This is a genomic window from Phenylobacterium sp. (genome assembly GCF_046463815.1).
Classification (GTDB): domain Bacteria; phylum Pseudomonadota; class Alphaproteobacteria; order Caulobacterales; family Caulobacteraceae; genus Phenylobacterium.
This window is the reverse complement of the sequence record NZ_JBKBRO010000011.1, coordinates 1-54970: the sequence shown is the minus strand read 5'-3', so window position 1 is coordinate 54970 and position 54970 is coordinate 1. Positions and strand designations below refer to the sequence as shown.

The window sequence follows — 54970 nt, the reverse complement described above, 5'->3', positions numbered from 1 at the left end:
GCCCAGGTCCTGCACGGCCACGCCGACGCGGAAGATGTTGTGGTAGCTGCCGATCACCCAGATGGCGCCGTCGTCCTTCAGCACCCGGCGGCATTCCTTCAGCCAGGCGCGGGTAAAGGCGTCGTAGGCCTCGAAGCTCTCGAACTGGTCCCAGTGGTCGTCGACGGCGTCGACCTTGGAATTGTCCGGCCGCAAGAGGTCGCCGCCGAGCTGGAGGTTGTAGGGCGGATCGGCGAACACGAGGTCCACGGAGCGGTCGGGGAGCTTCGCGAGCTCCTCCAGGCAATCGCCCTGGATGATCGTGTCGACCGGCAGGCCCATCGTTCAAACCCTAAACAAACAGGAGTCTGAATCCTCGCCGCTTATGGTGAAGAGGCCGTTGACGCCGATGGTCAACGGAAGATTAAGCGCCCCCGAACGGCAGCTCGTCCTGGAGGTCGCCTTCGAGCCTCGGGTCCTTGCCGGCCAGGACCAGCCTCACGGGGCGCCAGGCGAGGCGGTGGATCTCGCAGGGGCCGAGGCTCACCAGGGCCTCGATGTGGGCCGGGGCGTTGTAGCCCTTGTGGCTGGCGAAGCCGTAGCCGGGATAGAGCTTGTCCATCTCGGTCATCAGCCGGTCGCGGGCGACCTTGGCCAGGATCGAGGCCGCGGCGATGGACTTGGACTTGCCGTCGCCGCCCACCACCGTCTTCACCTCGCAGGGCAGGTCGAAGCGGTAGTTGCCGTCCACCAGGGCGTAGGCGGGCTTCACGGCCAGGGCCTCGATGGCCCGGCGCATGGCCAGGCCCGTGGCGTGCAGGATGTTGAGGCTGGCGATCTCGGCGACGCTGGCGAAGCCCACGCCCCAGGCCACCGCCGTCTCCTTGATCTCCAGCTCCAGTGCTTCGCGCGTCTTCGCGTTGAGCTTCTTGGAGTCGTCCAGGCCCTTGGGGATCTTCCGCGGATCATCGGGCAGGATCACGGCCGCGGCGCTGACGGGCCCGGCCCAGGGGCCTCGACCCGCCTCGTCCACGCCGCAGACGGGGCCGCCCACGAAGGCCCGTTCGAGCAGGAGGTTCGGGCCTTTCGCCATCAGCGCGCCAGCCCCTTCACGTGCTCGTGCCGGAAGCAGCAGGTGAGGTGGTCGTTGACGAGGCCCGTGGCCTGCATCCAGGCGTAGACGATCACCGGGCCCACGAACTTGAAGCCCTTGGCCTTCAGCGCCTTGGACATCTCGACGGCGAGCGGCGTCCGGGCGGGGACCTGGCCGAAGTCGGTCCAGGCGTTCTGCACCGGCCTGCCGCCCACGAAACCCCAGCAGAACTCCGAGAAATCCTCGCCGCGCGCCCGCATCTGCAGATAGATCTTCGCGCCCTCGATGGCGGCGTCGATCTTCGCGTTCGAGCGCACGATGCCGGGATCGGCCATCAGCCGGGTGCGGTCGGCCTCGCCGTAGCGGGCGACCTTCTCGGGATCGAAGCCGTCGAAGGCGGCGCGGAAGGCGTCTCGCTTCCGCAGGATGGTGATCCAGGCGAGGCCCGCCTGGAAGCCGTCCAGCACCAGCTTTTCCCAGAGCGCGCGGGAATCGTACTCCGGCACGCCCCACTCCGTGTCGTGGTAGGCCTCGTACAGCGGGTCGCCGGCCATGCCGCGCCACTGGCAGCGGGTGATGGGGGGTGCGTTCATCGCCGGCACTCTCAGCCGACGGCGAGCGGAACCTCAAGGGGGCTTTCCGCCGCGATGGCGGATTCAGGCCGCGTTATCCCCAGGTGGATGTCCGGCCCGTTCCAGCCAGCCCGGCGTCTCCACCCGGACCGGCCGCCCGTCGGCGGTCAGCGCCGCCCCCAGGGCCCGGTCCAGCCTGACCAGGGCCATGGCGCGCCCCTCGATCCCCGACAGCACCTCGCCCGCCCGCAGCTCGCCCGCCAGGATCTCGGTTCCCGGCGGCGGCGGCGGGCCGTCGAAGACGATCGGCAGCATGCGGCTCTTGATCTGGCCCCGGCGCTTCATGCGCGAGGTGGTCTCCTGGCCGACGAAGCAGCCTTTCTTGAAGTCGATGCCGTTCAGCAGGTCGAAGTCGGCCTCGATGGGATAGGTCGCCTCGCTCCCCCAGTCGGCGGGTCCGGGGACGCCCAGCGCCAGGCGGTGGGCCTCGTAGGCGCCCTCATCGGCGTCGGCGGTGGCCAGGCCGTAGATGCGCCGGCCGAGCTCGGGCAGGCGCGGATCGACGACGCCCGCCGAGCCCCCCGGGAATTCGGCGAAGACCTTAAGGTCGCTGGCCGCCAGCTCCACCTTGGCCCGCAGGCGGTACATCGTCAGGCGCTGGAGCAGGGAGTCGCGGTGGGCCGCCTCCACGTCCAGCAGGCAGCCGTCGTCGGTCCCCACGATGAACAGGTCGTACAGCAGCCGGCCCTGCGGCGTCAGCAGGGCGCCGAACCGCGCCTCGCCCGGCTTAAGGGTCTCGACGTCCTGGGTGAGCAGGCCCTGGAGGAAGCTTCGCCAGTCGGGGCCGCCGACCTCGATCACGGCGCGGCTCGTCAGGGGTGCGACAGTCATGACCAGCAATTTGGGGCGCGCCGGTGTGGAGCGCCAGCCGCCCCTTGGCTATGGAGGCCGCATGGCGTCCGGTTCCTTCCCGATTCTGTTCATCACCGCCACGCGGATCGGCGACGCCGTGCTCTCGTCGGGCCTCATCAAGCGCCTGCACGACGAGATCCCCAACGCGCGCTTCACCATCGTCGCCGGCCCGGCCGCGGCCCCGCTTTTCGCCGAGGTCCCGAACCTGGATCGCGTGATCGTGATGGAGAAGTCGAAGTCCGGCGGCCACTGGTTCGACCTGTGGCGCCAGGTGCGCGGCCGCCGGTGGGGCCTGGTGGTGGACCTGCGCGGTTCGGGCCTCTCGCGCTTCCTGAGGACGAAGCGGCGCGCCGTCCACCGCAAGAGCGCCGAGCCCCTGCACAAGGTGATCGAGGCCGCGCGCGTGCTGCGCATCGAGGACGAGCCGGCCGCGCCCTTCCTCTTCACCTCGCCCGGGATCGAGGCCTACGCCGACGAGCTGACCGCCGGGACGGGGCCGATCCTCGCCATGGCGCCCGCCGCCAACTGGGTCGGCAAGACCTGGCCCGTCGAACGGTTCAGCCAGGTCGCCATGCGCCTGCTCCGGGGCGACGGCCCGCTGAAGGGCGGGCGGCTGATGGTGGTGGGCGGCCCGGGCGACGCGCCGGCCGTCCGGGCCCTGCGCGATGTGGCCCGCAACCGCGTGATCGACCTGACCGGCCAGGGCCTGCTCACAGCCCACGCGGCGCTGAAGCGCGCCCGCCTGTTCATCGGCAACGACTCCGGGGCCATGCATCTGGCCGCCGCGGCCGGCGTTCCCACCCTCGGCCTGTTCGGCCCCTCGGACGAGCGGCGCTATGCGCCCTGGGGGCCAGACACGCGCGTCGTGCGCGGCGCGCGCGACCTCGATCAGATCCGCGCCGCCGACCCCCACCTCAACCAGGCCGTCTGCCACATGATGGACCTTTCGGTGGAGAAGGTGGTACGCGCGGCGGACGAACTCCTCGCACAGACCGAGGCCAAGGATGCCTGAGACCTTCGACCTGATCGTCCGTGGCGGCGAGGTGGTGAACCACGCGGGCCGCGGCCCCGCCGACGTCGGCGTGCGCGGCGGCAAGATCGCCGCCGTCGGCGACCTTTCCCAGGCTTCGGCGGGCGAGACCTTCGACGCCTCGGGCCTGACCGTGATGCCCGGGGTCATCGACACCCAGGTCCACTTCCGCGAGCCCGGCCTGGAGTGGAAGGAAGACCTCGAGACCGGCTCGCGCGCCGCCGTGCTGGGCGGCGTGGTGGCGGTGTTCGAGATGCCGAACACCGAGCCCACCACCACCGATCCGGACGCCCTGGCCGACAAGCTCGCCCGCGCAAAGGACCGGATGCACTGCGACCACGCCTTCTACGTGGGCGGCACGCACGAGAACGCGACGTTTCTGGGCGAGCTGGAGCGCCTCCCCGGCTGCTGCGGGGTCAAGGTGTTCATGGGCGCCTCCACCGGCACCCTGCTGGTGCAGGACGACGAGGGCGTGGAACAGGTGCTGCGCCACATCAACCGCCGCGCCGCCTTCCACTCCGAGGACGAGTACCGCCTGGCCGAACGCCGGCCGCTCGCCCGCACCGGCGACTGGACCAGCCACTACGAGGTGCGCGACGCCCAGTCGGCCATCCAGTCCACCGAGCGCCTCGTGCGGATCGCCCGCCAGCTCGGCAAGCGCATCCACGTCCTGCACGTGACGACCCGCGAGGAGATCGCCTTCCTCGCCCACCACAAGGACGTCGCCAGCGTCGAGGTCACGCCCCAGCACCTGACGCTCGCCGGGCCCGAGGCCTACGAGCGGCTGAAGGGCTTCGCCCAGATGAATCCTCCCATCCGGGGCCCCGAGCACCGCGAGGGCCTGTGGGCGGGGGTCGCCAACGGCGTCGCCGACGTCCTGGGCTCGGACCACGCCCCCCACACCCGCGAGGAGAAGGCCCGCCCCTATCCGGCCTCGCCGTCGGGGATGCCCGGCGTGCAGACCCTGCTGCCGGTGATGCTGACCCACGTGGCCGAGGGCCGGCTGTCCCTGGAGCGCCTGGTGGACCTGACCAGCCATGGCGCCAACCGCCTCTTCAACCTGGCCGACAAGGGCCGACTGGCCGTCGGCTACGACGCCGACCTCACCATCGTCGACCTGAAGCACCGCCGCACCATCCGGCACGAGGACATGGCCACGCGGGTCGGCTGGACGCCCTTCGACGGCTTTACGGCCAAGGGCTGGCCGATGGCCACGATCATTCGGGGAACGGTGGTGATGCGCGACGGCGAGATCGCCGCCCCGCACCTGGGCCAGCCGGTCCGGTTCGGCGAAACGCTGGCGGCTTAGAGCGCCTCGATCACCGCCTTGGCGAAGCCCGCCTCGTCGAAGCGCTTGCCGGCGGGATCGTAGCCGCGGCGGACGATCACCAGCTTCTTGTCCGGCACGATCATCACGTACTGGCCGCGGTTGCCGTTCATGCCGTAGGTCCCTTCCGGCAGGCCCTGGGCCGGGCCGTAGAGCCAGAAGAAGGCGCCGTAGCCCGGGCCCATCGCGGGCTGGGCGGGCGCCGGCGTCGCCACGAACCTGGACCAGCCCTCGGGCAGCAGGCGCTCGCCGTTCCACACCCCGTCGTTCTGGTAGAGCAGGCCCAGGCGCGCCAGGTCGCGGGCCGTCGTCCAGACCTGGCTGGAGAGGATGTAGTTCCCCTGCCAGTCGGTCTCTGGCGTGGTGTGGTTCATGCCGATCTTCCAGAGCAGCTCGGTGAACGGGAAGTCGAGGGCGGCCTGGCCGTCGCCCAGCGCGGCGCGGACGCTGCGGGCGGCCAGCAGGGTGTCGTTGTTGGCGTAGCGGAACCGGCTGCCCGGCGCGGCCTCCATCGGCATGGCCGTGGCCGTCTGGGTGACCAGCGCCCCGCCCACATAGACCTCGTCGGTGCGGTTCCCCGGCCCGTCGGTCCACAGGCCCGAGCCCATGTGCAGGAGCTGGGCCAGCGTGATCTGCCGACGCGGATCGCCCGCGGGCCATTCGGGTATGTTGGCTGGCGCCTCGATCTTCACGAAGCCGAGCTGGACCGCCCGCCCGACCACCGTCGCCGTCAGGCTCTTGGCCGCCGACCAGGTGCGCTGGGGCGTGTAGGGCGTGAAGTCGGCCCGGTACTGCTCGGCGATGATCCGGCCGTCCTTCACGACCACCACCGCCGTAGTCTTGCTGCCCGGCCCGAAGGTCGCGCCGTCGAACGCCTTCGCCACGGTGGCGGCGAGCGCCTTGGAGGGCCTGGGGCCGATCCCGCCGTCGCCGTCCGGCCAGGCGCGGGCGTCGGTGTTCGCCGCCGGCCGCCGGGCCGCGAGCTTGGGCAGGCCCGCGACGGCCTCCGCCGAGGCGCCGATCGGAAGCTGGCTGCACCCCAGGCCGGGCCGCCAGGCGGCGATGCGCGGGGGCATCTTCTCGTCGAACGGCACGCTGACCGTCCGGGCCTCCCGGTCGATCCGCGCCGGCAGCGTGCGCACCAGGTCCTGATACTCGGGATAGATGCCGTCCAGGTCGTCGGCGGCGATCTGCTCCGGCGTCTGTCCGGCGTTGAACACGTCGCTGCACAGGAAGGCCGCCTTGTAGCCCGCCGCCAGCGCCCGGACGTGAGCATCCTCGGCGGCCGGGACGGAGGACGCCGCCGCGGCCGAGATGGCGACCGCCAGAAAAATCACCCGCATCCCAAAACCCCCTGTCGAATCCGGCGGCCGCCGCGCGTCTCCCCGGTGACGCACGCCTCCGCGTCGCGCAATCCTAACCGCAAAGGAACATCGCCATGCAGTACATGATCCTGATCTACGAACCCGCCGGCGCCTATGCCGGGCCGGAGGGCCGAACCGTCCTGGAGGAGGTGGTGGCCAAGCACCGCGCGCTCGCCGCCGAGCTCACCGCCCAGGGCGTCCAGAAGGGCGGCGCGGGCCTGCAGGGGGTCGAGACCGCCACAACGCTCGTCAAGGGCCGCGACGGCGACACCCTGCACGACGGCCCCTTCGCCGAGACGCGCGAACATCTCGGCGGCTATTACCTCATCGACGTCCCGGACCTGGACGCCGCCCTCGCCATGGCCCGCCGCGTGCCCGGCGTGGCGGGAACGAAGATCGAGGTCCGGCCCCTGATCGTCCACGATCAGTGAGCCGCTTCGGTCCGCTGATCCAGGCGGCGCGGCCTCGCGTGGTGGCCGCGCTCGCCGCGCGCCTTCGGGACCTGGACCTGGCCGAGGACGCCTTTTCCGAGGCCTGCGCAGCGGCGCTGACGGCCTGGCCGAACGAGGCTCCGCGCGACCCGGCCGCCTGGCTGTGGCGCGCGGCGCTGCGGCGGGCCCTCGACGCCCGGCGGCGAGCGGCGGTGCGCGAGCGCGCCGTTCTCGATCCGCCCGCCCCGAACCCCACGCCCGAGGAGGCGTTGATGGCCCAGGAGCCCATTCCCGACGAGCGGCTCAGGCTGATCTTCGTCTGCTGCCATCCCGCGCTGGCGGCGGACGCCCGGGCGGCCCTGACGCTGAAGGTGGTCTGCGGCCTCTCCACGGAGCGGCTCGCGCGGGCCTTCTTCTGCGCCGAGCCCGCCATGCTCCAGCGGATCACCCGGGCCAAGAAGAAGATCGGAGCGGCGGGCGTGCCGTTCGAGGTTCCCGGCCCCGCCGCCTGGCCCGACCGGCTGGAGGCGGTGCTGACCACGCTGGAGGTGGCCTACGCCCAGGCCTACGAGGACGCCGCGCTGGCCGGCGAGACGGCCGGCTTCGCCGACGAAGTCCTGCGGCTGTCGGGCCTCCTGGTCGAGCTCATGCCGGAGGAACCGGAGGCGCTGGGGCTCGCCGCCCTGGTCCGCTTCGCCGAGGCCCGCCGCCCGGCGCGGCTGGACGATGGTGGCGCCATGGTCCCGCCCGAGCGGCAGGACGTCGGGCTCTGGCGGGCGGACCTGATCGCCGACGGCGCGGCCCTGCTGGATCAGGCGGCGCGGGCGGGACGCAGCGGGCCGCGGCAGATCCTGGCGACGATCCACGCCAGCCACTGCGCCCGGATCGAGGGCCGCCCGACCCCGTGGGCCGACATCGCGCGGCTCTACGAGGCGCTGATGGCCGTCCGCCCGAGCGCGGCGACGGCGGTGAACCGGGCGGTGGCCGTCGGCGAGGCGCGCGGCGCGGCGGCGGGTCTGGCGGCCCTGGCCGGCGTCGAGGGCGTGGCCGGCTGGTTGCCCTATCAGGCGGCGCGGGCGCACCTTTGCGGGCTGGCGGGCCGCGACGGCGAGGCGGCGGAGGCCCTGCGGATGGCGCTGAAGCTCGGGCCCGCGCCCGCCGAACGGCTATACCTTGAGCAGCGCCTCCGCACGCTTGAAGGCTAGGCACTCGACTTCCCCCACGTCGCCTCGTAACCGATGGGGCATGGACGCCGAGCTACGCACCTCCACCGCGCCTTTCCGGGACCCGCGCTATGCGCCGCGGCGGTTGGACATCGACCGCCGCCCCGGCGGCGAGTTGGTGCTGACCAATCCGACCCCCTTCTCGACCGAGCACCAGACGACGGTCTCGGCGCTGGACCTCTGGGCCGCCAAGGCTCCGGACCGCGTGTGGCTGGCCGAACGCTCGGGTCAGGGCTGGCGGACGCTGACCTTCGGCGAGGCGCGAGAGCAGGTGGCGGCCCTGGCCGGCGGCCTGCGCGGGGTGGATGTCGTGGGGGAGCGCCCACTGCTGATCCTGGCCCGCAACGGGATCGACCACGCCCTGATCACCTACGCGGCCATGAGCCAGGGGATGCCCGTGGCGCCGGTCTCGCCGCAGTACGGCCTGCCGGGCGCGAACCTGACCCGGCTGGTCCACGCGGTCGAGATCCTGAAGCCCGCCGCCGTCTACACCGAGGACGCGGCGCTCTTCGCCGACGGCCTCTCGGCGGACATCCTGACCGGCCTGCCGGTGATCGCCGCCCGGAACGCGCGTGCCGGCGACATCGCTTTGGAAAGCCTGATGAGCGGCCCGGCCGCGGCCTTCGCCGCCCGGCCTGAGGACCACGCCAAGTACCTGCTGACCTCCGGCTCCACGGGCCTGCCCAAGGCGGTGATCGGCACGCACCGGAACATCAGCCTGAACGCCGCCCAGATCGCCGCCTGCTTCGACGACCCCGACCCGCCGGTGATGCTGCATTCCGCGCCCTGGAGCCACAGCCTGGGCGCCAACGCCATCCTGCACATGAGCCTGCACCGGGGCGGGACGCTCTACATCGACGCCGGCCAGCCCACCGCCGCCCGGTTCGGCGAGACCCTGCGCAACCTGCGCGAGATCCAGCCCACCTACATGAACATGGTGCCCGCCGGCTGGATGCTGCTGGTGGACGAGCTGGAGGCCGACGAGGCCCTGGCCCGCAACTTCTTCGCCCGGATGCGGCTCCTGCAGTACGGCGGCGCAGCCCTGGGCCAGACGGTGGCCGACCGCATCCAGGCCGTGGCCGTCCGCACCGTCGGTGAGAAGATCAGCTTCGCCAGCGGCTATGGCGCCACCGAAACCGGTCCCACGGCCTGCAACGTCCACTGGGTGAACGATCGCATGGGGATGATCGGCCTGCCGCTGCCGGGCACCTCGGTGCGCCTGGTTCCCGAGGCCGGCAAGCTCGACTTCCGGGTGAAGGGCCCGCAGGTGACGCCCGGCTACCTGGGCCGGCCGGACCTCTCGGCCGCGGCCTTCGACGACGAGGGCTTCTACCGGCTGGGCGACGCGGCCCGCTTCGTGGACCCGGACGATCCGCGAAAGGGCATGATCTTCGATGGCCGCCTCTCCGAGAACTTCAAGCTGGCGTCCGGCACCTTCGTGACGGTGGGCGACCTGCGCATCCGCGCCATCGGGGCCATCGGCGGGGCGGTGACCGATGCGGTGGTCTGCGGCGAGGGCCGGGAGGCGCTGGGCCTGCTGCTCTATCCGAACCCGAACCTGGCCCAGGCCGAGATCCTCAAGGCGGTGCGCGAGGGGCTCGCCCGTTTCAACGCCGAGGCGAAGGGTTCGGGCGGCCGGATCGCCCGCGCCGTCCTCCTGCCCGAACCGCCCGACCCCCATTCGGGCGAGATCACCGACAAGGGCTACATCGCCCAGAGCCTCGCCCGCGCGAAGCACGCCGCCGCCGTCGAGCGGCTGTTCGCCGATCCCTGCCCTCCCGACGTGATGGACTTCGCATGAACGGCGCCGACGCCCTGATCTCGACCCTGGTGGCCAACGAGGTCACCGCCTGCTTCGCCAATCCCGGCACCAGCGAGATGCAGTTCGTGGCCGCCCTGGACGGCGTGCCGCAGATGCGCCCGGTGCTCTGCCTGTTCGAGGGCGTGGCGACGGGGGCGGCCGACGGCTACGGCCGGATCGCCGACCGCCCCGCCTGCACCCTGCTGCACCTGGGTCCCGGCTACGGCAACGGCGTGGCCAACCTGCACAATGCGCGGCGCGCCTTCACGCCCATCGTCAACGTGGTCGGCGACCACGCCACCTACCACCGCCAGTACGACGCGCCGCTGAACTCCGACATAGCCACCCTGGTGAAGCCCAACTCGATCTGGGTGAAGTCGGCCGATGCGCCGGACCAGGTCTCGGCTCTGGCCGCCGAGGCGGTGGCCGCCAGCTACGGTCCGCCCGGCGGACCGGTCAGCCTGATCCTGCCCGCTGACTCGGCATGGCTGGAGGCCAAGGGCGGGCCTGTGATCGCCCAGAAGCCGGTGCGGCCCGCGCCCTCGGGCGAGGCGGTGGACGCCGCCGCGCGCGCCCTGAGGGCCGCCAGGAAGCCCGTCGTGCTGTTGGGCAACCAGGCCTGCCGGGCCGAGGCGCTGAAGGAAGCCGCGCGGCTCGAAGCGGCCGGGATCACCGTCTATTCCGATACCTTCGTTCCGCGCCAGCGGCGCGGCGCCGGGACCTTCCTGCCGAAGAAGATGCAGTATTTCGGCGAGATGGCGCTGTCCGAGCTGGAGGGCGTGGACCTGATGGTCCTTGTCGGCACGGCCATGCCGGTGGCCTTCTTCGCCTATCCGAACCGGCCCAGCGTCCTGGTCCCTGAAGGCTGCGAGACGCTGACGCTGGCCGAGCGGTCGGAGGATTCCGTGGTCGGCCTCGCGGCCCTGGCCGATGCGCTGGGCGCGCCGAAGGAAGGCCCGGTCCAGCCGCTTGTCCTGCCCGACGCCGCGCCCACGGGCGGTCTCAACGCCTATTTCGCCGGCGCCTCGATCGCCCGCCACATGCCCGAGGACGCCATCGTCTGCGACGACGCGGTGACCTCGGGCACCGGCGTGGCCGTGGGGACGGCGACCGCGCGGCCGCACGACCTCCTGGCGCTGACGGGTGGGGCGATCGGCATCGGCCTGCCGCTGGCCGTCGGCGCCGCGGTGGCCGCGCCCGACCGCAAGGTGATCTCGCTGAACGGCGACGGGGCGGCGATGTACACGGTCCAGGCGCTGTGGACGATGGCGCGCGAGAACCTCGACGTGACCACCGTCGTCTTCGCCAACAACACCTACCGCATCCTCAACGTCGAGATGACCCGGACCGGCGCGGGCCAGGCCGGACCCGCGGCCGCGCGGCTGCTGGACCTGGGCGATCCCGCGATCGACTGGGTTTCGATGGCCAAGGCCATGGGCATCCCGGCCGTGCGCTGCACGACCGCCGAGGAGTTCGACAAGGCCTTCGCCGACGCCGTGGCCCAGAGGGGCCCGATGTTCATCGAGGCGGTGATCTAGTTCCCTTCCCGCCACGGCGGGAGAGTAAAGAAAAAGGCCCGCGGATCGCTCCGCGGGCCTTCTCCTTGTCGACCTGTCGGCCGTCTTACTTGTTGCCAGGCAGCGTGCAGTTGCCGGCGAAGGCGCAGCCGGTGGCGCCGATGGCGGTCACCTTGGGCTGGGCTTGGTACTCGATCACATAGCCCTTGAGGCCGTCGGCGCAGGCCACTTCCACGAAGGTGGTGTCCTTCGCCGTCTTGCCGACCACGCGCGAGTTGGAGACCTCGCAGGAGTTGTAGTTGAACTTCTTCAGGTCGGCCGTGAGGAACTTGTAGCCGGGATCCTTGCTGAGCGAGCACTTGTAGCCCGACACCGGGGCCCGGCCGCAGTCGACCACCTGGCTGCCCTGGCCCGAGGCCTTGAACATGCCGATGGCGCCCGTGCCGTCCTTGCAGACCAGCTCCACGACTTCCTCGCCCGGACGGGGCGGGAAGAGGGCGTAGCGCTCGACGTCGCAGGTCGAGCCCGCCGCCTTGGCGAGCTTGGTGTAGAGCGCCGCCTGCTCGGTCGCCGCCTGACGGGCGTCGGTCAGGGTGCAGCCGCCCAGGATCGCGGTGGCCTTGGCGCAGTCGTAGGTCTCGGCCAGCTGGCCGTTCAGGCCGACCTTGTAGATGTAGCCCTTGCCGTCCTGGCACGAGGCTTCGAAGAAGGTCGAGTTGTCCTTAGAGGCGCCGACGAAGCGGCGGTCCTTGATGGCGCAGTTGTTGGTGGCGGCCAGCTTGTCCACGATCGCGAGGCGCGCGGCCTTGTCGCTCAGCGTGCACTTAATGTTGGTCTCGGCCTCATCGTACAGCAGGCAGTTCTGCGGCTGGGCGGGCTTGGCCGGGTCGAGCGGCGCGCTGGCGGCCAGCACGTAGCCCGTGCCGCCCTGGCAGGCGACTTCCACGTAGGTGTTCGACTTGGTCTGGCCGATGCCGCGCACCTGCTCGGGCACGCAGGCCACGCCCGCCTTCTCCATCATCGGGCCGATGGCGGCCTTCGGGTCGGCGTTGCCGGGCAGCATGCAAGGCGCGGCCGGCGGCTTGCCGGGCTCGGGCGGCGTGTTGGCCTCGATGCAGCTGAACACGGTGGGCGCGCCCTCGGCCGGGGCCTGGAGCACATAGCCCATGCCGCCCGTCGCGCAGGCGATCTCGAAGTAGGCGGTCTTGGACTTCTTGTCCTCGCCGATCAGACGGGCGTCCGACACCTGGCAGCCCAGGCCGGCCGCCTGGGCGATGGCCGGGGCGCGTTCCATGCCGGCCTTGCGGGCGGCGGCCGGGATCTCGGCCGACTTCTTGCCCTGCGACACGGCCGCGGCGGGAACCATGACAAGGGCCGCCAGCGCCGCCACAAGCCCGATTGCTCTGGGCGTCTTCACCTTCGCTTCTCCTGGGGTGATTCTTGTTGGGGGTGATTCTTGTTGGGAGTGATTCTTGTTGGGAGTGATTTTTGTTGGGGGGTGATTTTGTTTGGGCGCACATAAGCGGCGCCAGACCTTCGGGGTCAAGCTGCCCGCCGATCCGGGCCGAAGTGTGACGGTGTTCCAGCCGTTGCGGGCCGGCGTGACACCTGTTTCCGCTTGGAAACAGGGAACGGCGTTACGCTAGATCAGGCGCGGCGCACCGTCAGGCTGACGCCCGTGACGCCCACGACCTCGACGCTGGCTCCCGCCTCAAGGCGCTCGCCGTCCTGTAGTTCGGCAGGCCATTCCTTGCCGTCGATGAACACGCGGCCCGCGCGGCCCTTGAAGGCGTGGACCGCGGCCCCCCGACGCCCGACAAGCCGCTGGATGTTGTCGTTGATGTCCCCGCCGTGCGCCGGCAGGGACCTCGGCAGATAGCGCCGGGCCAGCAGGGTCGAGGCCATGGTCAGCACCGCGAAGACCAGGATGGCCGTCGTCAGCGACAGGTCGCCCATGGCGGTGGCGATGGCCACCGCCCCGGCCGAGGCCGCCGCCCACAGGAGCCAGCCGGAGCCCGTCATGATCTCCACGGCGAGCAGGCCAGCGCCCAACGCCACCCAGAGCCAGAAGGGCTGGGCCGCGTAGATGTCGCCCAGGTAGTCCATGGGTCAGCCTCCCGTCGCCGGAACCGCCCCGCCGCGTCCGCGCGGCGCGCGCGGGGGCGGCTCGGCGTTCACGGCCTTGACCAGTTCGGCCACGCCGGCCACCGAGCCCACAAGGGCGCCCATCTCGGCCGGCACGATGACCGTCTTCTGCTGCGGGCTCGCCGCCAGTTGGGCGAACGCGTCCACGTACTTCTGGGCCACGAAGTAGTTGATGGCGTTCACGTCGCCCCGCGCGATGGCGGTCGAGACCATCTCGGTGGCCTTGGCCTCCGCCTCCGCCTCCCGCTCGCGGGCCTCGGCGTCGCGGAAGGCCGCCTCCCGTCGCCCCTCGGCCTCCAGGATCGCCGCCTGCTTGGCGCCCTCGGCGCGGGCGATGGCGGCGGACTTCTCACCGTCGGCCTCGGTGATGACGGCGCGCCGCTCGCGCTCGGCCTTCATCTGGCGGGCCATGGCGCTGGTGATGTCCGGCGGCGGCTGGAGGTCCTTGATCTCGATGCGGGCGACCTTCACCCCCCACGGGCCGGTGGCGTGGTCGATCACCTCCAGCAGGCGGGTGTTGATGGCGTCGCGCTGGGACAGCACCTCGTCCAGCTCCATCGAGCCCACGACGGTCCGCAGGTTGGTCATGGCGAGCTGCTGGATGGCGTAATTCAGGTTGTCCACCCGATAGGCGGCCGCCGCGGCGTCCATCACCTGGATGAAGACGATGCCGTCCACCTGGACGAGGGCGTTGTCCTTGGTGATCACCTCCTGGCGCGGAACGTCCAGGACCTGTTCCATCATGTTCACCCGCCGCCCGACGCCTTCCACGAAGGGCGTCAGGAAGCTGATCCCGGGCTTCAGCGTGCGGGTGTAGCGGCCGAACCGTTCGACCGTGTACTCGCGGCCCTGTGGGACGATCTTGATGGCCCCGAAGGCCACCACCACCGCCAGCACGAGAAAGACCGCTGCGACCGTGAGCTCCATCGCTCAACCTCCCCTGACTTCAGGTTGAGCTTAGCGGCGGGCGGCAACTCACGCTACGGAAACCGGACGCCTCCCGTCAGGAGGCGGCCTTGCAGGCGCGGCGGATGTGGGCCGCGAGCTCGTGCAGGCCGGCGTCGACCGCCTTGGCCCTCGCGCCCTCGCAATCGCCCGCCGCCAGCAAGATTTCGAGGCTCTCGTTGAAGGCGCGCGCCTCGCGAGCGCGCTCCGATCGATCGGAGCGCAGGCTGGAGCGCCACATCGAAGGGCAAGCGACCGAGGGCGAGCATCGGTCGAACATCCGCTGGGCCGCCTCGGCCCGGTGGGCCTCCACCTGCTCCTGCCGGGTCTGGGCGATGGCTGGCGGCGCGGCCGCAGCGCTCAGGAGAACGAGAACGCCGAGGACTGCACGCATCGAACCTCCGTTCGTGTCAGCTCTTGCAGGTGCGCCGGATCTGGGCCGCCGCGGCGTGGTAGCCGTTGTCGACGGCGATCTTGCGGGCGTCCTCGCAACGCCCGGCCATGATGGCCTCGTTGATCTGCTGCTCGACCGCCTGACGGTCGCTCTTGTCGCGGTCGCGGCTGCTCTTGCGGGCGAAACTGCCCATGTCGTCCGATTTGGGCGCGAACTTGTCGGCCAGGGTCTCGCGCTTCGTGGCGTCGCAGTTCGCGGCGCTGGACGCCGTGCAGCCCTGCGCCTGGGCCACGGCGGCGGCCGGCAGCGCCAGCGCCAGGAGACCGACCGAAAGAGCGAACGCGCGCATCAGCAACCCCGAGGACTGGACGCCGTGGAGGTTACAGCACTTCAGGTCGCGCCGCCAAGCCGGCGCGCGAACAGGCTGCATCCGCCATGCTCGCGCCCAGATGCTGCGTCTGGTAGCCGTCAGTCATGATCCGCAAGATCCTCGCCCTGACCGCCGCGGCCCTGATGTGCATCGCGGCCGCCCCCGCCCAGAAGGCGGCGTCCCAGAACGCGGCGTCCCAGAAGGCCGCCCCCAAGACCGCCGCGGCTGGCGCCTACGATGCCGGCGATCCCCAGAGCCTCATCGACCTGCTGACGGCGGCAGGCGCCAAGGTCGAGACCAATCGGCGGGAGGAGGATTCGGTGTTCGTGGCCTTCACCACGCCGGTGGTCGACTTCTCGGTCCAGTTCGCGGGATGCAATCCCAATGGCCGGGCCTGCCAGGCCATGCTGTTCGACGCCGTCATGGGACAGGGGGCCCCGACGCTCGCCCAGATCAACGGCTTCAACCAGAGCTCGGTCATCTGCCGCGGCTATCAGGACAAGGGCGGCAAGCCCCACGTCACCTACGCGACGCTAGTCATGGCGGCCGACGGACGAGATCGCGAACGAGCCCATGTCGTCGCCTGGCAAGGTTGCCTCGCCGACTTCGGCGCCTTCGTGAAGGACCCCGCCGGCTACCTCGCTGTCGCCCCCTGAGCCGTCAGGCGTGAGCCATGGACCGGCTGCGCAGCGCCGCCACCCGATCAATGGCGGCCTCCGCCTCGGCGACGATGCTGGCCACGATCTCTCCCGCCGGCCTCACGTCGTGGACGCCGCCGGCCGACTGGCCCATGGCGAAGCACGAGCGGTCCGCGTCCAGGCCCTCGATCTGGCCGCCGATGCCGCCCATCGCATTGTTGCGCATCGAGATCATGGCCTGCATCGGGAAGGGCTGGATATCGGCCGGGCGGCTTTCCCAGTCCTCGACGTAGGAGTTCTTCTTCACCCGCATCGGCTTGCCCGAGTAGCAGCGGGTCCGCACCGTGTCCTCATCCGAGGCCTCGACGATGGTCTGGCGGTACATCTCGCCGGCGTGGGCCTCGACCGAGGCGATGAACCGGGTGCCCATCCAGACGCCGACGGCGCCCAGGCTGAGCGCGGCGGCCAGGCCCCGACCGTCGTAGAGGCCGCCCGCGGCCACCACCGGGATCTTCACCGCCTCGACCGCCTGGGCCACCAGCGGCATGGTGCCGACGAGGCCCGTGTGGCCGCCGCCCTCGCCGCCCTGGCAGATCACCGCGTCGCAGCCGGCCTGCTCGGCCTTCACCGCGTGCTTCACCGCCCCGCAGACGACCATCACCTTCAGCCCGGCCTTCTTCAGCTTCTCCAGGATCGGCATGGGCACGCCCAGGCCCGCCACGAAGCTGGAGGCGCCTTCTTCGATGATCACGTCCACCGAGGCCGTGAGGCTCTCGGGCGAGGCGGCCAGCAGGTCCACGCCGAAGGGCTTGTCCGTCAGCTTGCGCACCAGGCGCATCTGGTCGCGGATGAAGTCCGGCTCCCGGCCGGCCATGCCCAGCACGCCATAGCCTCCGGCGTTCGACACCGCCGCCGCCAGCTCGGCGTAGGAGACGCCGCCCATGCCGGCCAGCATGACGGGGTGGGTCACGCCCAGCAGGTCGCAGAGCTTGGTATGCAGGGTCATGGACGTCCTCCTCCGGCTTTTGCTTGGCAGGATGGCGCCTCAGGTTATCGCTGGAAACCGTGACGCGAGGTCACCCGGCCGGCCGAATGACGGGCAGCCGCTGGAGCTCGCCCGCCAGGAAATCCAGGAAGGTCCTCACCCGCGCAGGCGTAAGGCGCGCGCTGGGGACGACGACCTGCCCGGCGCCGAGCGGGCGTGGCGGCTCCGGCCCGAGCGCGGCTGGCGAGGGCCCGCCGGGATCCGGACAGTCTAGGTCGCGGTCCAGCCGCCGTCGACGGTGAGCGCCGCGCCCGTGGCCGAGGCGCCCATGTCCGACACCAGGTAGAGCAGCATGCCGGCCAGGTGCTCGTACTCCACGAAGGTCTTGTTGGGTTGGGCGGCCAGGATCACGTCCTCGACCACCCGCTCGGGCGCGATGCCGCGGGCCTTGGCCTGGTCGATGATCTGGGCCTCCACGAGGGGCGTCTTCACATAGCCCGGGCAGATGGCGTTGACGGTTATCCCCGTGCGGGCCAGCTCCACCGCGCAGGCCTTGGTGAAACCCACGACGCCGTGCTTGGCGGCGACGTAGGGGGCCTTGAAGGCCGAGGCGACCAGGCCGTGGGCCGAGGCGATGTTGACGATCCGCCCGCGTCCCTGGGCCTTCATCAGCGGCACCGCCGCCTTGGTCGCGTGGAAGGTGGACGACAGGATGACCGAGATCAGCTGGTCCCACTTCTCGTCCGGGAACTCGTCCACCGGGGCCACATGCTGGACGCCGGCGTTGTTCACCAGGATATCGAGGCGGCCGAATTCGTTGTGGGCGTAGGCGATGAGGTCGGCGATCTGGTCGCCCTTGCTCATGTCGGCGCCGTGGTAGCGGACCGCGGCGTTGGTGCGCTTCTGGATGGCCATGCGGTCGGCCTCGATCTTGGCCGGGTCGCCGAAGCCGTTCAGCACGACGTTCACGCCCTGCTCGGCAAGTGCGGTCGCCAAGGCCTGGCCGATGCCGCTGGTGGAGCCGGTGACGACGGCCACCTGGCCTTCGAGGTGATAGTCCACGGCCATGGTCAGGCGTCCTTCCTGGAAGCTTGCGCGGCCGGCGGGGGCTGGGGCCGCGAGAAGGTGAATTCCTCGTCCGTCGAGAGCTCGGGGACGAAGCGATAGCCGTCGGCGTCGAACCCCTTCAGGTCTGCCGCGCGCTCGATGCGGTTGTCGATGGCGTAGCGGGCCATGAGCCCCCGCGCCCGCTTGGCGTAGAACGATATGATCCGGCGCTCCCCGTCCTTCTCCTCCAGGAAACGGCAGGCCAGCACCGGCAGCTTCAGCGCCTTGCGGTCGACCGCCCCGAAATATTCCCCGCTGGCGCAGTTCACCAGGGTCTTGTCCTTATGGCCATGGGCGGCCGCGTTCAGCGCCAGGCTGATCCGTTCGCCCCAGAAATCGTAGAGGCTGGCGCCCCGCCTGGTCTTCAGCCGCGTCCCCATCTCCAGGCGGTAGGGCTGCATGGCGTCGAGGGGGCGGAGCACGCCGTAGAGGCCGGACAGGATCCGCACATGGTCCTGCGCCCAGGCAAGCGCCTTGCGGTCCAGCTCGCGGGCCTTGAGGCCATGATAGACGTCGCCGTTGAAGGCGAAGACCGCCTGCAACCCCTCTTCCGAGGCCGGATCGAAGGCCTGGAACCGCTCCCGGTTCAGCTTGGCCAGGCTGTCGGAGAGCGACATCAGCCGCGCCAGGTCGCGGGCGGTGAGCTTGCGCGTGACCTTGGCCAGCTCGGCCGTCTCTTCGGCAAGCTCCGGCGCCGTGAGCGGCGCCTGCGACGGCGGGTCGGTGAAGTCGAGCGCCTTGGCCGGGGAGAGCACGATGAGCATCGCGGCCCTCTTAAGCGGGACCGCACCGAGCGCCAAGGCCGGCTAAAAAAGAACCCGCGGATTGAGGATGCGCTTGGGGTCCAACGCCTGCCGGATGGCCTTCTGCGCCGCCAATTCGACCGGGCTCTTGTAGCGCTTCGCCTCCTGCGTCTTCATGGCCCCCAGGCCGTGCTCGGCGCTGATCGAGCCGCCCAGCCTCGCCACGAGGTCGTGCACGATGCGCGACCCCTCGTCCCGCCGCGCCGAATGCGCGGCGTCCGAGCCGCCGTCTGGCCGGAGCACGTCGTAGTGGATGTTGCCGTCGCCGACGTGGCCGAAGGCGGCGATCCGGCAGCCCGGCGCGAAGGCGCGCATGGCGGCGTCGGCCTCCTCCAGGAAGCGGGGGACCTTGCTGACCGGCACCGCCACGTCGTGCTTCCAGGTGGCCCCCTCGGGCTTCTGGGCGGGGGACTGGTTCTCGCGGATCGCCCACAGCGCCTTGGCCTGACCTTCCGTCTGGGCGACCACGGCGTCGCGGACGAGGCCCGCGGCCAGCCCCTCCTCGAGGAGGCGCTGCATGGCCCGTTCCGAGGAGCCTTCCTCGGCCGAGGCGAACTCGGCCAGGACGTACCAGGGATGGACCTCGGGCAGCGGGTCGCGCGTGCCGGCGATGTTCCTGAGCGCGAAGTCGATGCCCAGACGCCCCATCAGCTCGAAGGCCTCCACGGCGCCGCCGGCCGCGTCCTTGGCCCGGGCCAGCAGCTCGATGGCGTCTTGGGGCGAACCGATCCCGATGAAGGCCACGGCGCGGGAGCCCAGCACCGGATGGAGCTTGAGGGCCGCCGCCGTGACCACGCCCAGGGTGCCTTCGGCGCCGATCAGGAGCTGCTTGAGGTCATAGCCGGTGTTGTCCTTGCGCAGGCGCTTCAGGCCGTTCCAGACCTCGCCGTTGGGCAGCACGGCCTCCAGGCCCAACACCAGATTGCGGGCGACGCCGTAGCGCAGCACCTGGGTGCCGCCGGCATTGGTGGAGACGAAGCCGCCCACCGTGGCCGACCCCTCCGAGGCCAGGCCCAGGGGGAAACGACGGCGGACCTCGGCGGCGGCGGCGTGGACCTCGGCCAGGGTGACGCCCGCCTCGGCCACCAGCACGTCGTCCAGCGGCTCGACGGCGCGGATCGCCCGCAGCCGCTCGGTGGAGAGCAGGATCTCGCCCTTCGGGATCTGGCCGCCCACCAGGCCCGTGTTGCCGCCCTGGACGGTGATCGGCTGGCCCGCCTCGGCGCAGATCCCCACGACGGCGGCCACCTCTTCGGTCGTCTTCGGAAGCGCCAGGAACGGCGTCTGCCCCACCCAGCGGTCGCGCCACTCCACCAGCTTCGGGGCGATGCGTTCGGCGTCCTCGCTCCAGCCGCCCTCGCCGAGCACGGCCTTCAGGCGCGAGATCACGTCGGCGGAGACGGGAGCAGTCATGGCCGGACCATAGTCCTCGTGGTCACCCGACGAAACCGGCGGCCCGTTTCAGCCGGTCGTTGATGGCCTCGCCCAGTCCTTCGCCCGGGATCGGCGCGACCGCGATCCCCGAGGCGCCCGAGCGGTCGGCGGCGCGCAGCAAGGCGAAGAGATTGGCGGCCGCCTCGGCGAGATCGCCCTTGGGGCTGAGGTTGAAGACCCGCTCACCGGCCGGCGCGGGTCCAAAGGCCAGGAACGCCTCACAGGGTGCCGGAGCCTCGGCCTCCAGCCGCACCGGCAGGTCCGGGGCGTAGTGCCGCGCCAACCGGCCCGGGGAGCGCCTAGCGTCGGCTTCCGCCTCCGCCAGCGGGCCGATGACGGCCTCGATCTCGGCGCGGGTTATGGCGCCGGGCCGCAGCAACCGAGCCTCGTCCAGCAGGGCGACCACGGTGGATTCCAGGCCCACGGCGCATGGTCCGCCGTCCAGGGCCGCGACGGCGGCGGCTCCGGTTTCCTCCACGGCGTCGGCGAAGGTCGTCGGGCTGGGCCGCCCCGAGCGGTTGGCCGAGGGCGCCACCACCGGCCCGCCGAACGCCTCCAGCAGCGCCCGCGCCAGGGGGTGGGCCGGCGCGCGGACGGCCACCGTGTCCAGGCCAGCCCGGGCGAGGTCGCAAACGGCTTCGGGGTCGGCCACCGGCAGCACCAGGGTGAGCGGCCCCGGCCAGAAGCGTTCCGCCAGCCGCTCGGCGCGGTCGTCGAAGCGGGCGATGCGGCGCGCCGTCGCCAGGTCCGGCACATGGGCGATCAGGGGGTTGAAGCTGGGCCGGCCCTTGGCCTCGTACACCGCCGCCACGGCCCGGGCGTTCGCCGCGTCGGCGGCCAGGCCATAGACCGTCTCGGTGGGCATGATCACGAGCCCGCCGCGCTTCAGCGCCCGGGCTGCTGTAATGGGGTCGGCGGCGTCCACAGGCGGCGGTTACACGAGGGGTGACCCCAACGGCAACTTTCGTCCGCGCGCGCAGGCGTCTAGAAGGCGCGCCATGACCTTCCGCGCCCCCGTCCGTGACCTCGCCTTCGCCCTCCAGACCGTCGGCCATCCGCAGATGCTGGCGCGCCTCTATCCCGACCTCGACGCCGACACCGTGCAGGCGGTGCTGGAGGCGGCGGGCGCCTTCGCCGACAACGAGCTGGCCCCGCTGAACCGCAAGGGGGACCTGGAAGGCGCCAGGTACGCCAACGGCGCGGTCACCGCCGCCCCCGGCTTCGCCGACGCCTACAAGGCCTTCGCCGAGCAGGGCTGGAACTCGCTGGCCGCCGACCCGGCGTTCGGCGGCCAGGGCCTGTCCAAGGCCATGGAGCTGGCCGTCTTCGAGATGGTGCACGCCTCGAACATGGCCTTCGGCCTCTGCCCCATGCTGACCCAGGCGGCCATCGAGGCCCTGACCCTGCACGGGACCGAACGCCAGAAGCGCCTCGTCCTGCCGAAGCTGGTCTCGGGCGAATGGACCGGCGCCATGGTGCTGACCGAGCCGCAGGCCGGCTCGGACCTGGCCGCGCTCACCGCCCGCGCCGAGCCGGACGGCGAAGGCGGCTATCGCCTCTACGGCCAGAAGATCTTCATCACCTGGGGCGACCACGACGCCACCGACAACATCATCCACCTGGTGCTGGCCCGCACGCCCGACGCGCCCCCAGGGGTGAAGGGCATCAGCCTCTTCCTGACGTCGAAGTTCGAGGTGAGGGACGACGGCTCGCTCGGCCCGCGCAACGACTTCCGCCCCGGCTCCATCGAGCACAAGCTGGGCATCCACGCCTCCCCGACCTGCGTCATGCTGTACGAGGGCGCCAAGGCCGAGCTGGTGGGCGAGCTGGGCTCGGGCCTGGCCCACATGTTCGTCATGATGAACGCCGCGCGTCTGCAGGTGGGCGTCCAGGGCGTGGCCATCGCCGAGCGGGCGTTCCAGCAGGCCCTGGCCTTCGCCCAGGAGCGCCGCCAGGGCCGCGCCGTCTGGTCCGGCGACTACCCGGCGGCCATCTACGACCATCCCGATGTGCGCCGCACGCTGACCCTGATGAAGGCCAGGATCGAGGCGGCGCGGGGCATCTGCCTGACCACCGGCGTGCTGGCCGACCTGGCCCACGGCTCGGACGACGCCGAGGAGCGCGCCGCCGCCAAGGCCCGCCAGGAGCTGCTGACGCCCATCGCCAAGGCCTGGTCCACCGACCTGGGCGTGGAGGTCGCCTCGGCCGGCGTGCAGATCCACGGCGGCATGGGCTTCATCGAGGAGACGGGCGCGGCCCAGCACTATCGCGACGCCCGGATCGCGCCGATCTACGAGGGCACCAACGGCATCCAGGCCGCCGACCTCGTGGGCCGCAAGGTGCGCATGAACGACGGCCAGGCCATGCGCGCGCTCTGCGCCGAAATGGCCCTCACCGCCGAAGCCCTGGCGGCCGACGCGGGCCTCGCCGCCGTGGGTCGACGCCTGGCCGCCGGAGTCGCGGCCCTGGAGCGCGCCACCGACTGGCTGCTGGCGGCGGACAATCCCTCGGCCCTGGCGGCGTCCGTCCCCTATCTGAAGCTGGCCGGCGACGTGATCGGGGGTTGGATTCTGGGCCGCCAGGCGCTCGCGGCGGCCGGCTCCGAAGACCCGTGGCTGAAGGCCAAGGGAACGCTGGCCCGGCTCTACGCCGCCCAGGTCCTGAGCCTGGCCCCCGGCCTCGCCGATGGCGTCACCGTGGACTGGAGCGAGCTGGAGCGCACCACGCCGGACGCCCTGGCCGGCTAGGTATCCGACTACCGGCGCCCAAATGCCGCTGTTCTCTTAAGTTTTACCTTTTGGGTGCAGTTCCCCTATCGGGGAGAGGCATCCATGACTGCGGAAATGACCGCCGGCGAGCCGACCGCCGCGCCGACTGGCGAGGCGTTCACCGCCTATCAACTCACGCTGGGGGGTCTGGTCTTCCCGGTCTTTGGACACATCGTGTTCAACTCACTGAGCGCGATCTGCCTTTGGCTGCTGGGCCATCCCGGAGCGGGTCTCGTCCTGCTCGTTTCCGCCACCGCCATCGATGCGCTCCAGCAACACCTGCTCCGGCGTTGGCTGCTGGTCAGCGGCGAGGCCGAGCCGCAGGCCGGCTTCCGGCGCCTGGCCGCGCTCGTCGCCGCCCGCGTCACCGTCTATATGGTCCCCGTCGTGGCCGTCGCCATCCAGGGCGGCCTGGGCGAGATGGCCTATTTCACGACCCTGGCCTGCATGATCATGGCCATCGCGCTCTCGGCGGGCGCGCTTTCGCGGCTGGTGTTCTGGGGTTTCGCCGGCCCCCTGCTGGCGGCCTTCACGCTGATCGTCGCCTGGGCCCTCCCGCCCCGGGAAGCGATCGCCATGCTGTTCGCCGGCGGCGTGCTGGTCATGCTGCTGGTCATGATCTCGGCCAACATGACCCGCGCCACCGGCGCCTGGCACGGCGCCTTCAACCGCAACCTGGCCCTCGTCCGCGACCTGGAGGCCGCCCGCGATCAGGCGCTGGCCGAGCGCAGCGCCGCCGACCAGGCCCGCGAGGAGGCTCGACGGGCCACCCGCGCCAAGTCCGACTTCCTGGCCACCATGAGCCACGAGATCCGCACGCCCATGAACGGCGTGCTCGGCATGGCCCAGCTTCTTCGCCGGGAGGAGACCGACCCCGCCCAGATCGCCCGCGTCGACACCCTGATCGACAGCGGCGAGTATCTTCTGTCGATCCTCAACGACATCCTGGACGTGGCCAAGATCGACGCCGGCCGTCTGGAGATCCTGCCGCGACACGAGGACCTGCGCCTGCTCATGGACCGTCTGATCGGCTTCTGGGGCGGCCGGGCGGACCAGAAGGGCCTGGACCTCAATCTGACCATCGCGCCCGATGCGCCGGACTTCGTCCTGGTCGATGCGCTCCGGCTGCGTCAGATCCTGTTCAACCTCGTGGGCAACGCCCTGAAGTTCACGGAGCGCGGCGCCGTGGACGTCATCGTCTCGGTCCGGCCGGACGGCCCCGGCCGGGTGATCGCCACCTTCTCGGTGCGTGACACGGGCCCCGGCATCCCGCCCGAGCAACTCCCGTATCTCTTCGACCGCTTCTCCCAGGGCGACGAAGTCGAGGCCCGGAAGTTCGGCGGCACGGGCCTGGGCCTCGCGATCGTCCGGCAGCTCGCCGGCCTGATGGGCGGCCGCGCCTGGGCCGAGAGCAGGCTGGGCCAAGGGTCCGCCTTCCATGTCGAGATTCCGTTGCAGGTGGCGGGAGCGGCCACGGCGCCGGCCGAGCCCGGGCCCGACCCCGACGCCTCCGGCCTCCTGGAAGGGCTGGCGATCCTGGCGGTGGACGACAACGCGGTGAACCTGATGGTCCTCGACCAGCTCCTCGCCGGCTTCGGCGCCCGGGTGGTGAAGGCCGCGAGCGGGCCCGAGGCCCTGGAGCAGCTCGCCGCCCAGCCCTTCGATCTGGTGCTGATGGACATCCAGATGCCGGGCATGACCGGCGCCGAGGCCCTGGTCCGGCTGCGCGGGTCGGCCGGTCCCAACCGCGCCGCGCCGGTGATCGCCCTGACCGCCGACGTGATGTCCGGCGGCCGCGACCTCTACCTGGACCAGGGCTTCACCGACCACACGCCCAAGCCCATCCAGGTGGCCGACCTGATGGCCGCCATCGTCCGGGCGCTATCGGCCGCGCCCGAGGACGCCGGCGCCGCCCGCAGCGCCTAGGCGGCGGCGAGCGCGGGCAGGTCGTGCAGGCTGGGGTCGAGCCCCTGGCCCATCAGATCGATGAAATTGTCGCGGTAGAACCGCCGCCGGCCGGCCTCGCTTACGCCTTCCAGGCTCTCATTGAACCGCTTCAGCGGGTTGCGACCGCCCTCGATGTGCGGGAAGTCCGAGGAGAAGAGCACCATCTCCTCGCCGGCGTTCTCCATGATCCAGCGGACGTCCTCGTGCGGATACGGCGTGACCCGCAACTGCCGGCGCAGGATTTCGCTGGGCCTGGCCGACAGCTTCTGGAGCCGTTCCTCCTTGCCGAAGGCGGCGCAACCGGAATCCAGGAACCGCATCAGGCTGGGCAGCCAGGACGCCCCCAGCTCGATGGCGCCCCACTTCAGTTTCGGGAAGCGGTCGAGCACCCCGTCGATCACCAGCACGGACAGCGTCTGCCAGATGCTGATCGGGATCGCCATGAAGGTGACCGAGGTGAAGTTCTCGTCGCCGCCGTGGAAGTCCTTCACCCGGGGCAGGCCGTTCTCCAGGTAGTCGGGATGCATCTTCTCCTCCCCGCCCACGTGGAAGAGGACCGGCAGGCCCGCCTCCTGCGCCAGCGCCCAGAGCGGATCCAGCTCCACGTGGCTGGGGGAGAAGCCGGGCGGATGGCGCGAGGGGATCACCAGCGCCTTGGCTCCAAGCTCGATGGCTTCCCGCGCGATCTCTGGCGCGCGCTTGCGGTCGACCAACGGCACATAGCCGGTGGCCAGCAGCCGCCGGTCGACGCTGCAGAACTCGGTCATCATGCGGTTGTGGGCGCGGGCCGCCTCGCCCGCGAGCTCGACCTCGCCCATCTGCTCCAGGCCCCAGTTCGACAGGCAGGCGGTGGTGAAGACAAGCTGGGAGGCGAAGCCCAGGTAGTCCAGCGTCCTGCCCCGGTCTTCGGCCCGGAAGGCGCCCAGCGCCTCGTAGTTCTTGCGCAGCAGGATGTTGGCCTCGGCCCCGGCCCGGAAGGCGGGGTCTTCATGCTGGTCGGCGGCCCGGGCGAACCACTCGGGAAGGACGTCCTTGCGGCCCGTCTTCTCCATGAAGGCGTCGCGGAACTTCGGATCGAGGTAGCGGTGGATGGTCCCCGGCAGCTCCATGATGTGGCTGTCGGCGTCATGGACGGTATGGCCCTCGACGTAAGGCATGCGCATCCTCCCCGGTCATGAGTTCATTTCTTGCCGCCGATTCCGGACCTTCGAACGCGGACCGTCAAGCGTCCTGGCGGGCCTTCTGGCGCCGCCACCCGGCCGAGGTGGCGCGCGACCTCATCGGCTGGGAGGTGCAGGCGGGCGGCGTCGGCGGCCGCATCGTCGAGACAGAGGCCTATCACCACGAGGACCCGGCCTCGCACAGCTTCTCGGGCCCCTCCGAGCGGAACGCGGCCATGTTCGGCGCGGTCGGCCGGGCCTACGTCTACCGCTCGTACGGCGTCCACTGGTGCCTGAACTTCGTCTGCGGCGAGCATCCCGGCAGCGCCGTCCTGATCCGGGCGCTGGAGCCCACGGCGGGGATCGAGGTCATGCGCGAGCGACGGGGCCTGGACGACCTCAGGGCCCTGTGCTCGGGGCCGGGGAAGCTCTGCCAGGCGCTGGCGATCACCCGCGCCCACGACGGCCTGCCGTTGGACCGCCCGCCCTTCGCGCTTGCGCCGGGGCCGGCCGCGGGGCTGGTCGCCGGCCCCAGGATCGGCATCACCAAGGGCGCGGCGACGCCCTGGCGGTTCGGCGAGGCCGGCTCACGCTTCCTGAGCCGGCCCTTTCCGAAGATCTAGAGCTGGGCCAGCAGGTAGTCGGCCGACGAGACCTTGAATTCGCCGGGCTGCTCGACGTTGAGCTCGGCGACCACGCCGTCCTTGACGATCATGGAATAGCGCTGCGAGCGCGGGCCCATGCCGAACTTGGCGCCATCGAAGTCCAGGCCCACGGCCCTGGTGAAGTCGCCGTTGCCGTCGGCCAGCATGACGATGTCCTCGCCCACGGCCTGGTCCTCGGCCCAGGCGCGCATCACGAAGGCGTCGTTGACCGAGAGGCAGGCGATCTCGTCAACGCCCTTGGCCTTGATGGCCGAGGCCTCCTGCTTGAAGCCCGGCAGGTGCTTGGCCGAGCAGGTGGGGGTGAACGCCCCCGGGACAGCGAACAGAGCGACGGTCTTGCCCTTGAAGAAATCCTCGCTGGAAACCGGCCGCGGTCCCTCGGCGGTCGCCTGGGTGAGCGTCACATTGGGCAGCTTGTCGCCGACTTTGATGGTCATGGCCGTTCTCCTTCGGGTTCGAGACGACGCTGATAGCCGAACCTCCTTGAAAGCGCCACGAAGAGGCTCGACACTGCGCCCGATGGACAGCGGCTTCCTGACCGGCCAACTGCTGATCAGCATGCCGGGGATCTCGGACCCCCGGTTCGAGCGCACCCTGATCCTGATCTGCGCCCATGATCCGCAGCACGCCATGGGCCTGGCCCTGAACCATCCCGTGCAGGGCCTGACCGTGCCCGACCTCCTGGAGCGCCTGGAAGTCAGGTCCACCATCCGCCTGCCGCCCGATCTGGTGCTGGTGGGAGGGCCGGTGGAGCGGGAGCGCGGCTTCGTCCTGCACACCGACGACTACCGTGTCGAGTCCAGCCTTGAGGTCGGCGGCGGCGTGGCGCTCACCGCCACCCGCGACGTGCTGGAGGCCATGGCCAACGAGGCCGGGCATCCCCGGCTCGCCCGCCTCGCCCTCGGCTACGCCGGCTGGGGGGCGGGCCAGCTCGAGTACGAGATCCGCGAGAACGTATGGCTCACCTGCGAGGCCGACGAGGCGCTGGTGTTCGACACCGACTACGAAACCAAATGGGCCCGCGCGCTCGCCAAGCTCGGCATCGACCCCAAGTTCCTGGGCCCCGCCGCCGGCCGGGCCTGACCGACTAGCCCCCGCTTCCCCCTCGGAGCTTCAAGGGCGCGGCGCCGTCGACGTAGCTCTCGTTGAGATAGACCTCGGCCTCCTGGGCCGACAGCGCCGGCGCATAGCCGAAGCCCTGGCCGTAGTCGCAGCCCAGCGCCAGAAGCTGGTGGGCCATGCCGGCGTTCTCGACGCCCTCGGCCACCACCTCCATGTGGAGATCCTGGCCCAGCTTCACGACCGAGGAGACGATCTTGGACGAGCCCTCGTTGGTGGCCATGGTCCGCACGAAGTAGCGGTCGATCTTCAGCGTGTCGAAGGGCAGGCGCGTCAGGTAGCTGAGCGAGGAGAAGCCCGTGCCGAAGTCGTCCAGGGCGAGCGCCGCGCCCGCCACCCTCAGCGCCCGCAGCGTCACCGCGGCCCGGTCGGGATCGCGCATGACGTCGCTCTCGGTGACTTCCAGCTTCAGGGCCCCGGGCGGAAGGTCGGCCTCGCGCCGGATGGCGGTGACGTCGGCCACGAGGTTGGGGCGGTCGATCTCGCCGGTGGACAGGTTCACCGACACGGACAGCTCACCCGCCGCGCGGTGCCGGTGGCGCCAGATCGAGAGCTGGCGCGCCGCCTCCTGCATCATCATGGCGCCGATCTCGCTCATGATGCCCATCTCGTCGCACAGGGGCAGGAACTGCTCGGGCATGAGCAGGCCGCGCCGGGGATGGCGCCAGCGGACCAGGGCCTCGAAGCCCGAGAGCGCGCCGGTCGAGAGGCGTACGATGGGCTGATAGAAGGGCACGAGCTCGCCGCGGCTGAGCGCGCCCTTCAGGTCGCCCTCCAGGGCCAGGCGCGACAGGCCGTCGGTCTCCAGGCTGCGGCCGTAGGCGGCGGCCCCGCCGCGCCCGTGGCTGCGGGCGGCCTCGATGGCCAGCTCGGCGCGGCGCAGCAGTTCGGCCGCCTCGGGCGCGTCCTCGCCGCCCGGCGCCTCCACGGCGCCGATGGACAGCGTAGGGTGGATGTCGAAGCCCGCCACGCGCAGGGGCTGCTCCAGCGCCTGGCGCAGGGCCTCGGATCCCGGCGACTGCCCGGCGGGGGCGAGCGCGGCGAACTCGTCCTCGCCGATACGGCCGAGGAGCGCGCCGGGCGGGAAGGCGGCGGCCAGCCTGGAGCCCAGCGCGGCCAGCACCAGGTCGGCCCGCTCGTGGCCCAGGGCCTCGTTCAGGCGGCGCAGGCGGTCGAGGTCGGCGACCACCAGCTCGTGCGCGCCCGGCGACTGCAGGCGCTCGCGGGCGCAAGCGATGAAGCTGCGGCGGTCCAGGAGGCCGGTGAGCGGATCCTGGTCCGAGGCGGCGAACTTGACCTCGGCGGCGACCACGCCGGCGGCGCGCACCCCCTCCTCCAGCCAGACGCCCCGCCAGATGCAGGCGCCGGCGCCGCGCATCCGAAGCCGCACGGCCACTTCGCCGCCGGGCGGCTGCACGCGCAGCAGGTCCTCGGCCAGCGCCCGGTCCTGGGGCAGCGACAGCGCGCGCAGGGCGGCGGAGGAACAGTCGGGCGCGAGCGGCCCCAGGCCCAACGCCCGGGTCGCCCCGGTCAGCCGCAGGCGGTCCTTCTCAGGCTCCCAGGTCCAGAGGGCGACGTCGGCCGCGCCGAGCGCCTCGAGGGTCGCGGTGGCGTCCCAGCTCCAGCGGTCGTTCGACATGAATCCCGGCCGCGGCCCCCAAAACGCAGGCGCCGGTCACACCGACACCCCCTCGTCCGGTCCGTCATGCCCGCCGTGGGGGCTGACCAGGCCGAACAGGACATGATCGCGCCAGGCCCCGTTAATTTTGAGATAAGCCTTGGCCTGTCCCTCCTCGGCGAAGCCGGCCTTTCTCAGCAGGTCGCGCGAGGCCTGGTTCTCGGGAATGCAGGCGGCCTCCAGCCGGTGGAGGCCCAAGGTGCGGAACGCGAAGTCCGACAGCGCCCTCACCGCGCCCAGGGTCAGGCCCTGGCGGGCGTAGGGCTTGCCGCACCAGTACCCCACCGACCCCATCTGGGCGACGCCGCGCCGGACGTTCGAGAGCGTGATGCCGCCGGTCAGCGCATCGTCCGACGCGCGGAAGACGAAGAACGGATAGGCGACGCCGATCTCCCGGTCGCGGGCATAGGCCAGCAGGCGGCGGCGAAAGGCGCCGCGCGACAGGTCGTCGGCCGGCCAGGTCGGCTCCCACGGCTGCAGGAAGGTCCGGCTGACGGCGCGCAACTCGCGCCATTCGGCGTAGTCGGACGCCCGGGGGGGACGCAGCAGCACGCCGTCGCCTTCCACGCGAAGGCCGCTCTCCGGCGCGATCCAGTCCAACAGGGCCATCCCTTCAGGGTCGCCGATTTGAGGAAGAAGCGCTAGCCGCCCAGCGCGCGCCCGAACAGCTCGGCGGACTTCATGGCCGCCTTGGGACCGAGCGCCGCCACGGCCGCCTTGCCGGGCGCCAGGATCTTCCGCGTGAGGGCGGCGAGCTGCTCGGCCGTCACCGCGTCCACCTGGGCGGCCACGTCCTCGGGATCGAGCGTGCGGCCGAACAGCAGCACTTGCCCGGCCGCCTGCTCGGCGCGGGCGAGCGCCGCCTCGCGGCCCATGAACATGCCGCCCTTGAGCTGGGCCTTGGCCCGCGCCAGCTCGGCCTCGGGAACGGGTTCGGTCATCCCCTGGATCTCGCCCAGGGTCACTTCTGCGAGCTCGGCGGCGTCGCCCGCGGCGCAGCCGGCGAACACGCCCAGCACGCCGGTGTCGGCGTAGGTCTCGGAATAGGCGTCGATGGCGTAAGCCAGACCCCGCTTCTCGCGGGCTTCCTGGAAGAGGCGGGAGGCCATGCCGCCGCCAAGGATCTCGGCCAGCAGCCGCAGGGCGAAATAATCGGGGTCGTGCACGCCCACGGCCGGCAGCAGCAGCACGAGGTTGGCCTGCTCCAGCGGCTTGGCCACCGCCCGCACGCCGCCCTGGAAGGCCGCCGGCGCCGGATCTGGGACCGGCGTCCCGCCGGCCCCGCCGAAGTCCCGCTCGGCGACCCGCAGCAGCTCGTCCTCGTCCACGGCCCCCGAGGCGCTGACCACCAGCGACGGGGCCGCGTAGAGCGCCTCGCGCCAGGCCGACAGGGTCTGCGGCGTCGCCGTCCCGATGGAGGCCGGGGTCCCCAGGATCGGCCGGCCCAGCGGCTGGCCGCCGAACGCGGCTTCCTGGGCGAGCTCGAAGACCAGGTCGTCGGGGGTGTCGGCGGCCTCGGCGATCTCCTGGCCCACCACCTGCTTCTCCCGGACGAGATCGTGGGGGTCCATGGTCGGGCGCAGCACCAGGTCGGCGATCACCGACGAGCCCAGGTCCAGCCCGCCCTTCAGCGCCCGCACCTGGAAGCTGGTGCGCTCGTAGCCGGTGGCGGCGTTGATGTGGCCGCCTTCGGCCTCGATGACCTCGACGATCTCGCGGGCCGAGCGGCCGCCGGCCCCCTTGAAGACCATGTGCTCCAGCAGGTGCGACCAGCCCGAGCGGGCCTCGTCCTCGAACCGCGCGCCGCGGCCGGCCACCACCGACAGGGCCACCGTCTGCCAGCCCGGAATGGGGTCGCAGATCACCCGCACCCCGTTGCCCAGGACGTGCAGGCGCGGCCCCTCAGCTTTCGGCGAAGGCGCGGACATAGGCCTTGATGGTCTCGGCCTCGGCCGGCAGGTGCTCGTAGCGCTCGCGCCGGTCGGCCAGGTTGGCGACGCCGCGCGGCAGGGCCGGCGTCACGCCGCTGGCCTTGGCCACATCCTCGGGGAACTTGGCGGCATGAGCGGTGGAGAGCACGACGACGGGCCCCCTCAGGTCGTCCACGTGGCGCAGGGCGGCGACGCCCACGGCGGTGTGCGGGTCGATGAGTTCGCCGGTCTCGTTGAGGGTTGAGACGATGGTGCGCACGGTCTCGTCCTCGCCGATGGCCACGCCCCGGAACAGTTCGCGCATCGTGGCGAAGGCCTGGGGCGGGATGTCGAGCGCGCCGGCCTCGCCGAAGGCCTGGAAGGCCCGGGCGGTCTCGACCGGATCGCGGCGGACGCCCTCGAAATAGAGGCGCTCGAAGTTCGAGGCGGACTGGATGTCCATGGCGGGCGAGATGGTCGCCTGGACCGCGCCGCGCGCATAGCGGCCCGTCTCGAACGCGCGGGACAGGATGTCGTTGGCGTTGGTGGCGGCCACGATGCGGGCCACCGGCAGGCCCATGCGCATGGCCACGTAGCCCGCGAAGGCGTCGCCGAAGTTGCCGGACGGCACGCAGAAGCTCGCCGGCCGGTGCGGCGCGCCCAGCGCCACGGCCGTGGTGAAGTAGTAGACCGCCTGGGCGGCGATGCGGGCGAAGTTGATGGAGTTCACGCCCGACAGGTCCACGGCCTGACGCAGGGCCTGGTCCTGGAAGGTCTGCTTCACGATCGCCTGGCAGTCGTCGAAGGTGCCCTTCACGGCCACGCAGGCGACGTTGTCCTCCTCAGCGGTGGTCATGAACCGCCGCTGGACCTCCGAGATGCGGCCTTCGGGGAAGAGGGCCACGATCTTCACGTTCTTGCGGCCGCGGAAGGCCTCAACCGCCGCCCCGCCGGTATCGCCCGAGGTGGCGCAGACGATGGTCTGGGTCCGGTTCTGAGCCCCCAGCAGGTGATCGTAGAGGCGGGCAAGGATCTGCATGGCCACGTCCTTGAACGCCAGGGACGGCCCGTGGAACAGCTCGGCCAGGAAAACGTCGGGGCCTATCTGCACCAGGGGGACGACGGCCTTGTGGTTGAAGGTCGCATAGGCCTCCTCGCACATCCGGCGCATGTCTTCGGGCGCGATCTCGTCGCCGGCGAAGGCGCCGATCACCTCGGCGGCGACCTCGGCGTAGGGACGCCCCGCGAAGCCCGCGATCGTCTCGCGGCTGAACGCCGGCCAGGTGTCGGGAACGTAGAGGCCGCCGTCGGGGGCGAGACCGGCCAGGACCGCATCGGTGAAGCCGACCGAGGGCGACTGCCCGCGGGTCGAGATATAGCGCATCAACTCTTCCGCCTCCTGAGGAGCACGGCCGCATAGACGCCGAGGAGGGCCGCGGCAAGGCCGTACCAGGTCACCGCGTACTCGAGGTGCCGGTTGGTGATTCCGGTGGGGACGGGCGCCGGGACCAGCGCCTTCCACTCGGGATTGGAGGAGGTTTCGGCCATCAGGAACACCGGCGCGGGGCTCGGGGCCCTCAGCGCCTGGGCCATGCCCGCGACGTCGCGGGTGAACCAGCGGTCCGGCCGGTTCGGCGGCGAGAAGGCATTGGCGGGCTCGGGCGCGCGCAGCACGCCCACGACCTCGACCGGCGTGCGATCGCCTGCGTCGACGGGCGGGCGGGCCGAGACGGTGTCGGGCACGAAGCCGCGGTCCACCAGGATGGTGCGGTAGCGCAGGCTGGGCGCCGCGCAGGCCGAGATGAGGCGCACGCCCGCCTGGCCGTCGCGGAGACCGTACAACTCGACGTAGGGCGCGCGCGCCAGGCCCGGGCAGACGACGCTGACCCGCGTGAATTCCACGTCTTCGGCGGCGGCCAGGCCGTCGAGGACGGGAGCGAGCGGGCGGGCGGGCGCGGCCTTGAGCGCCTCGATGCGGGTGATGAGGTCGCGCTTCCAGGCCAGGCGCTGGATTTGCCACGTCCCCAGCGAAAGCAGGATCGCCAGGGCGACGGCCGTGGCGACGGTCAGGCCGACGGGGAATCCGCGGCGCTCAGTCACGGCGGGCTTCGGACGCCTTGTTCATGAACTGGGCGGCCAGCATCAGCCCCTTCATCGGTCGCAGCAGGGCGAGCACGAGGACCAAGGTGAGCGGCAGCCAGATGACGAGATGGACCCATACCGGGGGGCTGAGCGCCACCTCGGTGAAGAGGGCCGCGAAGGCCACGATGCAGCCTGCGATCAGGATCACGAAGACCGCCGGCCCATCGCCGGAGTCGGCCTTCGCCAGGTCGTAGCCGCAGGCCTCGCAGCGCGCGGCCACCTTGAGGAAGCCGTCGAAGAGGTGACCCTCTCCGCAGTTGGGACAGCGCCCGGCCGCCCCTGCCAGCAGCGGATTGGGCCTGGTCACCTTAGTGCGCGGGGCCCCCGAAGATCACGTAGACGAAGGCGAACAGGAACAGCCACACCACGTCGACGAAGTGCCAGTACCAGGCGGCCGCCTCGAAGCCGAAGTGCTTCTGCGGGGTGAAGCCGCCGCCCATGAGCCGAAGCAGGCAGACCAGCAGGAAGATGGTGCCAATCAGCACGTGGAAGCCGTGGAAGCCCGTGGCCATGAAGAACGTCGACCCGTAGAGGCCGGCGTTCGCCGCTTCCTCGGAGAAGAAGTACTTGTGGGTCAGGATGTGGTGGTACTCGTAGGCCTGGATCGCCGTGAACAGCGCGCCCAGGATGACGGTCAGGATCAGGCCGATCTTGGCGCCCTTGCGGTCGCCCTGCTGAAGGGCGTGGTGGGCCCAGGTGACCGTGGTGCCCGACAGCAGCAGCACCAGGGTGTTGACCAGCGGCAGCTCCCAGGCCGGCACCGTCTCGACGCCATGCGGCGGCCAGGTGGCCCAGGCGGCGCGCACTTCCTCGATGGCCGAGTGGGCGCGGACCTCGTGGAACAGCGCCATCTCGAAGAACATCCAGAACCAGGCGACGAAGAACATCACCTCGGAGGCGATGAACAGGATCATGCCGTAGCGCAGGCCGATCGACACGACCGGGGTATGGTCGCCGGCGTTGGCCTCCTTGACCACGTCGCGCCACCAGCCGGCCATGGTGTAGAGCACGCCCGCAAGGCCGGCGAAGAACAGCCAAGGCGTCCCCGCGGGAATGCCGAACAGGCCCTTCAGCCAGGTCACGCCGCCAATCGCCATCACCATGGCGGAGAGCGAGCCGACCAGCGGCCAGGGGCTCGGATTGACCAGGTGATAGTCGTGTTTGACGCCTTCGGCCATTTCGGTCCTAACCCCTCAAATCCCTAAGGCCGCCGGTCCCAGGCTCCCCCCTCGGGAGTCGCACGGCGGTAAAGTCGCGGACGCTATAGCCTCGCGCCGACCGTCTCGCCAAGAGGGGAAAAGGCCCATCAGCCCTTCGCGCCCGCGGTCTTGGCCGGATGCAGGTCGGCGCGCGCCGGCGCCGGCGCGCTCGTCGAGGGGAAGAAGGTATACGACAGCGTCACCTCGGACTTCCCCTTGGTCTCGAAATCGTCGGCGTACTTCGGATCGACGAAGTACAGGACTGGCATGTCGACGGTCTGGCCAGGGCCCACCGTCTGGTCGGAGAAGCAGAAGCAGTCGAGCTTCTGGAAATAGGGACCGGCCTGCTCGGGCACCACGTTGAAGACCGCCCGGCCGGTGATCGGCTTGTCGGAATTGTTGGTGACCTGGAAGAAGGCGATCTTGGTCTCTCCGATCTTGGCCGTCTGCGACGTCTGCTTGGTCACGAAGGTCCAGGGCAGGTCGCGGACGTTGGCGTCGAACCGGATGGTGAGCGTCTTGTCCAGCACGGCGCCCGGCGCCGCCTCGGCCTTGCGGGTGGTCCCGTCGAAGCCGGTGAGCTGGCAGAAGGCCCGGTAGAGCGGCACCGAGGCGTAGGCCGCGCCGATCATGCCCACGAAGGCGGCGGCGCAGATGATCGCGACCCGGCGGTTGCACCGGACCTGCGGGTCAGAAGGGTCGTTGGAGGACATTGCCGCCCAGCTTAACCAAGGTGACGACGAAGACCAGGATGACAAATAGCGCCAGGCCCAGGGCCAGGGCGACGTTGCGGCCGCGCCGGGCCTTGGCCTCGGTTTCGGATTCTCGGGCGGGATCGCTCATCTAGACGAGCTCCAGGGGGATCACGCCGAGCAGGTGCTCGGCCAGCAGGGTGGCGAAGAGAAGGGCGAGGTACAGGATCGAGAAGGCGAACAGATTGCGCGCATCCCGGGCGCCGGCGCGGACGTCGTACAGTCCGTCGTCGTTGCGCGGATCGGCCGCCTCGCCCGCCTTGCTGCGCAGCAGCCGCCAGGCCAGCAGCAGGAACACCGCCCCGCCGCCCCCGGCCACCCCCAGATAATAGGGACCGCCGAGGCCGGTCGCCGCCGGGGCCAGGCAGACCGGCACGAGCAGAAGCGAATAGATCCAGACCTGCCGGCGGGTGGAGGCCGCGCCCCGCACCACCGGCATCATCGGCACGCCGGCCTTGGCGTAGTCCTCGCTGGTGTAGAGGCTGAGCGCCCAGAAGTGCGGCGGGGTCCACATGAAGATGATCAGGCACAGCAGCCAGGCGTTCAGCGGGGCGCTGCCCGTCGCCGCGGCCCAGCCGATCACCGGCGGCAGTGCGCCGGCCAGTCCGCCGATCACGATGTTCTGGGTTGTCCAGCGCTTCAGCCACATCGTGTAGATCACGGCGTAGAAGAAGATGGTGAAGGCCAGGAGGCCCGCGGCGAACCAGTTGGCCGCCATGCCCATCAGCATCACCGAGAACAGCGACAATATGACGCCGAGCGCCAGGGCGTCGGCGCCCTGCACCCGGCCGGCCGGGACGGGACGGCCGCGCGTGCGGCGCATCTTCGCGTCGATGTCGGCGTCCCACCACATGTTGAGCGCGCCGGACGCGCCCGCGCCCACGGCGATGCAGAGGATCGCCACGGCCGCCAGCACCGGCGAGATGGCCCGGTCTGCGCAGACGAGGCCGGTCAGGGCCGTGAACACCACCAGCGACATGACGCGCGGCTTGAGCAGCTGGAGGAAGTCCTGCCAGCGGGCCGGTGCGCGGGTCGTGGGAGGGGCCGAAGCCATGGCCATGCCGATATACTCTTAATGTCCGAAGGGCGCGCCCTCGCGGACGCGCCCCCCGATGTGGTCTTGGCGGAAGCGGGCGCCCTAGTGGACGTCCGGCTTCACCACCGGCAGCTCATTGAACTGGTGGAAGGGCGGCGGGGAGGGAAGGGTCCACTCCAGCGTCGTCGCGCCTTCGCCCCACGGATTGGCCTCGGCCTTGCGGCGGAAGACCATCGCGTCGAGCAGCATGACCAGGAAGATCCCCACGCCGACGATCGTGACGACGTAGCCCAGCGAAGACACCTGGTTCCAGAGGGTGAAGGCCTCCGGATAGTCCACGTAGCGGCGCGGCATGCCCTGAAGGCCCAGGAAGTGCTGCGGGAAGAAGATCAGGTTCACGCCGATGAAGGTGACCCAGAAGTGCAGGGCGCCCAGCCACTCGCGGTACTTCACGCCCCACATCTTCTCGAACCAGTAGTAGAAGCCGGCGAAGATCGAGAACACGGCGCCCAGGCTGAGCACGTAGTGGAAGTGGGCCACCACGTAGTAGGTGTCGTGGAGGCTGTAGTCGATGCCGGCGTTGGCCAGCACGACGCCCGTGACGCCGCCCACCGTGAACAGGAAGATGAAGCCGATCGCCCACAGCATGGGCGTCTTGAACTCGATGGAGCCGCCCCACATCGTGGCGATCCACGAGAACACCTTCACGCCCGTCGGCACGGCGATGACCATGGTCGCGGCCACGAAGTAGGCGCGCAGGTTGATGGGCATGCCCACCGTGTACATGTGGTGCGCCCACACGACGAAGCCGATGAAGCCGATGGCCACCATGGCGTAGGCCATGGCGAGGTAGCCGAAGATCGGCTTCTTCGAGAACGTCGAGACGATGTGGCTGATGATGCCGAAGCCCGGCAGGATCATGATGTACACTTCGGGGTGACCGAAGAACCAGAACAGGTGCTGGTACATCACCGGGTCGCCGCCGCCGGCCGCGTCGAAGAAGTGGGTGTTGAAGTTGCGGTCCGTGAGCAGCATCGTGATCGCGCCGGCGAGCACCGGCAGCGACAGCAGCAGCAGGAACGCGGTCACCAGGACCCCCCAGGCGAAAAGGGGCATGCGGTGCAGGGTCATGCCCGGCGCGCGCATGTTGAAGATCGTGGTGATGAAGTTGATCGAGCCCAGGATCGAGCTGGCGCCCGCCAGGTGGAGCGACAGGATGGCCAGGTCCATCGACGGGCCGGTGTGGCCCGAGGTCGAGAGCGGCGGATAGGCCGTCCACCCGCCGCCGAAGCCGCGGCCCGGACCGCCGTCGACGAACAGCGACAGGGTCAGCAGGCAGAACGCGACGAACAGCAGCCAGAACGAGATGTTGTTCATCCGCGGGAAGGCCATGTCCGGCGCGCCGATCATCAGCGGCACGAACCAGTTGCCGAAGCCGCCCATGGTGGCGGGCATGACCACGAAGAACACCATGATCAGGGCGTGGGCCGTGACCACGACGTTGTACCCGTGCTTGGTCGGGTCGATGAGGCCCAACTGCGCGAGCAGCGAGCCTTCCCTGAACACCTGGATGCCCGGCTCGGCGAGCTCCCAGCGGATCAGGCCCGACAGGGCGCCCCCGACCAGGCCCGCCATGATGGCGAACAGGATGTAGAGGGTCCCGATATCCTTGTGGTTGGTCGAGAAGAACCAGCGGGCGATGAAGCCCGGCTTATGGTCGTGATCGTGAGCGGCGGCGTGTGCCATCTTACTCTAATCCTGGCTTATTTCGCGGCCGGCGCGGTGGGCGCAGGCTGAGTGGCGGCGGCGGGCTGTGCCGCGTCCGCGGCGGCCGGAGCCGCCTCGGTGTTCGTGGCGCCGGCGACCGTGGCGGCGGCGTCGAGCGCCGTCGGCGTGGCGGCGGGCTTGCCGCCGCCCTTGGAGGCCACCCACTGGTCGAACTCGGCCTGGGTCACCACACGCACCTCGATGGGCATGAAGGCGTGGTCGACGCCGCAGAGCTCGCGGCAGTTGCCGTAGAAGGTCCCCACGCGGTCGGCCTTGAACCAGGTCTCGTTCACCCGGCCCGGGACGGCGTCGATGATGACGCCGAAGGAGGGAACGGCGAAGGCGTGGATCACGTCGGCGCCGGTCACCAGCACGCGGACCGTCTTGTTCACCGGCACCACCAGCGGCTCGGTGGCGGCCAGGCGGAACGGCACGCCCTTGGCCTTGGCCTGGTCCTCGGGCAGCACGTTCGAGACGAACTCGGAGATGTTCTGGTCGGGGTACTCGTAGCCCCAGTACCACTGGTAGCCGGTCGCCTTCACCGTCAGGTCGGGCTTGGGCATGTCGTGGTAGGCGTAGAGCAGCTTGAACGAGAAGATCGCGATGAACACGAGGATCAGGACCGGGACGAGAGTCCAGGCCACCTCGATCGGCGTGTTGTGACTCCAGCGCGCCGGCACCGGGTTGGCCCGCTTGTTGTAGCGGACGATCACCCACACCAGCAGGCCCAGCACCAGCAGCGTGATGGCCGTGATGATCGGCAGCAGGATCGCGTTGTGGAAGAAGATCGCGTCTTCGCGCAGCGGGGTCACCCCCGGCTGCAGGTCGATGGCGCCGGGCGTCGGCTGGCCCACCCTATCCTCGGCGAAGGCGCCTGCGGCCCAGAACGCCCCCGTAGCGGCCGCGGCGAGCCCCGCCGCCAGCGTCCGCAAACCCTGAAACCTCGACTTCATGTCCCCTCGGTCTGGTTGGCCGACGGCGCTCCGCCAACTTGGAGCAACCTCCGCCGACTGGAGAACAGGCGCGCACGCGCGCGGCTTGGCGCCCGCCCGGCCCACTCAGCGGGGGTCCATACGCGCATAGACTGGGCTTGCCAAGGCGGTAGCGGCGCTTCGCGCGCGCCGCATGTCCATGATCGGGGTCAAGGCGCGGGTTGACGGCCGCGAGGCGCCGCTACGGCGCCCTGGCTGGCGGACTCCCGTTTTCCGGGAATCGATCCCCGACGGGAGGGTCGCAGGTGACGGAACCGCGGCGTGTTCCTATCTTGGCGGCATGAACGCCCATTCCCCCGCTCCGTCCATCCTCGAGTCCGCCGGCGTCGATCCTGGCCGCGCCCGCGAGGCGCTTGGGGAGGCGCTCGCCGGCGCCGACGACGGGGAGCTGTTCGTCGAGCGCTCGGAAAGCGAATCCTTCCTGTTCGATGACGGGCGCCTGAAGTCGGCGGCCTATGATTCGACCGAGGGTTTCGGCCTGCGCGTCGTGGCCGGCGAGACGGCGGGCTATGCGCACGCCAGCGAAATCTCGGAAGCGGCGATACGCCGCGCCGCCGCCTCCGCCGCGCTGGCCAAGCGCGGCTACGAGGGCGTGGCCGCGGAGGGGCCGCGCGCCACCAACGCCAAGCTCTACGGCGAGGACGATCCCCTCGCCTCACCCGCCTTCGCCGACAAGGTGGCCCTGCTGCAGGAGGTGGACGCCTGGGCCCGGGCCCGCGATCCGCGCGTCTGCCAGGTGATGGTGAGCCTCGCCGGCGAGCGTCGGACGGTCGAGATCCTGCGGGCCGACGGGCGGCTGATCCGCGACGTGCGCCCGCTGTGCCGGATCAACGTGCAGGTGACCGTCGAGCGCGATGGCCGCCGGGAGAACGGCTACACAGGCGCCGGCGGCCGGGCGGGCTTCGAGACCTGGATCACCCCCGACAAATGGCAGGCCCAGGTGGACGAGGCGCTGCGCCAGGCGCTGGTCAACCTGGACGCCGTCCCGTGCCCGGCCGGCGAGATGGACGTGGTCCTGGGCCCCGGCTGGAACGGCGTGCTGCTGCACGAGGCGGTCGGCCACGGCCTGGAGGGCGACTTCAACCGCAAGGGCACGTCGGCCTTCTCGGGCAAGATCGGCGAGCGCGTGGCCGCGCCGGGCGTCACCGTCTTCGACGACGGCTCCATCCTGGGCCGCCGCGGCTCGCTCACCGTGGACGACGAGGGCACGCCGACCCAGCGCACCATCCTGATCGAGGACGGCGTGCTGGTGGGCTACATGCACGACCGCCAGAGCGCGCGCCTGATGGGCCTTTCGCCCACCGGCAACGCGCGGCGCCAATCCTACGCCCACATGCCCATGCCGCGGATGACCAACACCGGCATGCTGGGCGGCGACACCCCGCGGGAGGAGATGATCGCCTCCACGAAGCGCGGGCTCTACTGCGCCAACTTCGGCGGCGGCCAGGTGGACATCACCAACGGAAAGTTCGTCTTCCAGTGCACCGAGGCCTATCTGATCGAGGACGGGAAGATCACCACCCCGGTGAAGGGCGCGACCCTGATCGGCGACGGTCCCTCGGCGCTCACCCGCGTCACCATGATCGGCGACGACTTCGACTTCGACCCGGGCATCGGCGTCTGCGGCAAGTCGGGCCAGAGCGTGCCGGTCGGCGTGGGCCAGCCCTCGCTGAAGATCACCGGGCTGACGGTCGGCGGCACCAGCGTCTGAAGGGGAATATTCTCCTCCTGAGACCCGCGGGCGCCGCAAACCTTTCGGCGATTTAATCCACCTTACGGCCATTTAATTGGCTTCAACCCCGGGTCGCGGGTCACCTCCCCCCCGACTTGGGGAGTTCACTATGCTGATCGTTCACGCCGTCGCTCAGGCGGCCGCAGCCGCGATTCCGGAAGCCGCCGTCCAGCAGGGCATCGTCAGCTATCCGCCGGAGTTCTTCGCCGCTCAGCAGCCGGCCAACGCCTGGGAGATGCTGATCCGCCTGCCCGGCTTCGCCCTTGATACCGGCGATTCCATCCGCGGGTTCGAAGGCGGCGGCGGCAACGCCCTGATCGATGGCCAGCGTCCAACCAGCAAGACCGACGACCTGGAGGAGCGGCTGCGCCGCATCCCGGCCGGCCAGGTGGAGCGCATCGAACTGATCCGCGGCGGCGCGCCGGGCATCGACATGCAGGGCAAGGCGGTGCTGGCCAACGTCGTGCGCAAGAACGGAGCGAGCGGCCTGCGCGGTCTCTACGCCGTGGCCAACAACCATCTCTCGGACGGGCGCAACATGCACGGAATGCGCCTCGAACTATCGGGCGGCGGCGGCGGTCGCGAATGGGAGGGCTCGGCCCGCTACGGCTACGGCAACGACGACGGCGGAGACCACGGCCCGCAGTTCCGTCTCGGCCCGAACGGCGAGGTCCTGCGCCGCTCGCGGGTGGATGGTGAGAGCGACGGTCTGCAGAAGACGCTGACGGCCGGCTACCGGCAACCGCTGGCCGGCGGGCGCATCGGCCTCAACGGCCGCTACTTCACCGAGAAGTGGAAGTTCGAGGAGGACAACCGCTACCTCGAGCCCGCCGACCTGGGCGTGGAGACCACCGACGACCTCTACCTGACCGACCAGACCGAGTTCGGCGTCCGCTACGACCGCGACTTCGGCGCGCGCACCAAGCTGGAGCTGATCGGCCTGCGGCAGGACAAGGAGCGCGAGATCAACTCGCGCTTCGCCGACGGATCGGGCGACCAGCTCTTCCAGTTGAACCGCGACAACAGCGAGACCATCGGCCGGGCCGTCCTCAAGTACCGCTGGAGCGACCGCCTGTCGTTCGAGGCCGGCGGCGAGATGGCGCTGAACGAGCTGGCGAGCCGCACCGCCCTGACGGTCAACGGCGAGGCTGTGGACCTGCCGGCCGCGGACGTGGACGTGAAAGAGAAGCGCGGGGAGCTCTTCGCCAAAAGCACCTGGCGTCCGCTCGACACCTGGACGGTGGACGCGGGGGTGCGCTTCGAGGCCTCCCGCATCTCATCGGAGGGCGACGTCGAGCTTGAGAAGACCCTCCAGTTCCTCAAGCCCCGCGTGCTGGTGACCTGGGCCCCTCGGCCTGAGACCCAGCTGCGCATGCGCGTCGAGCGCGTGGTCGGTCAGCTCAACTTCGACGACTTCGTCGCCTCGTCGGACTTCAACACCGGCGCCGGCGTCAGCGCGGGCAATCCCGACCTCGACCCGGAACAGGCCTGGGTGGCCGAGGCGGCGTTCGAGCAGAAGCTGTGGGGCGCCACCGGCGTGATCACCCTCCGTCACTCCGAGCTGAGCGATGTCGTGGACCGCGGGCCCATCGAATCCCGCACGGTGGATCCGGTCACCGGGGCGGTCACCGTCAGCTACTTCGACACGCCGATGAACATCGGCAGCGGGACCAAGGACGAGCTGATCCTGAACCTCACCGCGCCGCTGGACGGCCTGGGCCTGAAGGGCGCCCTGCTGAAGGGCCAGGGGACTTGGCGCCGGTCCAAGGTGACCGACCCCACCACGGACGAGCAGCGCCGCATCTCCGAGCTGCGTCCGCTGGAGTGGGAGATCAACTTCAGCCAGGACCTGCCCCGCTGGCGGATGAGCTACGGCTTCGACATCTATTCGGGCTGGACCGAGACCGAATACCGCTTCGACTCGATCCAGGAGGTGAAGCTGCACAACGCCTACGTCCGCCCCTGGATCGAGCGGCGGCTCCAGCCCGACCTGCAGTTGCGGGTGGAGTTCCCCAACCTGACGAGCCGCGGCATCCGCTTCAACCGCAAGGTCTGGGACGGACCGCGGGGCGCCGCGCCGCTGCTCTATACCGACGACCGCGACCTGGCGTTCGGGCGCATGTTCTACGTCCGGCTGCGCAAGACCTTCGGGGGCTGAGCCGCCCCGCCATCCCCCGAAAGCAAGAAGGCCGCGGATCGCTCCGCGGCCTTCGTCGTTTCCGGCGTTCGCGGCCGTCCCTAGAGCGCGATCCGCAAGAGTGGACCCGGTCTTGCGATCAGGTCGCGCTCAAGGCTTTGATTTAGGGCCTTTTTCCCCGTTCAAGCGATTCCGTTTGAACGGGAAAGGCTCTAGGAGGCCGCGTCGTTGCGGACCGCCGCCGGGCTCACCGCCTGGCGCTCGCCGTCGAGGACGGGCGCGATCGGCTCAGGCTGAGGATGGTTGGCCGGGTCGTTCACCCCGTGCGCCCAGCCCTTGATGAAGAAGCTGAGGACGACGAAGCCGGCCCCGATGCCCATGCCCCACAGGCCCAGCATGTTGAACACCTTCAGCGAGGCGGCGAGCGAGGCCGCCGGGTCGGTGACCTGGCCGCCCACGGTGTGCGTGCCCGCCATGCCGGCGATCCAGCCGCCCACGTATTGGGCGATGGACGAGGCCAGGAACCACACCGCCATCATGAACGAGACCACCTTGGCCAGGGACAGCTTGGTGATCTCGGAGAGGCCCACCGGCGACAGGAAGAGCTCGCCCGTGGTGTGGAACATGTAGAGCAGGGCCAGGAAGATCATCGGCAGACGGTAGTTCTCGTCCGCGAACCCCGCGCCCCACACCACCACCATGAAGCCCAGGCCGACCTGCAGCAGGCCCAGGCCGAACTTCAGCGTCGGGTCGGGATCGCGCTTGCGCGCCGCGAGCCAGGCCCACATGGCCGCGAAGATCGGCGCGAAGATGAGGATCCAGCCGGCGTTGAACGACTGGGTCTGGGCGGCGCTGACGCCCACCAGCGCCACGTTGCGCGCGGCGAACAGGTTGAGCGAGGTGCCGGCCTGTTCGAACAGGGTGAAGAACACCACGGCCCCCAGGATAAGGACCACGGCCAGCATCATCCGCTGGCGCTCGACCCAGGTCTTGCAGACCACGGCGACGACGTAGGCGATGAACAGGAACGCCAGGATGGAGGACCAGGTCAGCGCCTGGCCCACCACCGCGTTGCGCTGCACCAGCCACCAGACCGGCAGCACGCCCACGAGGCCCAGGCCGTAGATCAGCCATTCGCGGTTGATCGGCCCCACCACCGGCTTGGCCAGCAGCGCCGGATCCGGGGGCTCGCCCTTGCCCTGCAGGTGCTTCTTGCCGAGCACGAAGACCACCCAGCCGGCGGCCATGCCGACGCCGGCCAGGCCGAAGCCGGCCCACCAGCCGTAGGTGGCGCCCAAGAGGCCGCAGAGCACCGAGGCCCAGAAGGCGCCGAGGTTGATGCCATAGTAGTAGAGGGTGAAGCCGGAATCCCGCCGGGGGTCGCCCTGCGGATAGAGCTGGCCCACGATGGTGGAGATGTTGGGCTTCAGGAAGCCCACGCCCATGATGATCAGGCTGACCGCCAGGTAGAAGGCGTTCTCGCCGAACGGATCGACCTTGTTGACCAGCTGGTACTGGCCATCCGGCAGGACGGCGGGCAGCGGCGCGTCGGCCGGCAGGTTCTTGATCTCCAGGCCGCCGTTCGCCGCGGGGCCGAACTCGTAGGGCTTGCCCGCGACGATCAGACGGACCTGGCGCTCCTCCATGCGGCCTTCCGAGGCCACCTGGTAGCTCTGGCCGGCGTAGGTCAGGGTTTGCTGCGCGGGCGCGCCCTCGACCGCCATGGTGATGTGGCCGGCCACCAGCAGCAGGGCGCCGAAAGCCACGGCCTTCCGCGTGCCAAGGTAGCGGTCGGCCAGCATGCCGCCCAGCAGGGGCAGCAGGTAGACGAGCGAGGTGTAGGACCCGTACTGGGCGCTCGCGGTCTCGTCGTCGAACAGCAGGTGCTGGGTCAGGTAGAAGATGAGGATCGAGCGCATGCCGTAGTAGGAGAAGCGCTCCCACATCTCGGCGAAGAACAGGACCATCAGGCCCCGCGGATGGTTCTTCAGCATCTGCATCAGCACCGGCAGGCCGGTGACGAGCGTGATCGCGATGCCGATCAGGACGATCAGGTTCATGTGGGGGAGATTCCGGTTCCCTATGGATTCCAAGGGGCTTGGGCGGCTTTCGCCCAGCGCCTCGGATTTGGCGGGGAGAAAATCACGCGGCGCCTGGGGGCGCAAGCAAGGCGGCGCCCCCATATTCCGAACTCGTCGCAAAGCCGGAGCCTTGCCGGCCTCGGCGGCGTTCTAGGCCGCAAGGAGGAGCCTCGACATGCCGCCCCCCGGTCCCGACCATCCGATCACCCTGGAGCCGGCGAAGAACCGCTGGCGCGCCCTCTTCGAGGGGCACGTGATCGCCGACACCAACGACGCGCTGATCCTGCGCGAGGCGAACCTGGGACCCGTGGTCTACTTCCCGCGCGAGGACGTGGCGATGGAGTACATGGGCCGCACCGACCTGCGGACGCACTGCCCCTACAAGGGCGACGCCTCGTACTTCACCCTCAGGATGGAAAGCCGGATCGAGGACAACGTGGCCTGGAGCTACGAGGCGCCCTTCCCGGCCATGGGCCAGATCGCCGGGCGGATCGCCTTCTACCCCGACCGGGTCGAGGTCTACGAGGTGGACGACGCCCAGGTGAACCCGCACCGCCGCCATCACGACGACCTCGCGCGCGAGGACGTGGACCAGATCGTCCAGCACACCGACGCCGGCGACGGCCATTCCCAGAAGGACCGCTGGCCGCCCAACGTCGAGGGCCCCGACGCCGACGGCGGGCTGCGCTAGAGGGACGCTAGTAGGCGAAGTCCTCGAAGACGTGGCCGACGTCGCCGCCCCAGCGGGTCTCGTAGAGCTCCAGCAGCCGCTCGGCCGGCGTGACGCCGGTCTCGGCGATGTGCTCAAGCTCGCTCAGGTAGCCGCTCTCGTCGACAAGGCCGCCCGACAGGCGGTTGCGGCGCTTCAAGCCCTCGCCGGCGATGGCCAGCATGTCCTTCGCCACGTCCTGCACCGAGCGGCCGCCGACCTGCGCCTTGAGGCCCAGGCGGGCCACGTCGGCGCGCAGGCGCTCGTGGTCCTCGATGGCCCAGTCCTTGGCGAGGTCCCAGGCCGCGGCCAGCGCCGCGCCGTCGTAGAGGATGCCCATCCACAGCGCCGGAAGCGCGCAGAGCCGGCTCCACGGCCCGGAGTCCGCGCCGCGCATCTCCAGGTACTGCTTCAGCCGCACCTCGGGGAAGATGGTGGTGGTGTGGTCGGCCCAGTCCTTGAGGGTCGGCCGCTCGCCCGGCAGCTCGGGCAGCCGGCCTTCCATGAAATCGCGGAACGAGCGGCCGGCCACGTCGATGTACTCTCCGCCGCGCTTCACGAAATACATCGGCACGTCGAGGGCGTAGTTCGCGTAGGCCGCGAAGCCGAAGCCGTCCTCGAAGACGAAGTCCAGCATGCCCGTGCGGTCGGGATCGGTGTCGGTCCATACGTTGGCGCGGGTCGAGAGCAGGCCGGTGGGCTTGCCCTCCTTGAACGGCGAGTTGGCGAAGAGGGCCGTGGCGATCGGCTGCAGGGCCAGCGAGGTGCGGAACTTGGCCACCATGTCGGCTTCCGAGCCGAAGTCGAGGTTGGCCTGCACCGTGCAGGTGCGGAACATCATGTCGAGGCCCATGGACCCGACCTTTGGCATGTAGGCCCGCATGATCTTGTAGCGGCCCTTGGGCATCACCGGGACCTGCTCGCGGGTCCAGGTGGGCGCGAAGCCCAGGCCCAGGAAGCCCAGCCCCAGCTCGTCGGCCACGACCTTCACCTCCTGGAGGTGGCCGCCGGTCTCCTCGCAGATCTCGTGGATGGTTTCGAGCGGCGCGCCCGAAAGCTCGAACTGGCCGCCGGGCTCCAGGCTGACGCTGGCCATGCCCCGCTCCAGGGCGATCACGTTGTCGCCCTCGTACACCGGCTTCCAGCCGAAGCGGGTCAGGCCGTCCAGCAGCGCCTTGATGCCGCCCGGCTCATAGGGGACGGCCTCGTGGCTCCCCAGCTTGAAGACGAATTTCTCGTGTTCGGCGCCCACGCGCCATTCGCTGGCGGGCTTGGCGCCCTTCTCGAACCAGCGGACCAGGTCTTCGAACACGAGCGGGCGATCGTCGCAGGCGACATCGGCCATAAGAAACCTCCCCGTCATCCCCCTTCAGGGAGGGATAAACCCGGATCACGGCGGGCGAGGTCCCGCTCAGCCCTGATCTTTTACGTCGTCCAGCTAGGTGGGGGCAAATCCGGCGAAGCTCAAGAGCGCCAGTCGCCGAGCTTCGCCTGCCACAGGGCGAGCGCCGTGATCGCCGCGGTGTCGGCCCGCAGGATCCGCGGGCCCAGCGTCGCGGGCGTGGCGTAGGGCAGCGCCCGCAGCATCCCCCGCTCCCGGGGCGAGAAGCCGCCCTCAGGTCCGACCAGCACCGCCCAGGGGCCTTCGCCGGCGCCCTCCAGGGCCTCCAGCACCGGACGGGCCTCGCCGCCCTCGTCGCAGAACAACAGCCGCCGGCCCTCTTCCCAGCCAGCGACCAGGGCGTCCAGCTTCACCGGCTCCAGAACCTGCGGCACGTCCAGCCGGCCGGTCTGCTCCGAGGCTTCCATGGCGATGGCCCGCAGGCGGTCCGTGCGGGTGTGGTCGGCGTTGGTGCGCTCCGTGACCACCGGCCGGATGCGGCGGACGCCCAGTTCGGCGGCCTTCTCGACGATGGTCTCCAGCGCGCCCCGCTTCACCAGGGCGACGACAAGATCGAGGTCGGGCCCCTCGCCCTGCGGCCGGGCGGGGTCGATCACCTGCAGGGCGACGGCCCGCTTGCCCACCGCCGCCACCAGGGCGCGCCACTCGCCGTCGCGGCCGTTGAAGACCCGCAGCTCGTCGCCCGCCTTCGCCCGCATCACCGCCGCCAGGTAGTGGCTCTGGCCCTCGTCGAGGGAGAACTCCCGGCCAGCGGCCAGGTCGTGGGTGACGAACAGACGGATCATCCGCGCCTTCTAGCCTCCCTGGGCGTTCCGCGCATTATGCCGTCATGGCCAAGCCCCGCGACGACACCGAAGCCCTCCAGACCGCCCTGGTGCGGTTCCAGCAGCACGCCATCCTGACCGGCCAGAAGGACCTGGTGATCTTCGAGGGCCGGGACGCGGCGGGAAAGGACGGGGCGATCAAGCGCATCGTCGAGCACCTGTCGATCCGCGCCACCCGGGTCGTGGCCCTGCCCAAGCCCAGCGACCGCGAGCGCAGCCAGTGGTACTTCCAGCGCTACGTGGCCCACCTGCCGGCGGCCGGCGAGTTCGTGATCTTCAACCGCTCCTGGTACAACCGGGCGGGCGTCGAACGGGTGATGGGCTTCTCCACGCCCGACGAGCAGGAGACCTTCCTGCGGGAAGTCCCCGCCATCGAGCAGATGCTGGTCGACGGCGGGCTGCAGATCGTGAAGCTCTGGCTGGACATCTCCCGCGAGGAGCAGGCCAGGCGCCTGGACGCCCGCCGGGCCGATCCCCTGAAGGCGCTGAAGGTCAGCCCCCTGGACGCCGTGGCCCAGGAGAAGTGGGACGCCTACACCAAGGCCCGCGACGAGATGCTGACCCGCACCCACTGCCGCGAGGCGCCCTGGACCATCGTGCGGACCGACAAGAAGCGCGAGGCCCGCTCCAACATCATGCGCCACCTGCTGAAGACTCTCGCGCCGTCGCACATCGCCGACGAGGCCCCCGAGCCCGACCCCAAGGTGCTGTTCCCCTTCTCGGCCGAGGCGCTGGACCGGCTTTACCGCTGACGCCAGCGAGCATTGTTCTTTTTTCGTTCTCACCCTAGCCTGCGGCGCATGAAGGATTCGCTCACCGCCGGCGAGGCCCGGCGCATCGCCCTCGCGGCCCAGGGTTTCGGGGTCCGGACCGACGGCGAGGTCGGCCGCCGGCAGCTTACGAAGCTGGTGGACCGGCTGGGGGTGGTGCAGATCGACAGCGTCAACGTGGTCTCGCGCACCCACTACCTGCCGGCGTTCTCGCGGCTGGGCGCCTATCCGCGCGGGCTTCTGGAGGAGATCGCCTGGGGCCGGAAGAAGGCGTTCTTCGAGTATTGGGCGCACGAGGCCAGCCTGCTCCCGCTGGCCAGCCAGCCGCTGTTCCGCTGGCGGATGGAGGACGCCCAGCGGGGCGTCGGCGCCTGGAAGGGCATCGCCCGCTTCCTGCGCGAGCGGCGCGACTTCGTGGACAGGGTGCTGGAGGAAATCCGCGCGCGCGGTCCGCTGTCGGCCTCCGAGCTGGAGATGGGTCACAAGGGCCAGGGCGGCTGGTGGGGCTGGAGCGAATCCAAGAAGGCCGTGGAGGGCCTGTTCTGGACCGGGGAACTCACCACGGCGACGCGGCGCGGAACCTTCGAGCGGGTCTATGGCCTGCCCGACAAGGTGCTGCCCAAGGCGGTGCGCGAGGCGCCGACGCCCTCCCGCGAAGACGCCCAGCGCGAACTCCTGAAGATCGCCGCCCGGGCCATGGGGATCGCCACGGCGCGCGATCTGCGCGACTACTTCCGGATGGGGGTGGAGGACACCAAGCTCCGCCTCGCCGAACTGGTGGAGGCGGGCGACCTCCTGCCCGTCCAGGTCAAGGGCTGGCGCGAACGGGCCTATCTCGATCCAGCGGCCCGGCGGCCTCGGAAGGTGGCCGCCCACGCCCTGCTGTCGCCCTTCGACAACCTGATCTGGTTCCGCGACCGCACCGAGCGGATGTTCGGCGTGAAGGTGCGGCTCGAGATCTACACCCCGGCCGAGAAACGCACGCACGGCTACTACGTCCTGCCGTTCCTGGAAGGCGACGCCATCACCGCCCGCGTCGACCTTAAGGCCGACCGCAAGGCCGGAACCCTGATCGTACAGGCCAGCCACGCCGAACCCTGGGCCAGCGGCGAGACGCCGAGGCGCCTGGCCGGGGAGCTGCGCCTCATGGCCGGCTGGCTGGGCTTGAAGGACGTCCGCGTCGAACGCCGCGGCGACCTGGCGGGGGCGCTGGAGGACGCCGTCTCCCGCTCCTAGGCCATCACCTCGGCTCCTGCGGCGTTTCCGCCACACCGGCGGCTCTGCTAACCCTGGCCCATGGTCCAGACCGCGCCCCTGCCCGACGCCGCCCCCGCCAACTGGGTCGACCGCCACGCGCCCGCGCCGCTCCGCCCGTGGCTGAAGCTCGGCCGCTTCGACCGGCCCGCCGGCGTCTGGCTGCTCATGCTGCCGGGCTGGCAGGGGATCGCGCTGGCGGACGCCATGGCCCTCCGGCTTCCCGACCCCATCCTGCTCCTGAAGTTCTTCGTCGGCGCGGCGCTGATGCGGGCGGCGGGCTGCGCCTACAACGACATCGTCGACCGCGACATCGACGCCCGGGTGGCGCGCACCGCCGGGCGGCCGCTGGCCTCGGGCCAGATCGGCGTGAAGCAGGCCTGGGCCTTCATCGTGGGCTGCAGTCTCGTCTCGCTGGCCATCCTGCTGACGCTGGGCCCGCTGGCCATAACCCTGGGCGTCGCCTCGCTGGCGCTGGTGGCGGCCTACCCCTTCATGAAGCGGATCACCTGGTGGCCACAGGCGTGGCTGGGCCTGACCTTCAACTGGGGCGCCCTGATGGGCTTCGCGGCGGCGACAGGCGAGCTCACGCTCGCGCCGCTGCTGCTCTACGCGGGCGGCCTGTTCTGGACCCTCGGCTACGACACCATCTACGCCATCCAGGACCTGGAGGACGACGCCCTGGTGGGCGTGAAGTCCTCGACCCTAAGGTTGGGCGCGAACGTGCGGCGCGGGGTGTTCGTGTTCTATGCGCTGTCGCTCGCGCTGGCGCTGGCCGCCGGGCTGACGGCGGGCCTTTCCGCCCTCTTCCTGCCGCTCTTCGCCCTCTACGCCGTCCACCTGCTGTGGCAGGCGAGCCGCGTGCGGACCGATGCGCCGATGCAGGCGCTGTTCCTCTTCAAGTCGAACACCTTCGCGGGCCTCGTGCTGTTCGTGGCCATCGCGGCGGGCGCGTTCGGACCCTGAGCGCCTTGCCCCAGGGGCCTTTACCCGGCGTCACACTGTTTCGCAGGCGCGCGCGGGAGTAGAATTCCGCCCATGCCCGCCGCCGCCCGCGTCAATCCGAAGGACTTCTTCACCCCCGAGGAGTGGGCGCCGCTCGCCCGCCGCTCGACCTGGGTGGGCCCCGCGCTGGTGGCCCACGCCTGGGCGGTGATCTTCCTGGCCGGGGCCATGGCCGTCGTGTGGCCGGTCACCATCCCGCTGGCGGTGATGATCATCGGCGCCCGGCAGCTCGGCCTCGCCATCCTGATGCACGACGCCGCCCACGGCGCCCTGCACCCCAACCTCAAGGTCAACGACTGGGTCGGAAACCACCTGACGACGGGCGACCTTCAGCCCTACCGGCCCTACCACCTGGGCCACCACAAGTACGCCCAGCAGGCCGAGGACCCGGACCTCGTCCTCTCGGCCCCCTTCCCGATCACGCCCACGTCCCTGCGCCGCAAGATGATCCGGGACCTCACCGGCCAGACCTACTACAAGCTCAAGTGGTCGGGGCTGGTGAACCGCATCCGCGACCGAAAGCCTGGCGAGCCGCTCTGGCCGATCCTCAAGGACGCCGTGGTCCGCCGGAAGCGCTTCATCGGCGGCATGGTCGTCACCGTGGCGCTGACCGCGCCGTTCGGCCTGTGGTGGGTGTGGCCGGTGCTGTGGCTGCTGCCCCAGGCCACCTGGCTGCCGCTGGTCACGCGCCTGCGCAACATCGCCGAGCACGCCCTGGTGGCCAAGGACGAGCCCGATCCCCTGCGTCACGCCCGCACCACCCACGCCAACCTGGTCGAGCGAGCGTTCCTGGCCCCCTACTGGGTCAACTACCACTGCGAGCACCACATGTTCATGCATGTGCCCTGCTACCACCTGCCCAAGGTCCGCCGGCTGCTGGAGCGCAAGGGCGTGACGCCCCGCATGCTGAGCGCCCCTGGCTACGTGGAGGTGCTCCGGCTCGCCTCGTCGAGGCCCGAGCGGGCGTCCGCCTAGCCCCTTCCGCTGGACGCTTGTCCGTCTTGGCAGCCTGCCGCGCCGGGCGCGCGGCCGGCCCAATTCCCCTCGGAAACGCACCGGCAGGGGGACTTCGGGATGAAGCGCTATGTGATGGCCAACCGCGCCGACGGGGTGGCGGACGTCATGTCCGAGGACGACATCGAGCCCGGCTTCAAGGAGAACCGCATCCGCGAGCTCTGGTTGAACACCGAGACGCCGGAAGGCGGGGCGGTGTTCCGCATGCTGGTCTTCCCGCCAAGCAGGACACGCCCGCGGTCACGCCCGAGCAGATGATCGAGCTGCGCAGGTCGATCCACAGCGTGCACGCGCCCAGCCTGGTCCGAGGGCAAGGACATCCTGCTCAAGGCCGGCGACGTCCTGATCCAGAAGGGCTGCATGCACGGCTGGCGCAACGACAGCGACAAGCGCGCCGCCCTGGCCGCCGGGCTGATCGACGCCCAGCCGCTCTAGCGGGCCGCCGGCGGGCCGGCCTAGTAAACCTCGGCCCAGCCGCCGGCGGCGTTCTGGCAGAACAGGCCCTCGCGCTCGGCCGTGGCCTTGGTCTTCACCTTGGTCATCCTGTAGACGACCTCCTTGCACTGGAAGCCCTCGTGCTCGGCGTCGGCGACCACCGTGAGAGCGCCGTCGGCGGCCCGCCCCTTCCAGGTCAGGCTTTCGCCGACGCCCATCGCGCCGACCTTCTTCTCGAAGTCGGAGCCGCCGACCATGTTCAGCCCGTGGCGGGCCCAGGAGTCGTAGCCGCGGCCGCCTTCGCAGTCGTCGCAGGGATAGGCGCTGAAGTCGTCCAGGGCCTTCTTCTTCTCCGCCAGGTCCGCGGGACGTTCGATGTCGCCCATCGAGGGGCGGCCGGCCTTGCCCGCCGACCTCTTGGCTGGCGCCTGCCCGGCCTGGGACGCTCTGCCGCCGTTCGACTGGGGCGTCATGACGTTACGCACGGCCGCCTCGGTGGCCTGGCGGGCGGCGGACTTGGCGAGGTCCTTCAGGAAGGACTGCGCGGCGGCCGGGGTGGCGGCCAGGACCGCAAGGGCGATCAGCGCGGCGGGGCGAAGCATGTCTCGACGTCTCGTGCAGGTGGCGGAACGGCGCGGCCGCGCCGGAAGGGGCGGCTTCCTGCCAGGATTTGCCGCCTGTGGCCAAGCTTGCGCGACGAAAGGCGCGAGGCGCGCGATGCGCCGCGATGCGCTAGAGACCCGGCATGATCGCGCCCACGCCCGAAGCTCGCCGGGCCTTCATCCTCGAGAACACCCGCCCCCAGAGGCCGCCGCACACGCCCGAGCTGGAACTGCGCCTGGCCGACGAGATCACGCCGATCTGGCGGCTCACCGAGGAGGCCCTGGCCGAGATCGGCCTGCCGCCGCCCTTCTGGGCCTTCGCCTGGGCGGGCGGCCAGGCGCTGGCGCGCTACCTCCTGGACCATCCCGAGGCGGTGGCGGGCAGGCGGGCCATCGACTTCGCCTCGGGCTCGGGGATCGTCGCCATCGCGGCCATGAAGGCGGGCGCGGCGCGCGTGCTGGCCGCCGACATCGACCCCTTCTGCGGCGCGGCCCTGGCCGTCAACGCCGAGGCCAACGGCGTCGCCTGCGAGTTCACCGACGCCGACCTGCTGGACCAAGCTCCGCCCGCCTGGGCCGAGGTCATCCTGGCCGGGGACATCTGCTACGAGAAACCGCTGGCCGCCCGGGTCATGGCCTGGCTGGGCGCCGCCCGGGCCGAGGGCGCGACCGTTCTGATCGGCGACCCCGGCCGCAGCTACTTCCCGCGCGAGGGCCTTGAGAAGCTTGCGGAATATCAAGTCCCGACCACCCGCGAGCTGGAAGATATGGAAGTCAAGAAGACGGCCGTCTGGACCCTGCCCTGACGCTCCCGCGTTCATCCAGGATTCGCAGGCGCGTCTGAGGGTCCCATGTCCGCGCCAGCCCCGTACGAACAGCACATGCTGGAGTTCGTGAACGCCGAGCGGGCCGCCGCCGGCGTCCAGCCGCTGGCGTTCGACTTCCAGCTCAACGATTCCGCCGAGCTGCACAGCCAGTGGATGGTCGCCGCCGACGCCTTCAGCCACACCGGCGCGGGCGGCTCCACGCCCACCGACCGCAGGGTGGCCGCCGGCTACCAGCTCGCCGGCTCGTGGACGACCGCCGAGAACCTGGCCTGGCCGAGCCTGCGGGGCGCGGCGGCGCCGGGAACGACTGGCCGGCAGGCGCGAGCTGGAGCGCGGGCCAATCCGGCGCGGACGTCGTGATCGACATGGTCGGCGGCGCCCGCATGGTTCTGGTCGGTGTCTCGATGGGCAGCCCGGGGTCCGACTGGATCATCGTGGATCAGTTCTTCTTTTGTTCTTGCGCCGCCCACCGTCCGGACCTAGGCTCGGCCTCCGAACGGACAGGAGGCCGCAGCCATGCGCCAGGACGGCAAGATCGACTACGTGGAGTTCCCCGGCGGGGACATGGGCCGGACCCAGGCGTTCTACGCCCAGGCCTTCGGCTGGACGTTCCAGGACTACGGGCCCGAGTACCAGGCCTTCAACGAAGGGCTGGACGGCGGCTTCTATTCCGACGCCGTCGAGGCGGTGAAGCATCCCCTCGTCATCCTCTACGCCCACGACCTCGAGGCCATGGAGGCCAAGGTGAAGGCGGCGGGCGGCGCCATCACCCGGCCCATCTTCAGCTTCCCGGGCGGACGGCGCTTCCACTTCAAGGACCCAGCCGGCAACGAGCTGGCGGTGTGGAGCGAGGGCTAGGGTCTGGACCCATAAGCGGGATTCCGGACTTGGCCGAACAGTGCTTCAAGCTCTCAGAGGAGAGCGGGAATGACGGAATTCTGGCTGAGCGACGAGCAGTTCTCGCGGCTGAAGC

General features: G+C 70.6%; 55 protein-coding genes (1 of these 55 cut by a window edge). 22 read left to right on the top strand and 33 right to left on the bottom strand.

Annotated features, from left to right (window positions below; genetic code table 11):
• The 4 genes from ACK4TT_RS09140 to ACK4TT_RS09125 form a co-directional block, all read right to left on the bottom strand.
• Window positions 1-321: the start of a site-specific DNA-methyltransferase gene (locus ACK4TT_RS09140; protein WP_409639486.1), read on the bottom strand. 759 nt of this gene lie to the left of the window's left edge; 321 of the gene's 1080 nt are visible here — the first part of the coding sequence; its start codon is at window positions 319-321; the stop codon falls past the left edge of the window.
• An 82-nt stretch (window positions 322-403) separates the two neighbouring features.
• The gene (locus ACK4TT_RS09135; protein ID WP_410212870.1) at window positions 404-1072 is read right to left on the bottom strand and encodes a ribonuclease HII; all 669 of its coding nucleotides are present in this window, start codon (window positions 1070-1072) and stop codon (window positions 404-406) included.
• The gene (locus tag ACK4TT_RS09130; RefSeq protein ID WP_410212869.1) at window positions 1072-1665 is read right to left on the bottom strand and encodes a DNA-3-methyladenine glycosylase I; all 594 of its coding nucleotides are present in this window, start codon (window positions 1663-1665) and stop codon (window positions 1072-1074) included. Before ACK4TT_RS09130 ends, ACK4TT_RS09135 begins: the two co-directional genes overlap by 1 nt.
• 63 nt (window positions 1666-1728) lie before the next feature.
• Window positions 1729-2535, bottom strand: a complete 807-nt coding sequence (locus tag ACK4TT_RS09125; RefSeq protein ID WP_410212868.1) for a YgfZ/GcvT domain-containing protein — start codon at window positions 2533-2535, stop codon at window positions 1729-1731.
• Between the two features lie 61 nt (window positions 2536-2596).
• Here ACK4TT_RS09125 and ACK4TT_RS09120 point away from each other — a divergent pair, with 61 nt between their 5' ends.
• Both ACK4TT_RS09120 and ACK4TT_RS09115 read left to right on the top strand, forming a co-directional pair.
• Window positions 2597-3568: a glycosyltransferase family 9 protein gene (locus ACK4TT_RS09120; protein WP_410212867.1), complete on the top strand. Its 972-nt coding sequence runs from the start codon at window positions 2597-2599 to the stop codon at window positions 3566-3568.
• The gene (locus ACK4TT_RS09115; RefSeq protein WP_410212866.1) at window positions 3561-4895 is read left to right on the top strand and encodes a dihydroorotase; all 1335 of its coding nucleotides are present in this window, start codon (window positions 3561-3563) and stop codon (window positions 4893-4895) included. Before ACK4TT_RS09120 ends, ACK4TT_RS09115 begins: the two co-directional genes overlap by 8 nt.
• Here the strand turns inward: ACK4TT_RS09115 and ACK4TT_RS09110 are convergent.
• Window positions 4892-6256: a serine hydrolase domain-containing protein gene (locus tag ACK4TT_RS09110; RefSeq protein ID WP_410212865.1), complete on the bottom strand. Its 1365-nt coding sequence runs from the start codon at window positions 6254-6256 to the stop codon at window positions 4892-4894. The two genes, ACK4TT_RS09115 and ACK4TT_RS09110, sit on opposite strands and share 4 nt — an antisense overlap.
• Before the next feature lie 95 nt (window positions 6257-6351).
• On the opposite strand from ACK4TT_RS09110, the gene ACK4TT_RS09105 reads away from it, so the two are divergent.
• Genes ACK4TT_RS09105 through ACK4TT_RS09090 form a run of 4 tightly spaced genes read left to right on the top strand, consistent with a single transcriptional unit; the run spans window position 6352 to window position 11270 of the window.
• On the top strand, window positions 6352-6708 hold the full coding sequence (locus tag ACK4TT_RS09105) for a YciI family protein (RefSeq protein WP_410212864.1): 357 nt from the start codon (window positions 6352-6354) through the stop codon (window positions 6706-6708).
• The gene (locus tag ACK4TT_RS09100) at window positions 6705-7913 is read left to right on the top strand and encodes an RNA polymerase sigma factor (RefSeq protein ID WP_409639510.1); all 1209 of its coding nucleotides are present in this window, start codon (window positions 6705-6707) and stop codon (window positions 7911-7913) included. Before ACK4TT_RS09105 ends, ACK4TT_RS09100 begins: the two co-directional genes overlap by 4 nt.
• Window positions 7914-7953: 40 nt before the next feature.
• The gene (locus ACK4TT_RS09095; protein WP_410212863.1) at window positions 7954-9732 is read left to right on the top strand and encodes a feruloyl-CoA synthase; all 1779 of its coding nucleotides are present in this window, start codon (window positions 7954-7956) and stop codon (window positions 9730-9732) included.
• Window positions 9729-11270 carry an acetolactate synthase large subunit gene (locus tag ACK4TT_RS09090; protein ID WP_409639516.1) on the top strand — a complete coding sequence of 514 codons (1542 nt, stop codon included), beginning with the start codon at window positions 9729-9731 and terminating at the stop codon, window positions 11268-11270. Before ACK4TT_RS09095 ends, ACK4TT_RS09090 begins: the two co-directional genes overlap by 4 nt.
• Before the next feature lie 85 nt (window positions 11271-11355).
• Here the strand turns inward: ACK4TT_RS09090 and ACK4TT_RS09085 are convergent, their stop codons facing one another.
• The 5 genes from ACK4TT_RS09085 to ACK4TT_RS09065 all read right to left on the bottom strand — a co-directional run bounded on the left by ACK4TT_RS09085 (window position 11356) and on the right by ACK4TT_RS09065 (window position 15082).
• Window positions 11356-12666 carry a hypothetical protein gene (locus ACK4TT_RS09085; protein WP_409639519.1) on the bottom strand — a complete coding sequence of 437 codons (1311 nt, stop codon included), beginning with the start codon at window positions 12664-12666 and terminating at the stop codon, window positions 11356-11358.
• A gap of 230 nt (window positions 12667-12896) precedes the next feature.
• A complete protein-coding gene (locus ACK4TT_RS09080) occupies window positions 12897-13355 on the bottom strand; it encodes an NfeD family protein (protein WP_409639522.1) in 459 nt (152 codons plus the stop codon).
• 3 nt (window positions 13356-13358) lie between these two features.
• Window positions 13359-14321 (bottom strand): SPFH domain-containing protein, encoded by a 963-nt coding sequence (locus tag ACK4TT_RS09075; RefSeq protein ID WP_409639525.1) that lies wholly within the window; start codon window positions 14319-14321, stop codon window positions 13359-13361.
• A gap of 76 nt (window positions 14322-14397) precedes the next feature.
• Window positions 14398-14733: a hypothetical protein gene (locus tag ACK4TT_RS09070; RefSeq protein WP_410212862.1), complete on the bottom strand. Its 336-nt coding sequence runs from the start codon at window positions 14731-14733 to the stop codon at window positions 14398-14400.
• Between the two features lie 16 nt (window positions 14734-14749).
• A complete protein-coding gene (locus ACK4TT_RS09065; RefSeq protein ID WP_409639531.1) occupies window positions 14750-15082 on the bottom strand; it encodes a hypothetical protein in 333 nt (110 codons plus the stop codon).
• Window positions 15083-15207: 125 nt separating this feature from the next.
• Here ACK4TT_RS09065 and ACK4TT_RS09060 point away from each other — a divergent pair, with 125 nt between their 5' ends.
• The gene (locus ACK4TT_RS09060; RefSeq protein WP_409639534.1) at window positions 15208-15759 is read left to right on the top strand and encodes a hypothetical protein; all 552 of its coding nucleotides are present in this window, start codon (window positions 15208-15210) and stop codon (window positions 15757-15759) included.
• Between the two features lie 4 nt (window positions 15760-15763).
• On the opposite strand, the gene ACK4TT_RS09055 is transcribed toward ACK4TT_RS09060, so the two are convergent.
• The 5 genes from ACK4TT_RS09055 to ACK4TT_RS09035 all read right to left on the bottom strand — a co-directional run bounded on the left by ACK4TT_RS09055 (window position 15764) and on the right by ACK4TT_RS09035 (window position 20995).
• A complete protein-coding gene (locus tag ACK4TT_RS09055; RefSeq protein WP_409639537.1) occupies window positions 15764-16747 on the bottom strand; it encodes an NAD(P)H-dependent flavin oxidoreductase in 984 nt (327 codons plus the stop codon).
• A gap of 249 nt (window positions 16748-16996) precedes the next feature.
• Entirely contained in the window at window positions 16997-17794 is a 798-nt protein-coding gene (locus ACK4TT_RS09050; RefSeq protein ID WP_409639540.1) for a 3-hydroxybutyrate dehydrogenase, read from the bottom strand.
• Between the two features lie 2 nt (window positions 17795-17796).
• Entirely contained in the window at window positions 17797-18597 is an 801-nt protein-coding gene (yaaA, locus tag ACK4TT_RS09045) for a peroxide stress protein YaaA (protein WP_410212861.1), read from the bottom strand.
• A 42-nt stretch (window positions 18598-18639) separates the two neighbouring features.
• Window positions 18640-20049, bottom strand: coding sequence for an FAD-binding oxidoreductase (locus ACK4TT_RS09040; RefSeq protein WP_409639546.1), 1410 nt, complete (start codon window positions 20047-20049; stop codon window positions 18640-18642).
• Window positions 20050-20071: 22 nt separating this feature from the next.
• Window positions 20072-20995 (bottom strand): L-threonylcarbamoyladenylate synthase, encoded by a 924-nt coding sequence (locus tag ACK4TT_RS09035; protein ID WP_410212860.1) that lies wholly within the window; start codon window positions 20993-20995, stop codon window positions 20072-20074.
• A 73-nt stretch (window positions 20996-21068) separates the two neighbouring features.
• On the opposite strand from ACK4TT_RS09035, the gene ACK4TT_RS09030 reads away from it, so the two are divergent.
• Window positions 21069-22817, top strand: coding sequence for an acyl-CoA dehydrogenase (locus tag ACK4TT_RS09030; protein WP_409639551.1), 1749 nt, complete (start codon window positions 21069-21071; stop codon window positions 22815-22817).
• An 84-nt stretch (window positions 22818-22901) separates the two neighbouring features.
• Window positions 22902-24764: an ATP-binding protein gene (locus ACK4TT_RS09025; RefSeq protein WP_410212859.1), complete on the top strand. Its 1863-nt coding sequence runs from the start codon at window positions 22902-22904 to the stop codon at window positions 24762-24764.
• On the opposite strand, the gene ACK4TT_RS09020 is transcribed toward ACK4TT_RS09025, so the two are convergent.
• Window positions 24761-25942 carry an amidohydrolase family protein gene (locus ACK4TT_RS09020; RefSeq protein WP_410212858.1) on the bottom strand — a complete coding sequence of 394 codons (1182 nt, stop codon included), beginning with the start codon at window positions 25940-25942 and terminating at the stop codon, window positions 24761-24763. The two genes, ACK4TT_RS09025 and ACK4TT_RS09020, sit on opposite strands and share 4 nt — an antisense overlap.
• Before the next feature lie 17 nt (window positions 25943-25959).
• Here ACK4TT_RS09020 and ACK4TT_RS09015 point away from each other — a divergent pair, with 17 nt between their 5' ends.
• Entirely contained in the window at window positions 25960-26568 is a 609-nt protein-coding gene (locus ACK4TT_RS09015; protein ID WP_409639560.1) for a DNA-3-methyladenine glycosylase, read from the top strand.
• On the opposite strand, the gene ACK4TT_RS09010 is transcribed toward ACK4TT_RS09015, so the two are convergent.
• The gene (locus ACK4TT_RS09010; protein ID WP_410212857.1) at window positions 26565-27047 is read right to left on the bottom strand and encodes a peroxiredoxin; all 483 of its coding nucleotides are present in this window, start codon (window positions 27045-27047) and stop codon (window positions 26565-26567) included. The two genes, ACK4TT_RS09015 and ACK4TT_RS09010, sit on opposite strands and share 4 nt — an antisense overlap.
• Before the next feature lie 82 nt (window positions 27048-27129).
• Between ACK4TT_RS09010 and ACK4TT_RS09005 the strand changes: the two genes are divergently transcribed.
• Window positions 27130-27693, top strand: a complete 564-nt coding sequence (locus ACK4TT_RS09005; protein WP_410212856.1) for a YqgE/AlgH family protein — start codon at window positions 27130-27132, stop codon at window positions 27691-27693.
• 4 nt (window positions 27694-27697) lie between these two features.
• Here ACK4TT_RS09005 and ACK4TT_RS09000 read toward each other — a convergent pair whose 3' ends face one another.
• The 12 genes from ACK4TT_RS09000 to coxB form a co-directional block, all read right to left on the bottom strand.
• Window positions 27698-29368 (bottom strand): putative bifunctional diguanylate cyclase/phosphodiesterase, encoded by a 1671-nt coding sequence (locus ACK4TT_RS09000; protein ID WP_409639569.1) that lies wholly within the window; start codon window positions 29366-29368, stop codon window positions 27698-27700.
• Between the two features lie 36 nt (window positions 29369-29404).
• Window positions 29405-30016 (bottom strand): GNAT family N-acetyltransferase, encoded by a 612-nt coding sequence (locus tag ACK4TT_RS08995; RefSeq protein WP_410212855.1) that lies wholly within the window; start codon window positions 30014-30016, stop codon window positions 29405-29407.
• A gap of 32 nt (window positions 30017-30048) precedes the next feature.
• A complete protein-coding gene (locus ACK4TT_RS08990) occupies window positions 30049-31335 on the bottom strand; it encodes a M16 family metallopeptidase (protein WP_410212854.1) in 1287 nt (428 codons plus the stop codon).
• On the bottom strand, window positions 31310-32701 hold the full coding sequence (gene thrC, locus ACK4TT_RS08985; protein WP_410212853.1) for a threonine synthase: 1392 nt from the start codon (window positions 32699-32701) through the stop codon (window positions 31310-31312). Before thrC ends, ACK4TT_RS08990 begins: the two co-directional genes overlap by 26 nt.
• Window positions 32701-33417, bottom strand: coding sequence for an SURF1 family protein (locus ACK4TT_RS08980; protein WP_410212852.1), 717 nt, complete (start codon window positions 33415-33417; stop codon window positions 32701-32703). Before ACK4TT_RS08980 ends, thrC begins: the two co-directional genes overlap by 1 nt.
• Entirely contained in the window at window positions 33410-33766 is a 357-nt protein-coding gene (locus tag ACK4TT_RS08975; protein WP_409639584.1) for a DUF983 domain-containing protein, read from the bottom strand. Before ACK4TT_RS08975 ends, ACK4TT_RS08980 begins: the two co-directional genes overlap by 8 nt.
• 1 nt (window position 33767) lies before the next feature.
• Window positions 33768-34637, bottom strand: a complete 870-nt coding sequence (locus ACK4TT_RS08970) for a cytochrome c oxidase subunit 3 (protein WP_409639586.1) — start codon at window positions 34635-34637, stop codon at window positions 33768-33770.
• Window positions 34638-34765: 128 nt separating this feature from the next.
• Window positions 34766-35371 (bottom strand): cytochrome c oxidase assembly protein, encoded by a 606-nt coding sequence (locus ACK4TT_RS08965; RefSeq protein WP_410212851.1) that lies wholly within the window; start codon window positions 35369-35371, stop codon window positions 34766-34768.
• Window positions 35349-35501, bottom strand: a complete 153-nt coding sequence (locus ACK4TT_RS08960) for a hypothetical protein (RefSeq protein ID WP_410212850.1) — start codon at window positions 35499-35501, stop codon at window positions 35349-35351. Before ACK4TT_RS08960 ends, ACK4TT_RS08965 begins: the two co-directional genes overlap by 23 nt.
• Window positions 35502-36470: a heme o synthase gene (gene cyoE, locus ACK4TT_RS08955; RefSeq protein WP_409639595.1), complete on the bottom strand. Its 969-nt coding sequence runs from the start codon at window positions 36468-36470 to the stop codon at window positions 35502-35504.
• Window positions 36471-36548: 78 nt separating this feature from the next.
• A complete protein-coding gene (gene ctaD / locus ACK4TT_RS08950) occupies window positions 36549-38192 on the bottom strand; it encodes a cytochrome c oxidase subunit I (protein WP_409639598.1) in 1644 nt (547 codons plus the stop codon).
• 17 nt (window positions 38193-38209) lie between these two features.
• Window positions 38210-39166 (bottom strand): cytochrome c oxidase subunit II, encoded by a 957-nt coding sequence (gene coxB, locus ACK4TT_RS08945; protein ID WP_409639601.1) that lies wholly within the window; start codon window positions 39164-39166, stop codon window positions 38210-38212.
• Window positions 39167-39485: 319 nt separating this feature from the next.
• Between coxB and tldD the strand changes: the two genes are divergently transcribed.
• Both tldD and ACK4TT_RS08935 read left to right on the top strand, forming a co-directional pair.
• Window positions 39486-40916, top strand: coding sequence for a metalloprotease TldD (gene tldD / locus ACK4TT_RS08940; protein WP_409639604.1), 1431 nt, complete (start codon window positions 39486-39488; stop codon window positions 40914-40916).
• A gap of 130 nt (window positions 40917-41046) precedes the next feature.
• Window positions 41047-43095, top strand: coding sequence for a TonB-dependent receptor plug domain-containing protein (locus ACK4TT_RS08935; protein ID WP_409639607.1), 2049 nt, complete (start codon window positions 41047-41049; stop codon window positions 43093-43095).
• 191 nt (window positions 43096-43286) lie between these two features.
• On the opposite strand, the gene ACK4TT_RS08930 is transcribed toward ACK4TT_RS08935, so the two are convergent.
• A complete protein-coding gene (locus tag ACK4TT_RS08930) occupies window positions 43287-45134 on the bottom strand; it encodes a peptide MFS transporter (protein ID WP_409642595.1) in 1848 nt (615 codons plus the stop codon).
• Between the two features lie 196 nt (window positions 45135-45330).
• Here ACK4TT_RS08930 and ACK4TT_RS08925 point away from each other — a divergent pair, with 196 nt between their 5' ends.
• Complete coding sequence (locus ACK4TT_RS08925; RefSeq protein ID WP_410212849.1) at window positions 45331-45846, top strand: DUF427 domain-containing protein; 516 nt, start codon at window positions 45331-45333, stop codon at window positions 45844-45846.
• Window positions 45847-45853: 7 nt separating this feature from the next.
• Here ACK4TT_RS08925 and ACK4TT_RS08920 read toward each other — a convergent pair whose 3' ends face one another.
• Both ACK4TT_RS08920 and ACK4TT_RS08915 read right to left on the bottom strand, forming a co-directional pair.
• Entirely contained in the window at window positions 45854-47209 is a 1356-nt protein-coding gene (locus ACK4TT_RS08920; RefSeq protein ID WP_410212848.1) for a glutamate--cysteine ligase, read from the bottom strand.
• Between the two features lie 119 nt (window positions 47210-47328).
• On the bottom strand, window positions 47329-48051 hold the full coding sequence (locus ACK4TT_RS08915) for a 16S rRNA (uracil(1498)-N(3))-methyltransferase (protein ID WP_410212847.1): 723 nt from the start codon (window positions 48049-48051) through the stop codon (window positions 47329-47331).
• A 44-nt stretch (window positions 48052-48095) separates the two neighbouring features.
• Between ACK4TT_RS08915 and ppk2 the strand changes: the two genes are divergently transcribed.
• The 5 genes from ppk2 (at window position 48096) to ACK4TT_RS08890 (ending at window position 52391) form a co-directional block, all read left to right on the top strand.
• Window positions 48096-48842, top strand: a complete 747-nt coding sequence (gene ppk2, locus ACK4TT_RS08910; RefSeq protein ID WP_409642587.1) for a polyphosphate kinase 2 — start codon at window positions 48096-48098, stop codon at window positions 48840-48842.
• Window positions 48843-48890: 48 nt separating this feature from the next.
• Window positions 48891-50096, top strand: coding sequence for a winged helix-turn-helix domain-containing protein (locus ACK4TT_RS08905; protein ID WP_410212846.1), 1206 nt, complete (start codon window positions 48891-48893; stop codon window positions 50094-50096).
• A 60-nt stretch (window positions 50097-50156) separates the two neighbouring features.
• Window positions 50157-51080 (top strand): 4-hydroxybenzoate octaprenyltransferase, encoded by a 924-nt coding sequence (gene ubiA / locus ACK4TT_RS08900; RefSeq protein WP_409642583.1) that lies wholly within the window; start codon window positions 50157-50159, stop codon window positions 51078-51080.
• 72 nt (window positions 51081-51152) lie between these two features.
• A complete protein-coding gene (locus ACK4TT_RS08895) occupies window positions 51153-52094 on the top strand; it encodes a fatty acid desaturase family protein (RefSeq protein ID WP_409642581.1) in 942 nt (313 codons plus the stop codon).
• Between the two features lie 99 nt (window positions 52095-52193).
• Entirely contained in the window at window positions 52194-52391 is a 198-nt protein-coding gene (locus tag ACK4TT_RS08890; protein WP_409642579.1) for a hypothetical protein, read from the top strand.
• 197 nt (window positions 52392-52588) lie between these two features.
• On the opposite strand, the gene ACK4TT_RS08885 is transcribed toward ACK4TT_RS08890, so the two are convergent.
• Complete coding sequence (locus ACK4TT_RS08885; protein WP_410212845.1) at window positions 52589-53170, bottom strand: hypothetical protein; 582 nt, start codon at window positions 53168-53170, stop codon at window positions 52589-52591.
• A gap of 143 nt (window positions 53171-53313) precedes the next feature.
• Between ACK4TT_RS08885 and ACK4TT_RS08880 the strand changes: the two genes are divergently transcribed.
• The 3 genes from ACK4TT_RS08880 to ACK4TT_RS08870 all read left to right on the top strand — a co-directional run bounded on the left by ACK4TT_RS08880 (window position 53314) and on the right by ACK4TT_RS08870 (window position 54855).
• Entirely contained in the window at window positions 53314-53976 is a 663-nt protein-coding gene (locus ACK4TT_RS08880; protein ID WP_410212844.1) for a class I SAM-dependent methyltransferase, read from the top strand.
• Between the two features lie 45 nt (window positions 53977-54021).
• The gene (locus ACK4TT_RS08875; protein ID WP_409642573.1) at window positions 54022-54357 is read left to right on the top strand and encodes a CAP domain-containing protein; all 336 of its coding nucleotides are present in this window, start codon (window positions 54022-54024) and stop codon (window positions 54355-54357) included.
• 156 nt (window positions 54358-54513) lie between these two features.
• Window positions 54514-54855: a VOC family protein gene (locus ACK4TT_RS08870; protein ID WP_409642571.1), complete on the top strand. Its 342-nt coding sequence runs from the start codon at window positions 54514-54516 to the stop codon at window positions 54853-54855.
• The last annotated feature ends 115 nt before the right edge of the window (window positions 54856-54970 follow it).

Coding starts and splice junctions, on each gene's coding strand:
- ACK4TT_RS09135 (WP_410212870.1), bottom strand. CDS start 1,072: ATGGCGAAAGGCCCGAACCTCCTGCTCGAACGGGCCTTCGTGGGCGGC.
- ACK4TT_RS09130 (WP_410212869.1), bottom strand. CDS start 1,665: ATGAACGCACCCCCCATCACCCGCTGCCAGTGGCGCGGCATGGCCGGC.
- ACK4TT_RS09125 (WP_410212868.1), bottom strand. CDS start 2,535: ATGACTGTCGCACCCCTGACGAGCCGCGCCGTGATCGAGGTCGGCGGC.
- ACK4TT_RS09120 (WP_410212867.1), top strand. CDS start 2,597: ATGGCGTCCGGTTCCTTCCCGATTCTGTTCATCACCGCCACGCGGATC.
- ACK4TT_RS09115 (WP_410212866.1), top strand. CDS start 3,561: ATGCCTGAGACCTTCGACCTGATCGTCCGTGGCGGCGAGGTGGTGAAC.
- ACK4TT_RS09110 (WP_410212865.1), bottom strand. CDS start 6,256: ATGCGGGTGATTTTTCTGGCGGTCGCCATCTCGGCCGCGGCGGCGTCC.
- ACK4TT_RS09105 (WP_410212864.1), top strand. CDS start 6,352: ATGCAGTACATGATCCTGATCTACGAACCCGCCGGCGCCTATGCCGGG.
- ACK4TT_RS09095 (WP_410212863.1), top strand. CDS start 7,954: ATGGACGCCGAGCTACGCACCTCCACCGCGCCTTTCCGGGACCCGCGC.
- ACK4TT_RS09090 (WP_409639516.1), top strand. CDS start 9,729: ATGAACGGCGCCGACGCCCTGATCTCGACCCTGGTGGCCAACGAGGTC.
- ACK4TT_RS09080 (WP_409639522.1), bottom strand. CDS start 13,355: ATGGACTACCTGGGCGACATCTACGCGGCCCAGCCCTTCTGGCTCTGG.
- ACK4TT_RS09075 (WP_409639525.1), bottom strand. CDS start 14,321: ATGGAGCTCACGGTCGCAGCGGTCTTTCTCGTGCTGGCGGTGGTGGTG.
- ACK4TT_RS09070 (WP_410212862.1), bottom strand. CDS start 14,733: ATGCGTGCAGTCCTCGGCGTTCTCGTTCTCCTGAGCGCTGCGGCCGCG.
- ACK4TT_RS09065 (WP_409639531.1), bottom strand. CDS start 15,082: ATGCGCGCGTTCGCTCTTTCGGTCGGTCTCCTGGCGCTGGCGCTGCCG.
- ACK4TT_RS09060 (WP_409639534.1), top strand. CDS start 15,208: ATGATCCGCAAGATCCTCGCCCTGACCGCCGCGGCCCTGATGTGCATC.
- ACK4TT_RS09055 (WP_409639537.1), bottom strand. CDS start 16,747: ATGACCCTGCATACCAAGCTCTGCGACCTGCTGGGCGTGACCCACCCC.
- ACK4TT_RS09050 (WP_409639540.1), bottom strand. CDS start 17,794: ATGGCCGTGGACTATCACCTCGAAGGCCAGGTGGCCGTCGTCACCGGC.
- yaaA (WP_410212861.1), bottom strand. CDS start 18,597: ATGCTCATCGTGCTCTCCCCGGCCAAGGCGCTCGACTTCACCGACCCG.
- ACK4TT_RS09040 (WP_409639546.1), bottom strand. CDS start 20,049: ATGACTGCTCCCGTCTCCGCCGACGTGATCTCGCGCCTGAAGGCCGTG.
- ACK4TT_RS09030 (WP_409639551.1), top strand. CDS start 21,069: ATGACCTTCCGCGCCCCCGTCCGTGACCTCGCCTTCGCCCTCCAGACC.
- ACK4TT_RS09025 (WP_410212859.1), top strand. CDS start 22,902: ATGACTGCGGAAATGACCGCCGGCGAGCCGACCGCCGCGCCGACTGGC.
- ACK4TT_RS09020 (WP_410212858.1), bottom strand. CDS start 25,942: ATGCCTTACGTCGAGGGCCATACCGTCCATGACGCCGACAGCCACATC.
- ACK4TT_RS09015 (WP_409639560.1), top strand. CDS start 25,960: ATGAGTTCATTTCTTGCCGCCGATTCCGGACCTTCGAACGCGGACCGT.
- ACK4TT_RS09010 (WP_410212857.1), bottom strand. CDS start 27,047: ATGACCATCAAAGTCGGCGACAAGCTGCCCAATGTGACGCTCACCCAG.
- ACK4TT_RS09005 (WP_410212856.1), top strand. CDS start 27,130: ATGGACAGCGGCTTCCTGACCGGCCAACTGCTGATCAGCATGCCGGGG.
- ACK4TT_RS09000 (WP_409639569.1), bottom strand. CDS start 29,368: ATGTCGAACGACCGCTGGAGCTGGGACGCCACCGCGACCCTCGAGGCG.
- ACK4TT_RS08995 (WP_410212855.1), bottom strand. CDS start 30,016: ATGGCCCTGTTGGACTGGATCGCGCCGGAGAGCGGCCTTCGCGTGGAA.
- ACK4TT_RS08990 (WP_410212854.1), bottom strand. CDS start 31,335: ATGTCCGCGCCTTCGCCGAAAGCTGAGGGGCCGCGCCTGCACGTCCTG.
- thrC (WP_410212853.1), bottom strand. CDS start 32,701: ATGCGCTATATCTCGACCCGCGGGCAGTCGCCCTCGGTCGGCTTCACC.
- ACK4TT_RS08970 (WP_409639586.1), bottom strand. CDS start 34,637: ATGGCCGAAGGCGTCAAACACGACTATCACCTGGTCAATCCGAGCCCC.
- ACK4TT_RS08965 (WP_410212851.1), bottom strand. CDS start 35,371: ATGTCCTCCAACGACCCTTCTGACCCGCAGGTCCGGTGCAACCGCCGG.
- ACK4TT_RS08960 (WP_410212850.1), bottom strand. CDS start 35,501: ATGAGCGATCCCGCCCGAGAATCCGAAACCGAGGCCAAGGCCCGGCGC.
- cyoE (WP_409639595.1), bottom strand. CDS start 36,470: ATGGCCATGGCTTCGGCCCCTCCCACGACCCGCGCACCGGCCCGCTGG.
- ctaD (WP_409639598.1), bottom strand. CDS start 38,192: ATGGCACACGCCGCCGCTCACGATCACGACCATAAGCCGGGCTTCATC.
- coxB (WP_409639601.1), bottom strand. CDS start 39,166: ATGAAGTCGAGGTTTCAGGGTTTGCGGACGCTGGCGGCGGGGCTCGCC.
- tldD (WP_409639604.1), top strand. CDS start 39,486: ATGAACGCCCATTCCCCCGCTCCGTCCATCCTCGAGTCCGCCGGCGTC.
- ACK4TT_RS08935 (WP_409639607.1), top strand. CDS start 41,047: ATGCTGATCGTTCACGCCGTCGCTCAGGCGGCCGCAGCCGCGATTCCG.
- ACK4TT_RS08930 (WP_409642595.1), bottom strand. CDS start 45,134: ATGAACCTGATCGTCCTGATCGGCATCGCGATCACGCTCGTCACCGGC.
- ACK4TT_RS08925 (WP_410212849.1), top strand. CDS start 45,331: ATGCCGCCCCCCGGTCCCGACCATCCGATCACCCTGGAGCCGGCGAAG.
- ACK4TT_RS08920 (WP_410212848.1), bottom strand. CDS start 47,209: ATGGCCGATGTCGCCTGCGACGATCGCCCGCTCGTGTTCGAAGACCTG.
- ACK4TT_RS08915 (WP_410212847.1), bottom strand. CDS start 48,051: ATGATCCGTCTGTTCGTCACCCACGACCTGGCCGCTGGCCGGGAGTTC.
- ppk2 (WP_409642587.1), top strand. CDS start 48,096: ATGGCCAAGCCCCGCGACGACACCGAAGCCCTCCAGACCGCCCTGGTG.
- ACK4TT_RS08905 (WP_410212846.1), top strand. CDS start 48,891: ATGAAGGATTCGCTCACCGCCGGCGAGGCCCGGCGCATCGCCCTCGCG.
- ubiA (WP_409642583.1), top strand. CDS start 50,157: ATGGTCCAGACCGCGCCCCTGCCCGACGCCGCCCCCGCCAACTGGGTC.
- ACK4TT_RS08895 (WP_409642581.1), top strand. CDS start 51,153: ATGCCCGCCGCCGCCCGCGTCAATCCGAAGGACTTCTTCACCCCCGAG.
- ACK4TT_RS08890 (WP_409642579.1), top strand. CDS start 52,194: ATGAAGCGCTATGTGATGGCCAACCGCGCCGACGGGGTGGCGGACGTC.
- ACK4TT_RS08885 (WP_410212845.1), bottom strand. CDS start 53,170: ATGCTTCGCCCCGCCGCGCTGATCGCCCTTGCGGTCCTGGCCGCCACC.
- ACK4TT_RS08880 (WP_410212844.1), top strand. CDS start 53,314: ATGATCGCGCCCACGCCCGAAGCTCGCCGGGCCTTCATCCTCGAGAAC.
- ACK4TT_RS08875 (WP_409642573.1), top strand. CDS start 54,022: ATGTCCGCGCCAGCCCCGTACGAACAGCACATGCTGGAGTTCGTGAAC.
- ACK4TT_RS08870 (WP_409642571.1), top strand. CDS start 54,514: ATGCGCCAGGACGGCAAGATCGACTACGTGGAGTTCCCCGGCGGGGAC.